At 70.2% G+C, this 55,924-nt stretch carries 55 protein-coding genes, 4 tRNA genes and 2 pseudogenes (1 of these 61 cut by a window edge); 17 read left to right on the forward strand and 44 right to left on the reverse strand.

Translation table 11 applies throughout. From position 1 onward, the window contains the following. Positions 1-82 precede the first annotated feature (82 nt). From G3I65_RS29605 to G3I65_RS29645, 9 genes are all read right to left on the reverse strand, one after another. Complete coding sequence (locus G3I65_RS29605) at positions 83-1,228, reverse strand: glycosyltransferase family 4 protein (protein WP_160699084.1); 1,146 nt, start codon at positions 1,226-1,228, stop codon at positions 83-85. Between the two features lie 18 nt (positions 1,229-1,246). Then, complete coding sequence (locus tag G3I65_RS29610) at positions 1,247-2,164, reverse strand: phosphatidylinositol mannoside acyltransferase (RefSeq protein WP_160699013.1); 918 nt, start codon at positions 2,162-2,164, stop codon at positions 1,247-1,249. Continuing rightward, on the reverse strand, positions 2,161-2,787 hold the full coding sequence (gene pgsA, locus G3I65_RS29615) for a phosphatidylinositol phosphate synthase (RefSeq protein WP_125315198.1): 627 nt from the start codon (positions 2,785-2,787) through the stop codon (positions 2,161-2,163). The genes G3I65_RS29610 and pgsA overlap by 4 nt, the downstream gene beginning before the upstream one ends. Before the next feature lie 89 nt (positions 2,788-2,876). Then, positions 2,877-3,398, reverse strand: a complete 522-nt coding sequence (locus G3I65_RS29620) for a MarR family winged helix-turn-helix transcriptional regulator (RefSeq protein ID WP_160699014.1) — start codon at positions 3,396-3,398, stop codon at positions 2,877-2,879. Positions 3,399-3,461: 63 nt separating this feature from the next. Then, complete coding sequence (locus tag G3I65_RS29625; RefSeq protein WP_160699015.1) at positions 3,462-4,004, reverse strand: HIT domain-containing protein; 543 nt, start codon at positions 4,002-4,004, stop codon at positions 3,462-3,464. Then, a complete protein-coding gene (thrS, locus tag G3I65_RS29630; RefSeq protein ID WP_160699016.1) occupies positions 4,001-6,028 on the reverse strand; it encodes a threonine--tRNA ligase in 2,028 nt (675 codons plus the stop codon). The genes G3I65_RS29625 and thrS overlap by 4 nt, the downstream gene beginning before the upstream one ends. 132 nt (positions 6,029-6,160) lie before the next feature. Next, a complete protein-coding gene (locus G3I65_RS29635) occupies positions 6,161-6,775 on the reverse strand; it encodes a malonic semialdehyde reductase (RefSeq protein WP_160699017.1) in 615 nt (204 codons plus the stop codon). A 219-nt stretch (positions 6,776-6,994) separates the two neighbouring features. Beyond that, the gene (locus G3I65_RS29640) at positions 6,995-8,521 is read right to left on the reverse strand and encodes a sugar transferase (protein WP_163046776.1); all 1,527 of its coding nucleotides are present in this window, start codon (positions 8,519-8,521) and stop codon (positions 6,995-6,997) included. 733 nt (positions 8,522-9,254) lie between these two features. Further along, positions 9,255-9,326 (reverse strand) — tRNA-Val (locus G3I65_RS29645). A 393-nt stretch (positions 9,327-9,719) separates the two neighbouring features. Between G3I65_RS29645 and G3I65_RS29650 the strand changes: the two genes are divergently transcribed. The 4 genes from G3I65_RS29650 (at position 9,720) to G3I65_RS29665 (ending at position 10,500) form a co-directional block, all read left to right on the forward strand. Next, positions 9,720-10,145, forward strand: a complete 426-nt coding sequence (locus tag G3I65_RS29650) for an SsgA family sporulation/cell division regulator (RefSeq protein WP_033293569.1) — start codon at positions 9,720-9,722, stop codon at positions 10,143-10,145. A gap of 112 nt (positions 10,146-10,257) precedes the next feature. Next, positions 10,258-10,330, forward strand: a tRNA-Gly gene (locus G3I65_RS29655). Positions 10,331-10,353: 23 nt separating this feature from the next. Next, a tRNA-Cys gene (locus G3I65_RS29660) sits at positions 10,354-10,424 on the forward strand. Between the two features lies 1 nt (position 10,425). Further along, positions 10,426-10,500, forward strand: a tRNA-Val gene (locus G3I65_RS29665). A gap of 49 nt (positions 10,501-10,549) precedes the next feature. On the opposite strand, the gene G3I65_RS29670 is transcribed toward G3I65_RS29665, so the two are convergent. Together G3I65_RS29670 and G3I65_RS29675 are read right to left on the reverse strand one after the other, a co-directional pair. Then, complete coding sequence (locus tag G3I65_RS29670) at positions 10,550-11,881, reverse strand: site-specific integrase (protein ID WP_239071522.1); 1,332 nt, start codon at positions 11,879-11,881, stop codon at positions 10,550-10,552. Positions 11,882-11,913: 32 nt separating this feature from the next. Then, positions 11,914-12,267, reverse strand: coding sequence for a helix-turn-helix domain-containing protein (locus G3I65_RS29675; protein WP_309235792.1), 354 nt, complete (start codon positions 12,265-12,267; stop codon positions 11,914-11,916). 192 nt (positions 12,268-12,459) lie between these two features. On the opposite strand from G3I65_RS29675, the gene G3I65_RS29680 reads away from it, so the two are divergent. The 3 genes and pseudogenes from G3I65_RS29680 to G3I65_RS59110 form a co-directional block, all read left to right on the forward strand. Next, a complete protein-coding gene (locus G3I65_RS29680; RefSeq protein ID WP_160699018.1) occupies positions 12,460-12,891 on the forward strand; it encodes an Lsr2 family protein in 432 nt (143 codons plus the stop codon). Positions 12,892-13,148: 257 nt separating this feature from the next. Beyond that, positions 13,149-16,841: a P-loop NTPase fold protein gene (locus tag G3I65_RS29685; RefSeq protein ID WP_160699019.1), complete on the forward strand. Its 3,693-nt coding sequence runs from the start codon at positions 13,149-13,151 to the stop codon at positions 16,839-16,841. 66 nt (positions 16,842-16,907) lie between these two features. Then, positions 16,908-17,111, forward strand: a pseudogene (locus tag G3I65_RS59110) (hypothetical protein); the annotation flags it as partial. A 157-nt stretch (positions 17,112-17,268) separates the two neighbouring features. Here the strand turns inward: G3I65_RS59110 and G3I65_RS56580 are convergent. Genes G3I65_RS56580 through G3I65_RS29695 form a run of 4 tightly spaced genes read right to left on the reverse strand, consistent with a single transcriptional unit; the run spans position 17,269 to position 18,883 of the window. Continuing rightward, the gene (locus tag G3I65_RS56580; protein ID WP_203612541.1) at positions 17,269-17,439 is read right to left on the reverse strand and encodes a hypothetical protein; all 171 of its coding nucleotides are present in this window, start codon (positions 17,437-17,439) and stop codon (positions 17,269-17,271) included. Further along, the gene (locus G3I65_RS59115; RefSeq protein ID WP_375336732.1) at positions 17,439-17,855 is read right to left on the reverse strand and encodes an SDR family NAD(P)-dependent oxidoreductase; all 417 of its coding nucleotides are present in this window, start codon (positions 17,853-17,855) and stop codon (positions 17,439-17,441) included. Before G3I65_RS59115 ends, G3I65_RS56580 begins: the two co-directional genes overlap by 1 nt. A 26-nt stretch (positions 17,856-17,881) precedes the next feature. Continuing rightward, entirely contained in the window at positions 17,882-18,025 is a 144-nt protein-coding gene (locus G3I65_RS58360; protein ID WP_203612542.1) for a KR domain-containing protein, read from the reverse strand. A 15-nt stretch (positions 18,026-18,040) separates the two neighbouring features. Beyond that, positions 18,041-18,883, reverse strand: a complete 843-nt coding sequence (locus tag G3I65_RS29695) for an oxidoreductase (protein WP_160699020.1) — start codon at positions 18,881-18,883, stop codon at positions 18,041-18,043. Between the two features lie 208 nt (positions 18,884-19,091). On the opposite strand from G3I65_RS29695, the gene G3I65_RS29700 reads away from it, so the two are divergent. From G3I65_RS29700 to G3I65_RS29715, 4 genes and pseudogenes are all read left to right on the forward strand, one after another. Further along, entirely contained in the window at positions 19,092-19,823 is a 732-nt protein-coding gene (locus G3I65_RS29700; protein ID WP_160699021.1) for an SDR family oxidoreductase, read from the forward strand. Between the two features lie 87 nt (positions 19,824-19,910). Next, entirely contained in the window at positions 19,911-20,336 is a 426-nt protein-coding gene (locus tag G3I65_RS29705; RefSeq protein ID WP_160699022.1) for a cupin domain-containing protein, read from the forward strand. A 52-nt stretch (positions 20,337-20,388) separates the two neighbouring features. Beyond that, positions 20,389-21,144, forward strand: a complete 756-nt coding sequence (locus G3I65_RS29710) for a GNAT family N-acetyltransferase (RefSeq protein WP_160699023.1) — start codon at positions 20,389-20,391, stop codon at positions 21,142-21,144. Then, a pseudogene (locus tag G3I65_RS29715) lies at positions 21,029-21,334 on the forward strand (hypothetical protein); the annotation flags it as partial. The gene G3I65_RS29710 and the pseudogene G3I65_RS29715, both read left to right, overlap by 116 nt. Before the next feature lie 119 nt (positions 21,335-21,453). Here the strand turns inward: G3I65_RS29715 and G3I65_RS29720 are convergent. Together G3I65_RS29720 and G3I65_RS29725 are read right to left on the reverse strand one after the other, a co-directional pair. Then, positions 21,454-22,203: an SDR family NAD(P)-dependent oxidoreductase gene (locus G3I65_RS29720; RefSeq protein WP_163046777.1), complete on the reverse strand. Its 750-nt coding sequence runs from the start codon at positions 22,201-22,203 to the stop codon at positions 21,454-21,456. Positions 22,204-22,260: 57 nt separating this feature from the next. Further along, positions 22,261-23,040, reverse strand: a complete 780-nt coding sequence (locus G3I65_RS29725; RefSeq protein ID WP_160699025.1) for an SDR family NAD(P)-dependent oxidoreductase — start codon at positions 23,038-23,040, stop codon at positions 22,261-22,263. Positions 23,041-23,098: 58 nt separating this feature from the next. Between G3I65_RS29725 and G3I65_RS58610 the strand changes: the two genes are divergently transcribed. Further along, complete coding sequence (locus tag G3I65_RS58610) at positions 23,099-23,659, forward strand: TetR/AcrR family transcriptional regulator (RefSeq protein ID WP_166640748.1); 561 nt, start codon at positions 23,099-23,101, stop codon at positions 23,657-23,659. 9 nt (positions 23,660-23,668) lie between these two features. On the opposite strand, the gene G3I65_RS29735 is transcribed toward G3I65_RS58610, so the two are convergent. Both G3I65_RS29735 and G3I65_RS29740 read right to left on the reverse strand, forming a co-directional pair. Then, positions 23,669-24,532, reverse strand: coding sequence for an oxaloacetate decarboxylase (locus tag G3I65_RS29735; RefSeq protein ID WP_160699026.1), 864 nt, complete (start codon positions 24,530-24,532; stop codon positions 23,669-23,671). A gap of 20 nt (positions 24,533-24,552) precedes the next feature. After that, positions 24,553-25,536: a PDR/VanB family oxidoreductase gene (locus G3I65_RS29740; protein WP_160699027.1), complete on the reverse strand. Its 984-nt coding sequence runs from the start codon at positions 25,534-25,536 to the stop codon at positions 24,553-24,555. A gap of 92 nt (positions 25,537-25,628) precedes the next feature. Here G3I65_RS29740 and G3I65_RS29745 point away from each other — a divergent pair, with 92 nt between their 5' ends. Continuing rightward, entirely contained in the window at positions 25,629-26,363 is a 735-nt protein-coding gene (locus G3I65_RS29745) for an EthD domain-containing protein (protein WP_160699028.1), read from the forward strand. 70 nt (positions 26,364-26,433) lie between these two features. Here the strand turns inward: G3I65_RS29745 and G3I65_RS29750 are convergent, their stop codons facing one another. Further along, positions 26,434-27,360, reverse strand: coding sequence for an SDR family NAD(P)-dependent oxidoreductase (locus tag G3I65_RS29750; RefSeq protein ID WP_160699029.1), 927 nt, complete (start codon positions 27,358-27,360; stop codon positions 26,434-26,436). Between the two features lie 254 nt (positions 27,361-27,614). Between G3I65_RS29750 and G3I65_RS29755 the strand changes: the two genes are divergently transcribed. Then, positions 27,615-28,931 carry an MFS transporter gene (locus tag G3I65_RS29755; RefSeq protein WP_160699030.1) on the forward strand — a complete coding sequence of 439 codons (1,317 nt, stop codon included), beginning with the start codon at positions 27,615-27,617 and terminating at the stop codon, positions 28,929-28,931. 40 nt (positions 28,932-28,971) lie between these two features. On the opposite strand, the gene G3I65_RS29760 is transcribed toward G3I65_RS29755, so the two are convergent. The 6 genes from G3I65_RS29760 to G3I65_RS29785 form a co-directional block, all read right to left on the reverse strand. After that, positions 28,972-29,469: a flavin reductase family protein gene (locus G3I65_RS29760; protein ID WP_160699031.1), complete on the reverse strand. Its 498-nt coding sequence runs from the start codon at positions 29,467-29,469 to the stop codon at positions 28,972-28,974. Next, positions 29,466-31,577 carry a xanthine dehydrogenase family protein molybdopterin-binding subunit gene (locus G3I65_RS29765; RefSeq protein WP_160699032.1) on the reverse strand — a complete coding sequence of 704 codons (2,112 nt, stop codon included), beginning with the start codon at positions 31,575-31,577 and terminating at the stop codon, positions 29,466-29,468. Before G3I65_RS29765 ends, G3I65_RS29760 begins: the two co-directional genes overlap by 4 nt. Then, a complete protein-coding gene (locus G3I65_RS29770) occupies positions 31,574-32,434 on the reverse strand; it encodes a xanthine dehydrogenase family protein subunit M (protein ID WP_160699033.1) in 861 nt (286 codons plus the stop codon). The genes G3I65_RS29765 and G3I65_RS29770 overlap by 4 nt, the downstream gene beginning before the upstream one ends. Next, positions 32,431-32,883, reverse strand: coding sequence for a 2Fe-2S iron-sulfur cluster-binding protein (locus G3I65_RS29775; protein WP_309235794.1), 453 nt, complete (start codon positions 32,881-32,883; stop codon positions 32,431-32,433). The genes G3I65_RS29770 and G3I65_RS29775 overlap by 4 nt, the downstream gene beginning before the upstream one ends. Positions 32,884-32,951: 68 nt before the next feature. Further along, positions 32,952-34,088: an LLM class flavin-dependent oxidoreductase gene (locus tag G3I65_RS29780; RefSeq protein WP_160699035.1), complete on the reverse strand. Its 1,137-nt coding sequence runs from the start codon at positions 34,086-34,088 to the stop codon at positions 32,952-32,954. A gap of 85 nt (positions 34,089-34,173) precedes the next feature. Continuing rightward, complete coding sequence (locus tag G3I65_RS29785) at positions 34,174-35,124, reverse strand: TIGR03619 family F420-dependent LLM class oxidoreductase (RefSeq protein WP_160699036.1); 951 nt, start codon at positions 35,122-35,124, stop codon at positions 34,174-34,176. A gap of 86 nt (positions 35,125-35,210) precedes the next feature. On the opposite strand from G3I65_RS29785, the gene G3I65_RS29790 reads away from it, so the two are divergent. Next, on the forward strand, positions 35,211-36,044 hold the full coding sequence (locus G3I65_RS29790) for an SDR family oxidoreductase (RefSeq protein ID WP_160699037.1): 834 nt from the start codon (positions 35,211-35,213) through the stop codon (positions 36,042-36,044). Next, complete coding sequence (locus tag G3I65_RS29795; protein ID WP_160699038.1) at positions 36,041-36,964, forward strand: alpha/beta fold hydrolase; 924 nt, start codon at positions 36,041-36,043, stop codon at positions 36,962-36,964. Before G3I65_RS29790 ends, G3I65_RS29795 begins: the two co-directional genes overlap by 4 nt. Before the next feature lie 14 nt (positions 36,965-36,978). On the opposite strand, the gene G3I65_RS29800 is transcribed toward G3I65_RS29795, so the two are convergent. From G3I65_RS29800 to G3I65_RS58850, 9 genes are all read right to left on the reverse strand, one after another. Continuing rightward, positions 36,979-37,563, reverse strand: coding sequence for a cysteine hydrolase family protein (locus tag G3I65_RS29800; RefSeq protein WP_160699039.1), 585 nt, complete (start codon positions 37,561-37,563; stop codon positions 36,979-36,981). Between the two features lie 12 nt (positions 37,564-37,575). Further along, positions 37,576-38,214 carry a cysteine hydrolase family protein gene (locus G3I65_RS29805; RefSeq protein WP_160699040.1) on the reverse strand — a complete coding sequence of 213 codons (639 nt, stop codon included), beginning with the start codon at positions 38,212-38,214 and terminating at the stop codon, positions 37,576-37,578. Further along, entirely contained in the window at positions 38,201-38,938 is a 738-nt protein-coding gene (locus G3I65_RS29810; protein ID WP_160699041.1) for an SDR family NAD(P)-dependent oxidoreductase, read from the reverse strand. Before G3I65_RS29810 ends, G3I65_RS29805 begins: the two co-directional genes overlap by 14 nt. Beyond that, positions 38,938-39,645 (reverse strand): ABC transporter ATP-binding protein, encoded by a 708-nt coding sequence (locus tag G3I65_RS29815; protein ID WP_160699042.1) that lies wholly within the window; start codon positions 39,643-39,645, stop codon positions 38,938-38,940. Before G3I65_RS29815 ends, G3I65_RS29810 begins: the two co-directional genes overlap by 1 nt. 5 nt (positions 39,646-39,650) lie before the next feature. Further along, positions 39,651-41,354 (reverse strand): branched-chain amino acid ABC transporter ATP-binding protein/permease, encoded by a 1,704-nt coding sequence (locus G3I65_RS29820; RefSeq protein ID WP_160699043.1) that lies wholly within the window; start codon positions 41,352-41,354, stop codon positions 39,651-39,653. Next, the gene (locus G3I65_RS29825) at positions 41,351-42,238 is read right to left on the reverse strand and encodes a branched-chain amino acid ABC transporter permease (protein ID WP_160699044.1); all 888 of its coding nucleotides are present in this window, start codon (positions 42,236-42,238) and stop codon (positions 41,351-41,353) included. Before G3I65_RS29825 ends, G3I65_RS29820 begins: the two co-directional genes overlap by 4 nt. A 16-nt stretch (positions 42,239-42,254) precedes the next feature. Further along, positions 42,255-43,472, reverse strand: coding sequence for an ABC transporter substrate-binding protein (locus G3I65_RS29830; RefSeq protein WP_160699045.1), 1,218 nt, complete (start codon positions 43,470-43,472; stop codon positions 42,255-42,257). Between the two features lie 170 nt (positions 43,473-43,642). Then, a complete protein-coding gene (locus G3I65_RS29835; protein WP_160699046.1) occupies positions 43,643-44,743 on the reverse strand; it encodes a zinc-binding dehydrogenase in 1,101 nt (366 codons plus the stop codon). Positions 44,744-44,754: 11 nt separating this feature from the next. Next, positions 44,755-45,948, reverse strand: coding sequence for a cytochrome P450 (locus tag G3I65_RS58850; protein ID WP_160699047.1), 1,194 nt, complete (start codon positions 45,946-45,948; stop codon positions 44,755-44,757). A 123-nt stretch (positions 45,949-46,071) separates the two neighbouring features. On the opposite strand from G3I65_RS58850, the gene G3I65_RS58855 reads away from it, so the two are divergent. Then, a complete protein-coding gene (locus G3I65_RS58855) occupies positions 46,072-46,854 on the forward strand; it encodes a FadR/GntR family transcriptional regulator (RefSeq protein ID WP_160699048.1) in 783 nt (260 codons plus the stop codon). Between the two features lie 1,015 nt (positions 46,855-47,869). Here the strand turns inward: G3I65_RS58855 and G3I65_RS29850 are convergent. The 9 genes from G3I65_RS29850 to G3I65_RS29890 form a co-directional block, all read right to left on the reverse strand. Continuing rightward, positions 47,870-48,658: a FadR/GntR family transcriptional regulator gene (locus G3I65_RS29850; RefSeq protein WP_160699049.1), complete on the reverse strand. Its 789-nt coding sequence runs from the start codon at positions 48,656-48,658 to the stop codon at positions 47,870-47,872. A 182-nt stretch (positions 48,659-48,840) separates the two neighbouring features. Next, on the reverse strand, positions 48,841-49,854 hold the full coding sequence (locus G3I65_RS29855; RefSeq protein ID WP_160699050.1) for an amidohydrolase family protein: 1,014 nt from the start codon (positions 49,852-49,854) through the stop codon (positions 48,841-48,843). Positions 49,855-49,864: 10 nt separating this feature from the next. Continuing rightward, on the reverse strand, positions 49,865-50,974 hold the full coding sequence (locus tag G3I65_RS29860) for a Gfo/Idh/MocA family protein (protein WP_160699051.1): 1,110 nt from the start codon (positions 50,972-50,974) through the stop codon (positions 49,865-49,867). Then, positions 50,974-51,573 (reverse strand): RraA family protein, encoded by a 600-nt coding sequence (locus tag G3I65_RS29865; RefSeq protein ID WP_160699052.1) that lies wholly within the window; start codon positions 51,571-51,573, stop codon positions 50,974-50,976. Before G3I65_RS29865 ends, G3I65_RS29860 begins: the two co-directional genes overlap by 1 nt. Beyond that, complete coding sequence (locus G3I65_RS29870; RefSeq protein WP_160699053.1) at positions 51,570-52,229, reverse strand: RraA family protein; 660 nt, start codon at positions 52,227-52,229, stop codon at positions 51,570-51,572. Before G3I65_RS29870 ends, G3I65_RS29865 begins: the two co-directional genes overlap by 4 nt. Then, positions 52,222-52,878, reverse strand: coding sequence for an RraA family protein (locus tag G3I65_RS29875; RefSeq protein WP_160699054.1), 657 nt, complete (start codon positions 52,876-52,878; stop codon positions 52,222-52,224). The genes G3I65_RS29870 and G3I65_RS29875 overlap by 8 nt, the downstream gene beginning before the upstream one ends. Continuing rightward, complete coding sequence (locus G3I65_RS29880; protein ID WP_160699055.1) at positions 52,875-53,843, reverse strand: extradiol ring-cleavage dioxygenase; 969 nt, start codon at positions 53,841-53,843, stop codon at positions 52,875-52,877. The genes G3I65_RS29875 and G3I65_RS29880 overlap by 4 nt, the downstream gene beginning before the upstream one ends. An 18-nt stretch (positions 53,844-53,861) precedes the next feature. Further along, complete coding sequence (locus G3I65_RS29885) at positions 53,862-54,629, reverse strand: class II aldolase/adducin family protein (RefSeq protein ID WP_160699056.1); 768 nt, start codon at positions 54,627-54,629, stop codon at positions 53,862-53,864. After that, positions 54,622-55,924, reverse strand: partial view of an acetate--CoA ligase family protein gene (locus G3I65_RS29890; protein ID WP_160699057.1) — the 3' portion only. Its footprint extends 806 nt past the window's final position; 1,303 of the gene's 2,109 nt are visible here — the last part of the coding sequence; its start codon lies beyond the right edge, outside the window — the gene reads right to left on this strand; its stop codon occupies positions 54,622-54,624. The genes G3I65_RS29885 and G3I65_RS29890 overlap by 8 nt, the downstream gene beginning before the upstream one ends.

Here is a 55,924-nt window from a genome sequence, read left to right on the forward strand (position 1 = left end):
AGCCGGTTCGCCGTCGCCACCAGGAACAGCCCGCCGGCCACGACGACCAGCGCCAGCAGCGGCAGCAGCCACTCGAGCACGCTCACCGGGCGAGCTCCCCCTCCGGCGCCGCGACCCGACGCGGGTCGGCGGCGATCGCCGTCTCGTAGACCCGCAGCACCTGCGTGGCCACCACCGACCAGTCGAACACCGTCACGTGCTCCCCCGCCGCCGCGGCCAGCGACGCGCGGTGCGCCGGGTCGCCGAGCAGTTCGCGCAGCCCGTCCGCGAGCGCTTCGGGGTCGCCGGTCGTGGTCAGCATCCCGGCGTGGCCGTCGTCGAGCACCCGCCGGAACGAGTCGAGATCGCTGGCCAGCACCGCCGTGCCCGCCGCCATCGCCTCGGTCAGGATCATCCCGAAGCTCTCGCCGCCGGTGTTGGGCGCGCAGTAGACGTCGACGCTGCGCAGCGCCCGGGCCTTGACGACGTCGTCCGCCTGGCCGAGCAGCTCCAGGTGCGGTGCCAGCTCCGGCCCGGCGTCGCGGCGCAGCTGCTCGGCGTCCCCGCGGCCGACCACGACCAGCCGCAGGTCCTCGAACTCCGGCAGGATCCGGCGCAACGCCTCCAGCAGCACGCCCATCCCCTTGCGCGGCTCGCCGAAGCGGCCCACGAACCCGACCGTGCCGCCGGCCCGCGGGTAGCCCGGCAGCGATGTCGCCGAGGAGAAGAACTCGACGTCGACGCCGTTGGGGATCTCGACGGCGTCGCCGCCCGCGTGCTCGACCTGGACCCGGCGGGCGAGCGCGGACACCGCGATCCGCGCCGTGATCTTCTCCAGCAGCGGCCGCAGCACCGGCTGGAAGGCCGACAGCGTCCGCGAGCGCGTGGTCGCGGTGTGGAACGTCGCCACGATCGGGCCGTCGGCGATCAGCAGCGCCAGCAGCGACAGGCTCGGCGCGGCGGGCTCGTGCAGGTGCAGGACGTCGAAGTCGCCCTCGCGGATCCAGCGCCGCACCCGGGCGTAGGACACCGGGCCGAACTGCAGCCGCGCGACCGAGCCGTTGTACGGGATCCCGAGCGCCTTGCCCGCCGGGTGGACGAACTCCGGCAGGTCGGCGTCGTCGTCGGCGGGGGCGAGCACGGACACCCGGTGGCCGCGAGCGAGCAGCGCCTTCGTCAGGTCGATCACGTGGCCCTGGACCCCGCCGGGCACGTCGAACGAGTAGGGGCAGACGATCCCGATCCGCATCGGGCGCGCGGCCACGCCTCAGCTCGCTTCTTCGAGGCTGACCCGGTCGTCCGCCTCGAGGTCGGCCGGCCAGAACTTCTGCAGCATGTGCCAGTCGGCCGGGTGCGCGGCGATGTCGCCGGCGAAGATGTCGGCCAGCGCCTGGGTGGCGGCCGGGACCTCGGCACGCGCGGTGACGCGGATGCGCGGGTGCAGCCGGATCTGCCAGCCGTCCTCGGTGAACCAGCAGCCTGCCGGGATCAGCGCCGCGCCGGTCGTGGCGGCCAGCCGCGCCGGGCCGCCCGGGAAGCGGGCCTGCTCGCCGAAGAACTTGACCGGGATGCCGCTGGTGGTCAGGTCGCGGTCGCCGACCAGGCACACGGCCTTGTTCTCGCGCAGCCGCTTCAGCAGCACGCGCATCGCCGAGCTGTCCCCGGTCAGCGGCACGATCTCGAAGCCGAGCGACTCGCGGTACTCGACGAACCGGCGGTAGAGCGACTCGGGCTTGAGGCGTTCGGCGACGGTGGTGAACCCGCCGAGGTAGTCGGCCAGCCAGACGCCCGCGATGTCCCAGTTGCCGCTGTGCGGCAGCGCCATCACCGCGCCGTTGCCCTCGGCGAGCGCGGCGTCGAGGTTCTCCACGCCGGTGATGGAGGCCGCGACCTTGCCGCTGACGTCCTTCTGGTCCATCGACGGCAGCCGGAACGTCTCGTGCCAGTACCGGGCGTACGAGCGCATCGCGCGCCGGGTCAGCTCGTCGAGCTCCACCGGGTCGGCCTGCGGGACGACGCGGGCGAGGTTGGCGCGCAGCTGCCGCACGCCCCCGCCCTCGCGCTTGACGGCGAGGTCGGCGCCCAGGGAGAAGACCGTGCTGCCGAACCCGGCGGGCAGCCAGCCGGCCAGCCGCCACCCGGCCGCGTAGCCGAAGGCGCTCAACCGCTCCGACAGCTTGGTCATGCCGGCTGCTCCCCCGGGGCGGCTTCACGAGCCGCCTTCGCGACCGCGGCGAAGCGCTGGAGCAGCGTGATGACCGACAGCACGGCCAGCAGCCAGAGCGTCACGTCCACGGTGTACGGGATGCCGAAGCCGTGCAGGCCGGTGCCGACGAGGGCGATGATCAGCCGCTCGGCGCGTTCGACGAGCCCGCCGTCCACCGGCAGGCCGGAGGCGTCGGCGCGGGCCTTGACGTACGAGATGACCTGGGCGAGCACCAGGCACAGCAGGGCCGCGGCGGCGGCCGGGTGGTTGTCGTCGACGACGAAGCACCACCAGGCGATGGCGGCGAACAGCGCGCCGTCGACCAGCCGGTCGCAGGTCGCGTCGAGCACGGCGCCGAACGGGGTGCCGTAGCCGCGGGCGCGGGCCATGGCGCCGTCGAGCAGGTCGAGCATGGCGAAGCCCCACACCGTGAAGGTGCCCCAGAGCAGGTAGCCGTTCGGGAAGAAGGCCAGGGCGCAGGCGACGGCGCCGGCGGTGCCGAGCACGGTCATCGCGTTCGGGGTCAGCCCGACGCGGACCAGCGCCTGGCCGATCGGATCGGTGACGCGGGAAACGGAGGCACGCGCGAAGATATTGAGCATCGGTTCGTCAGAGGCACCTGGCTACGAGGGTCGGGTGGGCGAATGCAGCCTATCCACCCGGCTCGGCGAACCCGACGCGCCGCCCCGGCTCAGCGTGATTTCGAGAGCTCGCCCTCGTGCTCGCGCGCCTCTTCGGCGGCCTGCGCGGCGGCGCACTTCGGCGAGAGGCGCTGCCGGATCGCGGCGCTGATCTCCCCGAGCGCGGCGACCTGCTCCGGCGTCAGCGGGTCGAAGAGGCTTTCGCGGACGGCCTCGACGTGCCCGGGCGCGGCCGCTTCGAGCGCGGCGAAGCCGGCGTCGGTGAGGACGGCCCAGGCGCCGCGCTTGTCGGTCGGGCAGGCCTCCCGGCGCACCCAGCCGTTGGCCTCCAGCCGCGCGACGGCGTGGGAGAGCCGGCTGCGCGACGCCTGGCGGGCGTCGGCGAGTTCGCTCATCCGCAGCCGGCGGCCGGGCGCTTCGGAGAGGGAGACGAGGACTTCGTAGTAGGTGTGCGGCATGCCCGAGTCGTGCTGCAGCTGGCCCTCGAGGTGCGCGCTGAGCATGCGGGTGGCCGCGTTGAACTCACGCCAGACGCGCTGCTCGTCGTCGCTGAGCCATCGGGTTTCGGACATACCCCCAGCATACCCTCGGTTGAACACTCAATAAGGGTTTTTCCGGACGCGCTGAATTGACGCTCACCACGCGTCGGCGAGCAGGTCCCGCGTTTCGCCCAGCAATTGCGGCAGCACCTTCGTCTGCCCGATGATCGGCATGAAGTTCGCGTCGCCGCCCCACCGCGGCACCAGGTGCTGGTGCAGGTGCGCCGCGATGCCCGCGCCCGCGATCACGCCCTGGTTCAGGCCGATGTTGAACCCGTGCGCGCCCGACACCGCGCGGATCACCTTCATCGCGTGCTGGGTGAACTCGGCGACCTCGCGCGTCTCCTCGACCGTCAGCTCGGTGTAGTCCGCGACGTGCCGGTACGGCACCACCATCAGGTGCCCGGGGTTGTACGGGTACAGGTTCAGCACCGCGTACACGGTCTCGCCGCGCGCGACGATCAGCCCCGTTTTGTCGTCCAGGGAAGGGATGCGGCAGAACGGGCAGCCGGCGTCGCCGTCGCCGTCCGGCTTGTCCTGGCCCTTGATGTACGCCATCCGGTGCGGGGTCCAGAGGCGCTGGAACGCGTCCTGGACCCCGACGCCCTGCTGCTCGACGAGCTCGGGACCGTCACTCACCGAACGACCGTCTCCAGCGCCTCGGCCGACGGCGACGCGTTCTCGCGGCGCTCGACCCATTCCGCGATCGCGGCCACGGCCTTGTCGACCGGCACGCCGTTGATCTGGCCGCCGTCGCGGAAGCGGAACGACACCGCGCCCGCCTCGACGTCCTTCGCGCCGGCCAGCAGCATGAAGGGCACCTTCTGCGTGGTGTGCGTCCGGATCTTCTTCTGCATCCGGTCGTCGCTCGCGTCGACCTCGGCGCGGATGCCCTTGGCGCGCAACGCCTTCTCGATGGCCTGCAGGTGCTCGACCTGGTCGGCGGTGATCGGGATGCCGACCACCTGCACCGGCGCGAGCCACGCCGGGAACGCGCCCGCGTAGTGCTCGGTCAGCACGCCGAAGAACCGCTCGATCGAGCCGAACAGCGCGCGGTGGATCATGATCGGCCGCTGGCGCGAGCCGTCCGGCGCGGTGTACTCGAGCTCGAACCGCTTGTTCTGGTTGAAGTCCAGCTGGATGGTCGACATCTGCCAGGTGCGGCCGATGGCGTCCTTGGCCTGGACCGAGATCTTGGGGCCGTAGAAGGCCGCGCCGCCCGGGTCCGGGACCAGCTCGAGGCCGGAGTCGACGGCGGCCTGCCGCAGCGTCTCGGTGGCCTCCTCCCACTCCCAGTCCTCGCCGATGAACTTGTCGGAGTCACCGCGGGTGGACAGCTCGAGGTAGAAGTCGGAGAGGCCGTAGTCGGCGAGCAGGTCGAGGACGAACTTGAGCAGCGACTTGAGCTCGCCCGGCATCTGCTCCTTGGTGCAGTAGATGTGCGAGTCGTCCATCGTCAGCCCGCGCACGCGGGTGAGGCCGTGCACCACGCCCGACTTCTCGTAGCGGTACACCGTGCCGAACTCGAACAGTCGCAGCGGCAGCTCGCGGTAGGACCGCCCGCGCGAGCGGAAGATCAGGTTGTGCATCGGGCAGTTCATGGCCTTGAGGTAGTAGTTCTCCTCGTCGAACTGCACCGGCGGGAACATCGTGTCCGCGTAGTACGGCAGGTGGCCGGAGGTGTGGAACAGCTCGCCCTTGCTGATGTGCGGGGTGTTCACGAACTCGTAGCCGGCCTCTTCGTGGCGGCGGCGCGAGTAGTTCTCCAGCTCGCGGCGGATGATGCCGCCCTTGGGGTGGAACACCGGCAGGCCGGAGCCGATCTCCTCGGGGAAGGAGAACAGGTCCAGCTCGGCGCCGAGCTTGCGGTGGTCGCGGCGCTCGGCCTCGGCGATGCGCTCGAGGTGGGCGTCCTGCGCCTCGGTGGACTCCCACGCGGTGCCGTAGATGCGCTGCAGCTGCGGGTTCTTCTCGCTCCCCCGCCAGTACGCCGCGGCGACGCGGGTCAGCTTGAACGCGGGGATGAACTTCGTCGTCGGCACGTGCGGGCCGCGGCAGAGGTCACTCCAGACACGTTCCTTGGTGCGCGGGTCGAGATTGTCGTAGATGGTGAGCTCGCCCTCGCCCACCTCCATGACCTCCGAGGTGTCCACTTCGGACTTGAGGTCGACCAGTTCGAGCTTGAACGGCTCGTCCGCCAGTTCCTTCTTGGCCTCGTCGACGGAGTCGAAAACGCGCCGGGAGAACTGCTGGGCGCCCTTCACGATCTGCTTCATGCGCTTTTCGAGCGCCTGCAGGTCCTCCGGGGTGAACGGAGTGTCGACGGCGAAGTCGTAGTAGAAGCCGTCCTTCACCGGCGGGCCGATGCCGAGCTTGGCGTCCGGGAACTGCTGCTGGACGGCTTGGGCGAGCACGTGGGCCGCCGAATGGCGGATGACGCTGCGCCCGTCCTCGGTGTTCGCGGCGACCGGCTCGACCTCGGCGTCGGCCTCGGGTGCCCAGGCGAGGTCGCGCAGCTTCCCGTCGGCGTCGCGCACTACGACGATCGTGTCCTCGCCCTTGGTCGGCAGGCCGGCTTCGCGGACCGCCGCGCCCGCCGTAGTGCCCGCCGGTACCACCACACGGGAGGCGGCCACGGGGGAAACGGGGGGCGACTGGGACACGATCGGCTCCTCAAGCTGGAGTGACAAAGACGACGCCGTCGATGCTAGTCGGCGGCCCGTGCGCGCCTCACGCGCGTCCGGGAACGCGGAACGGGCCGCCCCCGGTTCCGGAGGCGGCCCGCGTCACCGACGTCAGAGGGTCTCGACGACCTGGTCGAAGTCGAGGCGCGGCAGGCGGTCGAACCACGGGTTCTCGCCCGGCTTGCCGACGTTCACCACGACCAGCGAGCGCCACTTCTTGCCGGCGAAGAACTCGTCGTCGACGCCCTGGGCGTCGAAGCCGGTCATCGGGCCGGCGGCCAGCCCGGCGGCGCGGACGCCGATGATGAAGTAGCCGACCTGGAGCAGCGAGTTGAGCTTGGCGAACTCGACGCGGCCCTGCTCGTCGGAGAAGTTGTCCTTGACCTGCGGGGCGTGCGGGAAGACCTGCGGGATGTTCTCGTGGAAGTCGACGTCCGCGGCGAGCACGACGGTCAGCGGCGCGGCTTCGGTCTTGTCCCGGTTGCCCGGCGCCATGTGCGGCAGCAGGCGGGCCTTCGCCTCGGCGGTCCGGAGCACCAGCGCGCGCAGCGGCTGGGTGTTCATCGACGTCGGGGCCCACTTGACGAGGTCGTAGATCGCGCGGACCTGCTCCTCGGTCACCGGCTCGGAGCTGAAACTGTTGGCCGTGCGGGCCTCGCGGAAGAGGAGGTTCTGAACGTCCGCGGGGACCTGGAGGCCTTCGGTCTGCTCGGCAAAGGTGGTCATGGGGCTGCGTTCCTTCCGTTGGTCGGTACTCCCGGTCCAACTGAGTTGAGCGTTGAACTATTTCACGCTCAACCAGTTGCCTGGATCACAGCCCTCGGACCACAGCGCCACTTTCATAGGGAAAGATGCATCGCCTCACATCGGTTTTACAACGGACACGGCCGCCGACCCCCTCCAGCGGGGTCGGCGGCCGTGGTGCGAAGCGCGCGGTCGGTCGGCTCAGTAGGCGCCCTGGCCGCCCATCACCGCGCGGAAGGTCTTCCAGAGGATCACCAGGTCCAGCGCCAGCGACCAGTCCTCGACGTAGCGCAGGTCGAGCCGGATGCTCTCGGCCCACGTCAGGTCGCTGCGGCCGCTGACCTGCCACAGGCCCGTGAGCCCCGGCTTCACGAGCAGGCGCCGGCGGGCGTCGGGCGCATACTGCGCCGTCTCCTCCGGCAGCGGCGGGCGCGGGCCGACGAGCGACATCTTCCCGGACACGACGTTGAACAGCTGGGGCACCTCGTCGAGCGAATACCGGCGCAGGAAACCACCCACACGGGTGATCCGCGGGTCGCGCTTCATCTTGAACAGCGGGCCCGCGCCCTCGTTGTCGGCGGCCAGGGTCTGCTTGATCTCGTCGGCGTTGGTGACCATCGTGCGGAACTTGAGCATGGTGAAGACGGCGCCGTCGCGGCCGACGCGGCGCTGGCGGTAGATCACCGGGCCGCGGTCGTTCAGCTTGATCGCGAGCGCGATCACCAGCAGCAGCGGCGAGAGCATCGTCAGCAGCAGGGCGGACCCGCAGCGGTCGACGATCTCCTTCACCACCCGGCGCCCGCCGGTGAACATCGGCGCCGTGACGCGCAGCAGGGGCATCCCGAGCACGCCGGTGACGTTGAGCCGCGGGCCGGCGACCTCCATCAGCACCGGCGCCACGACCATCTCGGCGCCGGTCCCCTCCATGTCCCAGGCCAGCCGCTGCAGCCGCTTCGGCGTCCAGTACTGGTCCGCGGTGATCGCCACGACCCGGTAGCCGCCGCGGCGCACGTGGCGGGACAGCTCCTCGAGCCTGCCCACGACCGGGACGCCGTCGATCTCGCCGCTGTCGCGCTCTTCGCCGTGGCCGCTGAAGGTGCAGGCGGCCTCGACGCGCCAGCCGACGTGCACTTCCGAGCGGGTGCGGGCGATCAGGTCGGCGACCGTTTCCGGGCTGCCCGCGGCCATCACCGGCAGCAGGCAGAGGCCCTTGGCGCGCTTGCGGTGCAGCACCTGGCGCAGCAGGTACCGCTGCGGGAACGCGACGAGCGCGATGGCGGGCACGACGACGAACACCCAGACCTGGACCTCGAGCGCGCCGAACAGCAGGCCGCCCAGCGCGACCAGGACGGCGGCGGTGAGGAAGCCGCGGCCCAGGGTGCGGTACTCCTCCGCGCCTTCGCCCAGCACGCGCGGGCTCCAGGCCCGGCTGACCGGCAGCGAGACGAACACGGCGAGAATGGTGCCGAAGGCGTGCATGTCGTGCGGGGCAACGCGATCGATGACGAACGCGCTGATCGCGATCACCAGCAGCGTGATGAACACGTCGCTGCCGATGACCCAGGCTCTGTATCTCGCTTCCCAGGCCGCGGGCAACGCCTTGGGGGACGGCGTCGCGGCCGGCTCCGTCAGATCCTCGTCCCGCTTGGCGGGACGCGGGATGGCCTGGAGGTCGATGTGCGGCGGTGGCTGGCTCACCGTGTACGAAGGCCGCACCGACTCTTCCATCTGACCTCCCGTGAACAGGATTCGGTTGATCTCACAGGCACGCTGCGTCACCCACGGTGATTTCGGAGAGTCATCACGACTCAGCTGTCGCGCAGTGCCCGGAGAGGCTTCACACGGCAAGGTATCGGCGACTCTCTCAGCATCGTTACAAGGATTTCCAGCCACATGCTGCGCGACTTCCCCGCCAAGAAATGGCCGCAAGATAACAAGATGATGACGATGGGTAATAGGGCGTATCCCCAGGAAAATTACAATCCGTAGCCAAAACGGGCGATGCCCGCACTCGGGTGGACCACGTGCCGCCGAACGGCCGAACGGACCCCGGAGATCTACTGTGGACACTCCGGGCGCGGCATGGTCCACAGTGGACCACGACGCCGCCGTGACGCCTTCGCGCCGGCGGCGCGCGAGCGGTCGGTGACGTTCGCCATCGGACCGTCACCCGCCCCGGTTTTTGTCGCACGTGCCCGCTCGCGCGTGCCGAGGATCACATGAGCCCTCCCACGGGGTCCCGTTCGACAGAAATCCGCCGCGGCGGCAAGTTGCGGAGGCAGGTTCGGCGACCCCTCCCGACGGGGGTACGAACCGCTCTCGTCAGCAAGTACGGCGGATCCGAACGGACCGTTCACTCCGGTTCGGGCCGGCGCCCGGAAAGGCGAGCCGACCTGGGGACGCGCGAAAACGCCGAAGGCCCCGGACGAGTGCGTCCGGGGCCTTCGGCGTCGAGCTTCGGTGGGCGATACTGGGATCGAACCAGTGACCTCTTCGGTGTGAACGAAGCGCTCTCCCGCTGAGCTAATCGCCCGCTCGCGGTGTTGCGGAAACTTTAGCGTACGACTTCCGGGCGCCTGCAAACGGGTGGTCCTCGCCGACCACACTCCGCTTACCGGCGAGTACGGAACGAACAACCCCGAGCTAGCCGGGGTTGTCCGGCCCGGGGGCCGCCCGACGCCACGTTCGACATCCGTGCGACGGTGCTATCGCCCGGCGACTAAACCGCGCAGTATGGAGGCGTGGGCCCCCGCGGGGCGCGCGGTCACACGCGCGCCGTTGGGGTGGTCACGGACGGCAGACGGGGGCCCATGAGCCCGGACGGGTGATCTGCGGCGCACCCGCGACGGAACAGGCCTCCCGATGCGTCCCACTTGGTGACGCCCTCGGCCGGGCCGGGCCGGGAAGGGAGACGAAGGGTAGGACGATGCGCAACGATCACGTGACGCTCCGCTCGACGGCGGTCTTCGACCTGCTGGCGCCGCGGACTCCCGCGGTTCCGGTCAAGGTGGAGCTGCGCTACGACACACGCGACCCGTACGCGGTCGTCGCCGCCTTCCGCACCGGCCGCGCCGGCTGGGTCGAGTGGGTGTACGCCCGCGACCTCCTCGCGGACGGCCTCCTGGCCGACGCGGGTGACGGGGACGTCCGCATCCGCCCGTCCGTCGAAGACCCCGAGTCCGTGCTGATCGAGCTGAACTCGCCGTCCGGGCACGCCATGTTCGAGGCGTCGGCCCAGGAGCTGGCGGACTTCCTCGACCGCACCTACGACGTCGTCCTCCCGGGCAACGAGCACCTGTGGGTCGACGTCGACGACGCCCTGACCCACCTCATCCCCCACGATCTGGCCTGATGACAGGCTTGCAACGGCGGAGTGACACCCCGGTGTCGCCGCCGTTTTCGGGGTCCGATATGGTTTTCACACACCACGGCGACGGGGGAACAACGACCCGGAGCTGCGGAGTGCGGATGTAGCGCAGCTGGTAGCGCATCACCTTGCCAAGGTGAGGGTCGCGGGTTCGAATCCCGTCATCCGCTCGGTAGGCTCTCGAGCCTGTCACGGTGGAGTGGCCGAGAGGCGAGGCAACGGCCTGCAAAGCCGTGTACACGGGTTCGAATCCCGTCTCCACCTCGCGCGATTAGCTCAGCGGGAGAGCGCTTCCCTGACACGGAAGAGGTCACTGGTTCAATCCCAGTATCGCGCACCACATGTTTTCGCAGGTCAGAAGCCCTGTCCCTCCCCGGAGGGGCAGGGCTTCAGTCGTCAGATGGCGATGAAATGGCGATGGGGCCCGGGCCGGGTTCCAGGCGCCGCCGGGACCGCAGGTGCGGGAACCACGACACCAGCTTCGCCCGCTCCCCCGGATACAGCGACGCCAGCGACCGCTGCCAGCGCTCCTCCAGGGCGTCCAGGATCTCGTTCACCATAGCCGGCGTCACGTGGTCGTAGACCCGGGCGATGCCCTTCATCTTCTGGCCCAGCCGCGCACGGCGTGCGACCTCCGGAATTCCGTCCTCGGTCAGCCATGTGGCGTGCGTGTGCCGGCCTTCGTGGAAGGTGAACATCGGCAGGATCGGCGGACGGCGCTCCCCTGCCCCGGACTCGTCGAGATCGACCCCGTCCCACGCCGGCCGCCAGAACCGGATCCGGAAGTTCGACCGCCGCCACGGGTGGCCTTCTGGCGTGCACAGCACGAAGGGCTCCCGGTGGCTGTCCATCAGTTCCTCGTAGAGCACCGCGATCCCCGGCGGCAGTGCCACGAATCGAGTGCCTGCTGGGGTTTTCGTGCGCCCCTTCTTCGGCCGGGCGTTCCCTCGCCGAGTCGGCGGACGGCTTTTGGCGCCCGAGTGATGATCATCACTCTTCCTGCCTCCTTTATAGACTTTCCCGCCGACCTCCTTCAGCGGCGTCCGGATCTCGATCCCGCGGCGTTCGGAGTCGTACTCGTGCCGCTGCTGCCCGACAAGTTCACCCCATCGGGCGCCGGTATAGACATCCATCAGGCACAGCACGAAACCCGACTTGCCCAACCCCATCTCGTAGAGCCGCATCGCCGCCCGCAACGCCTGCGCCGGCGTCGCCACCAGTCGCTCGGTGTCGTACTCGCCGTTGGACACCCGGACGCCGTTGCACGGGTTGGCCGGGATCATCCGCGCCCGCACCGCACCGTTGAGGATCGTGGAGAACAACGCGAAGTACGACAACACCGAGGACTCGGCATAGTCCTCGTGCAGGTCCGACAGCCAGCGCTCGATCTCGACGTACCCGTTGAAGATCGCGATCAGCGGCCACGCGCCCCACTGTGGCAACAGCTGCTTGTCCAGGAACGACCGGTACTTCGCGATCGTGTTCAGCTCCAGCCGCGGCTCCACCGCTGAGAGCCACTCCTCGGCGAAGTCGTCGAAGCGAGTCTCACCGTCTCGCGGGTCCAGCCACAGGTTCCGCCGGATCAGGGCTTCCTGCTCCAGACCCCAATCCTCGGCCGCCTTCTCCGTCGGGAACCCCGACTTGCTCCCCCACGTCCCGTCGGGACGCTTGTACCGGGCCCTCCACTCGCCGGTCCCGGGCTCTTCCTGGCCGTAGGCCATCCTGTACTCCTTCTTTTGTTGCTCCGCCCGCATCACGCGGCGCGGAAGTCCTCAGCCAGCTCCGCCAGCGGAACCCGCCGCCGTCGCGGCTTCACCGGGGTCGCGCTCAGCCGCACGATCTCGGCGACGTCGCCGCGGGTGAACCGGTAGTGCTTGCCGAACCGGTGATGCGGTATCGCCCCCGACGCGGCCTGGTCCTTCAACGTCCTCGGCGACAGCTGCAGCAACTCCCCCACCTGCTCCGCGGTCAGCAACGCGTCCGGATCAACCGGAGGTTCCGGCGCAGCCGACCGGACCGCCTCGGCGAGTTCGCGGATCGCCGCAGCAACGCCCTCGATGTGCTGCAACTCAACTCGATTCCCATCACTTTTCTCCTCTTTCAGCACTCAAACGACTCGAAATCCGAGGGAAGTGTTCGCCGCCGCACACAACCATCCATGCCGACATGGACACGATCAGTCAACTGCTCCTCGAAAGAAATATGAAGAACCTCGTCATCCGTCATACCCGCCGATCGCACAGGATCGCACGACGCTACTATTCGACAGTTCCAAAAGACCGCAGAAAGGATGCCTGCAATGGCCAAACAGATCTCTATCGAGATATCCGACGACACGGACGGCAGCCGCGCCGACCAGACCGTCCCGTTCGGACTCGACGGAGTAACCTTCGAGATCGACCTCTCCAACGCGAACGCCAGCGCGCTACGCACGGCAATGGAGCCATACTTGAAAGCCGCTCGCCGCACCGGCGGTCGCCGCATCAAGGTTGCCGTTGGCCAGTCACCCGACAGCAACAAGACCGATACGGACGCAACCCCCGAGTACACCGCCACCCACGAGATGCGCGCATGGGCTCGGTATAACGGGCATGACGTAGCCGATCGAGGACGGATTCCAGCCTCGATCGTCGAGGCGTACAAGGCCTCGCACAAGGCGAGCAAATTGGGCAACGATGGAAAAGTTCGCCCAGCTTCGAAGTCGTGGCCAACATCCAAGCGACGCAAATAGCACACGCTTGACCGCGGAAGAGCTCAAGACGACCTGGTCTCGACTTTCCTAACAGACGACAAGCCATCAGCGGAACCTCCAGAAGCTATCTCGTGCTCGACGCGGCATGCCCCTAACTCCGGCTGTTCGCCAGCTTGGAGACAAGCTGTGACCGCGCGCAGCGCCGAACACTGCTGCAGAGTCGCGCCGGTGCTGACTCGTGCTCGTCGGGCGCATGCAGCCGTTACGTTCTGCCCAAAGACAGCGACTCCCTTCACATGGCGGACAACGAACCCTTCGCACGGCACTTGTGGCCCTTCTTCGCGATGGCAGCGACGCCGGACGGCAGCTGGCTCGCAACCGGGGGCGGCGACCGCACGCTCCGGCGTTGGGATTCCATCAAGCAGCGTGCCATCGGCGGGCCGATCAACGCCGACACGCGCTGGGTGCTCGCCGTGGCCGTCACCCCCGACGGCCGGCAGATCGTCACCGGTGGCGGCGACGGCGTCGTTCGCATCTGGGACGTCGAGACTTGCCAGCTCATCCGATCGTTCAGCACCAGCACCAACACCAGACTGATCTGGACGATCACTATCAGCGCCGACGGCACCCACGTCTTCGCAGGTGGAGATGACGGCAAGCTGAGGCAGTGGGACTTGACCGACGGCCGATTGCTCAACACGTTCCCGTATCCGGGCTCGGTGCGGGCCATGTGCGTATCGCCGGCGACCGATCAAATCGTCTGGGCGGGCACAGACAGCTCCATTCAGCGGGCCTCGCCGGAGGGGATTTTCAAAGATCCGCTCATCGGCCACACCGGCTGGGTACACGCCTTGGCCTTGACGCCGGACGGCACCCGACTCGTCAGCGGAGGTGGTGACGGCACGATCCGGCAGTGGGATCTGCGAAGCGGGCTCGCTATCGGCGAACCCATTCGCGCCCACGAAGGCGCCGTGTTCACAGTCGTCGTCACATCGGACGGGAACTACATCATCAGCGGTGGCGATGACGGGACCGTCCGACGCTGGGAGCTGGCTGGCGGTACCGCTGTGGGCAGTCCACACCGCGGCCACACGGACTGGGTTCGCGCCATCCAGGCCAGCTCGGATGGCACCCGCGTGTTCAGCTGCAGCAACGACGGCACCATCGGCCGATGGACCTTCAGTCGCACGGCGGTGCGCACCGAAGCGTTCCGCGGGCCTGCCGTGGCAGTCAACGCCCTCGCTGTCGACTCCGTGCGGAACGAGCTGATCAGCGCGAGTATCGACGGATCCATCCGCCGCTGGCACAGCAGGACTGGGAGAGCGCTCGGGCGATTTCGAGCGCCGGACGGCTGGGTCAACGCCATCGCGCTGTCGCCCGACGGTAACCAGCTCGTCCGCGTCGGCGAAGACGGCCCGATCGTCCGATGGGACCTGAATACCGGCCAGTACTCCGGCGAACCGCTGACCGGACACACCGGCGGAGTCCGCGCGGTGACGTTCACACCGGACAGCCAGTGGATCATCACCGCTGGCGCGGACGGCACTGTACGCCGCTGGAACCGGGATACCGGGCAACCGGTCGGCGAACCGCTCACTGGGCACCGGGGTGAGGTGAACGCCGTTTGCGTCACCCCGGACGGAGCTCAGATCATCACGGCGGGCAGTAAAGACGGCCGTCTGCTTCGATGGGACACCCAGACCGGTGAACGAGTCGGCGAGGCGATCAGCGCGCACCGGTACGCCGCGTTGACGGTGTCGGTCGATCCAGCCGGGAAACGGATCGTCAGCGGCGGAAGTGACGGCCGTGTCCGGGTCTGGGATGCCGCGACCGGACAGCCGATGACATCGCCGAGCCAACGCCACAACGGGTCGGTGACCGTTGTGCGGTTCACACCGGATGGGCGCAGCATCGTCAGCGGCGCAACCGATCAGCTCATCCGCGAATGGGACAGCGAGACCGGCGAGCCGGTCGGCGAACCCTTCGGCAGCCACGAAGGCACGATCACTTCACTGGCGTTCCTGGACGACGACGGCACCGTGCTGTTCTCCGGATCCGCGGACGGAACAGTACGCAGATGGGCCCACGAGTCCCGCACGCAGCTGTCCGCTGACGCAGCGAGCCCACCGATGGTCCGGGAGGTGCTCGCCGACGTTCAGAGCGACCTCGAAAGCAGCGAAGACCGACTCGACATCGGCGGCGACGTCCGGCTGATCGGCGCGATGCTGGCGGCGACGACGGTACGTCCGCCGTTGTCGATCGCGGTGCTCGGTGACTGGGGCTCCGGGAAGTCGACCTTCATGTTGCAGCTACGGGAATGGCTCGCGGAAGCAGCACGACGCTCCAGTGAGTCGCCGGACAGCACGTTCGTATCGAACATCAAGCAGGTGACGTTCAACGCGTGGCACTACAGCGACGATCACCTGTGGGTCGGGCTCGTCGAGCACATGTTCCGCGAGCTCGCCGCGAACAAGATCACCACTGACGACGCGACCGCCGAGCAGGTCGCGAAGTTGAAGACGACCCTCTCCACACGGAAAACGGATCGAGACCGGCTAACCGCCGACCTCGACGCGATCGATCGCATCGAAGCCGACCGCGGCTGGTTCGCCGCCGCCCGGGCACCCCTGCGCAGCGTCAAGGTGGCGAAAGCCGCGGTGATCAGCGGCGGACGAGAGCTGTTCAGCCGTCGAGGCTGGCCCTACCTGCTCCTCACGCTGGTCGGTATCGCCGGCATCGTGGTGGCCACTTCGTTCGGGCAAGCTCAGCTGACGTGGATCGGCATCACGGTCGGCGCCCTCGCACCCGTAGCCGCCGCGTGGCGCACCCTGCGCGAATCCACCGAGAATGTTCGCAACCAACTGCTGCGACGCAAGGACGAGCTGGACGCCGACATCAGGAAGGCCGACGACGCACTCGCACGCGTCGAACCGGCGCACCGGCTCCACCGCCTGCTCGCCGAGATCAGCACCGCCGAGCGATACGAAAGCTTCCGCGGTCTCACCGGACGCATCCACCACGACCTACGACGGCTGAGCGAAGACCTCGCGACCGCGCGCACCGCCTGGTCCGACGACGGCGGACAAGGGAAGCCACCACTTCAGCGCATCGTCCTCTACGTCGACGACCTCGACCGCTGCACACCCCAACGCGTCGCCGACGTCCTCCAGGCCATGAATCTCCTCCTCACCATGGACCTGTTCATGGTCGTCGTGGCGGTCGATCCGCGATGGCTTTTGAAGGCGCTCGGCCGGCACCACCGCGGCCTGCTGTGCGATGCGGTCACACCGCTGGACTACCTGGACAAGATCTTCCACATCCCGTTCGCCCTCCGCCCAATGGGTACCAAGGCCGCTGACTACCTGAGATCGATGCTGCCCGTTGCCGACGAGACCCAACCGGCCGCACCGGACCAGGTCACCGACGAGCTTGCCGCCACGCAAGAGAACACCGACACCACGGCACCGCGTCAGGCGGAAGTCGAGCACGCCGTCCCGACTCCGGTGGCGGCGGAGCCCCGCATGACGACCCGCTCACCCAAAGATGTCGACCTCGCACCGGAAGGCATGCGGATCCAACAGTTCGAACAGGACTTCCTCGCCGACCTCGTCTGGCTGCTCCCGACCCCGCGGGCAACGAAGAAGCTCGCCAACCTCTACCGCCTGGTAAGGCTGTCCGTCCCACCCGAACACCTCGAGTACTTCCTGATCAGAGAGGAGTACCAAGCCGCCGCATTGCTGCTGGCCGCCCTCGTCAGCGATCCGCAAGGCGCCCGCGAACTGCTGGTCAAGCTCGCCGACGCGAGCGGCCAGGACATCACCGACGCCCTGACCGACGACGGACTTCCACTCCGCTTGTCCAAGCTGATCAAAGCACAACGCGTCCAAGGGAGAACGGTTCACGGCGAGGTCGGCACCTACCGGAGATGGGCGACCGCAGTAGCGCGGTACGGGTTCGAGACCTACGACCTTTTCGTCATGACCTTTTGAAACGGCGATCTCCACGGCGTCGACGTAGGTGAAGGTGGCCTGCTCTGAAGCAGCACAGGTCGGGATGGCCTGAAGTTCGCCACCGACCTGCAGTTGGTCGCGCCGGACCTGCCGCCGTTCGACGTTCCGGCCGGGCATGACGAGATGTCGTATCTGGCCGAGCTAACCTGGGCCGGCGCCGCCACCCGCTACGGCTCGCGGGAGGAGAACCCGCGGGCGTACGCGCAGCTGACCCACGAGCTGGACGTGATCAAGCAACTGGACTTCCCTTCACCCCGACGATTCCGTCGACGTACCGGTGCAGCGCCACCGGCACCGGCGCCTCACCGAATCGCGCGCCGCGGACGGCTTCCTCGATCCCGTCCAAGCGGGCGCCGCAGACCGCGGCCAGCAGTTCGTTCCTCCCAGCGAACCGCCAAACCGAGGCTCAGAGGACGGCTTTGTCGGCGCTGCCAGGAAAGTCGGTGCTGAACGCGACGTCCCTGCCCGCATCGAACTCCGTCCGGAGCAGGTCGAGCTTCACACCGATCCGGCGGTAGGCGTCGCTGCCCAGAACCACCCAGTGCCTTGACCGCCCGGAGACGACCTCGTCGTACATCACTTCGGCGGCGCGGGCGGGGTCTTCCGGCGCGCCGATCGAAGACTACGCGGCGACCGCAGGCGTGTTCCGGAAGATGATGAGCGGTCTGACGCCGGACATGTTCCCCGGTGAGCCTTGGTGCGGTGCTCGATACCGGTGCGGAAGGAGCCGGGCTGGACGATCAGGGCCCGGAGGCCGAGCGGCTCGATCTCCTGCCACAACGCCTCGGTGAACCCTTCCAGCGCGAACTTGCCCGCGGAGTAGTATCCGTTGGCCGGCAGGCCGGCCAGACCGTCCATCGAAGACACGTTGACGATGGTTCCCCGCTGCCGCATGCCCGGCAGGACGAGCCGGGTGAGGGCCACTGCGCCGAAGAAGTTGACTTCGAACTGGCGCCGGTAGTCGCTCTCCTCCTGCTCTTCGAGCGCACCGATGAAGTCGACGGCGGCGTTGTGTCCGTCTAGCGCGAAGCCAGCTCGCTCGTGGCGTCGATACTGGAGGCCGTGACGACTGCGCGGTCACCCTGCGCGAGGACGTGGTCGGCCAGTGCTCGCCCGAGTCCGCTCGAAGCTCCGGTGATCAGCCAGGTTCCGGTGTCGTCCACGGTGAATCCTCCGGTTCAGCGTTCGGTGCGGGGGAAGTCGGCCGAACGGCTGACCTCGGCCCACTGCTCGGTCTCGGCCGCGCGTTCTTCGGCGGCCTTGCGGGCGGCCTCGACGGCGTCGCCGCCGAGGATGAGCCGCCGGGGCGGCTGCTCGGCGCCGACGACGTCGATGACGGCCTTCGCACCGCGAGCCGGGTCGCCCGGCTGGTTGCCGTCGTGGGCGTCCCGGTAGCGGTGGATGGCACCGACCGTCTCCTCGTAGTCCGGCCCCACGGCGTGCCGGGTCATCGAGGCGCCCTGCCAGTCGGTCCGGAACGCCCCGGGCTCGACGATGATCACCTTCACGCCGAAGGGAGCCGTCTCGCTGGCGAGCACCTCGGAAAAGCCCTCCACCGCGAACTTCGCGGTCTGGTACGCACCCATCCCGGGGGTGCCGCCGACGCGGCCGCCGATCGAGGAGAACTGCACGAAGGTCCCGGACCGCTGCGCCCGGAAGAGCGGCAGCGCGGCCCGCGTCACGTTCACGACGCCGAAGAGGTTGGTCTCAATCTGCCGGCGGAAATCGTCCTCGGCCACCTCCTCGATCGCCGCACTGTTCGCGTAGCCGGCGTTGTTGACGACCACGTCGAGCCGGCCGAAGCCGGTGGCAGCCTCCTTGACCGCGCGGACGGCGGCCTCTGGGTCGGTGACGTCGAGGGCGACCGGGCGGATCCGCGTGCCGTAACGGGCCACGAGGTCGTCCAGCTGCTCGGGCCGCCGCGCCGTGGCAAGGACGGAGTCTCCCGCGTCCAGTACCGCTTCGGTGAGACAGCGCCCGAATCCGCGGGACGCTCCGGTGATCAACCAGACTCTACTCATGCGAGAGCTCCTTCTCCGTTTAAGTGCATCACTACTGTAGCACTTAGACGCCGTTTCGATCTCCTAGTGCCTCATTGACGTGACTCGGACGAGGGCGACTTACACACGCAGCGTCACCTGACGCTCGCGAGCACGGTTCCGGCGGTCCTACCGTCCGGGACAGGCACCGCACCTCAGGCGGCGCTTCTCATCCCCCGAGACAGGAACAATGCCCACCGAAAAGATCACCCTCGTCACCGGTGCCAACAAGGGCCTCGGCCTGGCCACCGCACGGCAGCTGGCCGAGCGCGGCCACACCGTCCTCCTCGGCAGCCGCGACGCCGAACGCGGCGCTCGTGCGGCGACGCAGCTCGCCGAGGCGGGAGTCACCGTGCAGCCACTCCGGATCGACGTCACCGACAACGACTCCGTCCGGGAGGCGGCCGAGTCGATCGACCGCGAGTACGGCCGCCTCGACGTCCTGGTGAACAACGCCGGCGTGCTGATCCGCAACCCTGCCCCCGAAGTCACGGCGGAGGCGATGCGCCCGGAGTTCGAGACCAACGTGTTCGGGCTGGTCCGCGTGACCCACACGCTGCTGCCGCTGCTGCGGAAGTCGCGTGCGGCCCGAATCGTCAACGTCGCCAGCGACTCCGCGATGTTCAGCAAGACCGGGGAGCCGGGCACGATGTTCGCGCGCTCACACGAATCCTTCGCCTACTCCGCGACAAAGGCCGCGGTGAACATGCTGACCGTCAAGTACGCCAACGCTTTTCTCGACGATCCGGAGCTGGCGCACATCCAAGTCAACTCGGTGACGCCGGGCTACACCGCGACCGACCTCAACGGCTTCAGCGGCGTCCGCACGGTGGACGAAGGCGCCGGCGCATCGGTCTACTGGGCAACCGAAGGCGCCGGTACGGGCGGCTTCTACGACGACGAAGGCCGGCTGCCGTGGTGACCGGAACTGTTCCACCGACGATCGCCGCCGTCGCGCTGCTGAAGCGGCGCACATCAACTGCTCATCACCACGATCGAGGTTTGCCTCATGGACCGGAAGCCCCTCGCCCTGATCACCGCTTGCCTGGCACTCACCGCGCTCCCCGGCACGGCTGACGCCACGCCCGGCCGCGGCGTTTCGGCGGTCACGCTGTTCGACCACGTCGTCGGGGACACCGACTACGTGCTCAAGGAAATCACCCTGGCGCCGGGCGGCAGCACCGGCTGGCACTACCACCCCGGCCAGGTCACCGGCTACGTCAAGCAGGGCGTGCTCAGCCACGACGACGCCACCTGCGAGAGCGATGGCGTCTACCACACCGGTCAGGTGATCTCCGAAGCGAGCGGCCCCGGCTACGTCCACATCGGACGCAATCTGGGCACGACACCTGTCGTGCTCGAAGTGCTCTACCGCAGCCCGGCCGGGCAGCCGCTGGCCGTGGACCAGGCCAACCCGGGGTGTTCCTACGAATGACGCCAGCGGCTGTTCAACCTACTGTCAGCATCGGGCTCGGAGACTCGACGACATGACCCAGCACCTGACCGACCGGGCCGCACGGGCCTGGATCACGACGATGGCCCTGTTCGCCGAAACCCAGCCAAGCGGCTTCCACCGCGACGGTCCGGCCGGCACCGCCGAACTGGTCACCGGCGCGCCGATGCCCCTGCTGAACGGGATCATCAGCACCGCCGCCGAACCGGACGCCGACGAGATCGCCGAGTTCGCCGGGTCACCACGGCTGACATCCGTGGCATGGAGCCTCCAGGTCCGCGGCGGGCGAGTCGACGACCGGATCGCCGCGACCGCCGCGGCCCACGACCTGGGGCAGCGGACGCTGCTGCCCTTCATGCTGAAGGACCTCGAGTCAGCCGTCGAACCCGAAGCGATCGCGGTCCGTGAAGTATCCAGTGTGGACAGTGCGCTGTACCGCACCACGATGGCCGCCGGGTACGAGGGACCGGCCGAGCTCTTCTCGGTCTTCGCCGCGCCGTCCGTACTGGACCACCTCGCCATGCACGGCTACGTCGCCGAAATCGACGGCACCGGCGTCGCGACGTCCTTCGGCGTTCTGGTCGACGACATGGTGGGAGTGTTCAACATCGCCGTACCCCCGCCATTCCGCCGCCGCGGCTACGGCCGGGCCGCGACGGCCGCCGTGCTCCGCGATGCGTACGCACTCGGCGCACGGACCGCGTTCCTGCACGCCAGCCCGCTGGGGGTCCCCCTCTACGAAGCGATGGGGTTCGTCCACGCGGAGAACTGGTCGTTGTTCACCAGGTGAGCCGGCTCCCGCCCGATCTCCCACCGAATCGCCCTCGAGAGAAGTGACGACATGGTGGCCGAGGTCGACACGTGAAGACGCCGCGAACGCGATCGCACGGGTGTCCTACACCCTCGATCTCGACGACTGCGGCGACGGCGACCTGGTGATCGAGGCCGCCGCCGAAGGCGAGGGTGTGAAGACCGAGGTGTTCCCGTCCCTGCTCGCCTCCGGCGACACGACCGAGCGTACCGTCCGGTGCACGGACGCGGCTCTTACGACTACCGCCACGATGCTTGACCGACCGGCTTCCCGACCCGTTGTTCCCGCTCAGGCGATGGCGAGCCCACCGTCCACCGGCAGCACACTGCCGTGTACGAATGCTCCGGCACGGGACGCCAGGAAGACCGCGGCACCGATGAGGTCGAGATCCGCGCCGGGTCGCGTGAGCGACAGCCTGCCGAGCATCTCGGCCATCCGCCCGGACGTCATTTCCGTCTCGAAGGGTCCCGGCGCGATCGCGTTGACGGTGATCGACTCCGGGCCCAGCGCCAGTGCCAGGTGCCGGGTGAGCGTGTGTACCGCGGCCTTGGTCGTCGAGTACGCGAATCCGCGCCCCGACGGCTTCAACCCGACCACCGAGCCGATGTTGACGATCCGCGCCGGGTCGGCCGGGGAGGCGGCTTCCCGCAGTTTCGGGAGAAGCCGTTGCACCAAACCGAACACGGGCTTGACGTTGATCGCGAACAGCTCGTCGAAGGCGGACTCGGGGTAGGTGTCCACTTCGCCACGAACGTTGGCGCCGGCGTTGTTGACCAGGACGTGCACCGCCGGTTCGGCGGACAACGCTTCCGCGACCTCGTCCATCCCACCTGTCGTCGACAGATCGGCCGGCACGGCGGTGCAATTGCCCCGCTCCCCCAGGCGGTCGGCGGTGGCGGTCAGTGTTTCCGCCGAGCGGCCGACGATGTAGACCTTCGCCTGCCGCTCGACGAAACCGCGGGCGATCATCTCGCCAAGACCCCGGCCACCACCGGTGACCACCACGACCTTGTCCCGGACCGAGAACAGCTCGTCCACCGACGCCACCTTCATCATGCTCCTATCATTATCCTTTAAAAGCGCGATGTCCAGACATCACTGAACCGAGCGAATCGTTCCCCCGTCCACGCGCAGCGTCGCACCGCTGACGTAGTCGGCGTACGGGCTGGCCAGGTACGCGACCGCGCCCGCGATTTCCCCGGGCCGGCCGAACCGGCCGACGTCGTTGGGCACGAAGTCCTCGGCCGCATTGCGCTCGATCTCGACCCAGTCCGCACCCCAGCCGCGCTCCGGCGCCATCTCGGTCAACAGGCGCTGCACCGAGTCGACGAGGATCGCCCCCGGCGCGACGACGTTCGACGTCACCCCGGTGCCCTTCAGGTCGCGGGCCAGCGACACCGCGAGGTTGTGACGTGCGGCCAGCGTCGCGTTGTAGTGGGGCTGCATGGCCATCGGCTGACCGCTCAGGCCGCCGCCGATCTGAATGACCCGACCCCAGCCGCGGGCCCGCATGCCCGGCACGAACCGGTGGATCATGCGCACGCCGGACACCACATTGACGTCGTAGGTGCGCAGCCAGACCTCGGGCGTCGAGTCCGCCCAGCCGAGGTGGTCGTACGCCCCAGCGTTGTTGACCAGCACGTCGACGTCACCGGCCACGGCCGCCACCGCGTCGGCACCCTCGTCGGTGGCAAGGTCACCCACGGCCACCGCCTGGGCGCCGACCTTCTCCGCGACCGCGCGGGTCCGGGCTTCGTCGCGCCCGTGGACGACGACGTCGGCGCCTTCCTTTGCGAGCAGCAGGGCGATCGCTTCACCGAGACCCGAGCTCGAGCCCGTGACCAGCGCGCGCCGACCGGTCAACTGCAGATCCATTGTGTCGTTCTCCTCATGTATACGAGCGTAGACTTACTCGTAGTCTACACTCGTATACATGACTGAGCCACGCCGCCGCGACGCCGCCGCCACCCGAGAGGCCATCCTGCGCGCGGGCATCGAAGCCTTCACCCGCGCGGGGTACGACGGCGTCGGCGTCCGGGAGATCGCCCAAGCGGCCGGGGTTACCGCGATGCTCGTGAACCGCTACTTCGGTTCCAAGGAAGGCCTGTTCACGGAGGTGGTCGAGGTGTCGCTGACCGAGCGGACCGTGCTGGGCGCCGACCCGGCGACGCTGGCCCGCGACGCCGCCGCGACGCTCGTGCGCCGCACCGCACCCGACGCCGGCGACCTGGACCCGTTCCTGCTCGTCCTGCGGTCCGCCCCCAATCCCCGGGCCGCGGAGATCCTGCGCGCCGGGATCGAAACGCACGTCGAGCGGCACCTGTACGACGTCGTCCCGGGCACCCGCGGCACCGAGCGGGCGGCGATGGCGCTGGCGGTGATCAACGGATTCTGGCTGATGCGCAAGGTGATCGGCAGCACGGCGCTCAACGAAGCGGACGAAGAGACGCTGCGGAACACGCTCGAAACCCTGTTCCGGGTGCTGATCGACTGAGGCGGCCGGTCAGGTGCCGGGCTCGGTGGTGGCGCGCTCGATGTCGTACAGCTCCTCGAAGCCCGCGAGCTCCTGGAAGCTCTCGTAGATCGCGAACGACTCCGCGGCCGGCCGACCGCTGGGTTTTCCCGAGTGCTGCAGCTCATACGCCTCGCGCAGCGCGGCGAACGCCGCCGTCTGGCCGGTCACCGCGTCGATCAGGATCGCGTACCCCAGGCTCCGCCACTCCTCGGCGGTGTGGAGGTCGAACGACGTGAGCGTGGCGACGGGCGCCGAAAGGCGGGCCGGAGCCTCGGCCAGCTGCTCGTCGTTCGCGGGCAGCAGCATGACGACGTCGGCACCGGCCTCGTGGTAGGCGGCGAGACGCTCGACGGCGCGCTCGAAGTCCTCGTTCTGCACCGCACCCGTGCGGGCGATCAACAGCAGGTCGGGGTCGCGGCGGGCCTGCGCCGCGAACCGGATCTTGGCCACCATCTCCTCGAGCGGGATCAGGTGCTCGACGTGCCGATGATGACTGGCGCGCTTCGGCGCGACCTGGTCTTCGAGCTCGATGGCGTGCACACCGGCCGCCTCCAGCTCCCACACCGTGCGGGCGACGTGGATCGCGTCGCCGAAGCCGACCCCGCCGTCCACGATCAGCGGCAGCCGGGAACGCCGCCGGATCTGCCAGCTCGCCGCCGCGAGGTCCGAAACGCTCAGCAGCGCCTCGGAAATCGCCATCGAGTAGCCCAGACCGCCACCGCCGAGGTACCCGCCGTCGTACCCGAGCCGCTCGCAGAGCCGCGCGGTGAGCGCGTCGGGACACCACTGCACCATGACCGGCTCACCGCTCGACACCCGCGCGCGGAACGCCGCCCGATCGAGACCCACCATGTCCACTCCCATCGCACCCGTCACAGGTCGAGGACCAGCTCCGCGGAGGAGCAGCTCCCGACGCAGATCATCATCGTGTCGCCCGCCGCGCGCTCGTCGTCGTCGAGCACGGTGTCGCGGTGCACCGGCGAGCCGCCGAGCACCTTCGTGCAGCACGTGCCGCAGAAACCCTCCTCGCACGAGTACGGCACCTCGGGTACGAGGTCACGCACCGCTTCGAGGATCGTCGTGCCGTCGGCTACCTCGACAGTCTCCCCCGTCTGGGCCAGCACCACCGTGAACGGCCGCGCGTGGCTGTCCGGCGCGCCGTCCTCGCCCGGCTCGGTGGTCCCGGCCGTGAAGAGTTCGAAGTGGACATCGAGCTCGGGCCGGACCCGGCCCGCCACCGCACGCAACGCGTCGAGCATCGCCGCCGGTCCGCAGCCGTAGATCGCCGCGCCGGCCGGAGCCGCCTCGACGATCTCCTCCAGCGGCAGCAGGCCGGACCGGTCCTGCGGCCGGACGTCGACGGCCGCGTCCGCCGCGCACGCCAGCCGGTCGAGGTCCGGCAGGAACGCCATCGACTCCAGCGAGCGCCCGCCGTAGTGCAGCCGCCAGTCGGCGCCGCGGGCCGCGAGCTCGCGCGCCATGCTCAGGATCGGCGTGACGCCGATTCCGCCCGCGACGAGGACGTACGACCCGGCCGGGCGCAGCGCGAAGTGGTTGCGCGGCCCGCGGATCAGCAACTCCTTGCCGACGAGCGCGGTGTCGTGGATCTCCGCGGAGCCACCGCGGCCGGCGAGCTCGCGCAGCACCGCGATGGTGTAGGAGTACGGGTCCCCGCGGTCGCCGCACAGCGAGTAGTGCCGGATCCGGCCGGACGGGAGGACGACTTCGACGTGCGCCCCGGGTTCCCACGGCGGCAGCTGCCCGCCGTCGGCTCGCGCGAGCCGCAGCGAGATCACCCCGTCGGCTTCCCACCGGGCTGCCAGCACCCGGACCTGGAGTTCCGCTTCGGTCGTCATGGCCCACCTTCACGTCTTCGTGATTGCTCCTATAATTAGCATAGAAAGCCGACCCATCGATGACAAGAGCGAAAGCGAACGAGGAGAGACCCGTGACGGCACCGGATCCGACGACCAAGCTGGTGTACCTGGCCCGGCGCAACCCCGCGCTGTCGGCCGCCGAGTTCGTGGTCCGCTGGCGGCAGCATTCGCTGCTCGCCGGCAGCATGCCGCTGATCCGGCCCGGCATCGTGCAGACCGCGCACTGCCTGAACCTGTTCGACCGCACGGTGTTCGCGCGCGCCACCCTCGACTACGACGGCGTCAACTTCCTCACCCTCACCGGCCCCGAGGTCGCGACGGCGATGTGGCAGCACGACGAGATGATGGAGCTGTTGGAGCCGGACGAGCTCGCGACCTTCTCGACCTACGCCCGCCACTTCACCCTGACGACGCACGAGCACCTCGCGAGCCCCGGGAGCATGCGCGCGCACTGCCTCGCCGTCTTCCTCAAGCGCGACCGCGCGCTGACGAACGAACAGTTCGTCGCGGCGTTGACCGAGGCGCACGCCGAGGTGGCGGCGGGCACGCGCCGCGGCGTGGTGAACGCGGTGGCCGACCGGCCGCCGGGCTACAACTTCGACGCGGTGACCGAGCTGTGGTTCGACAGCGCCGAGGAGATGCGGGCGTTCACCCGGGCGCCGGCGTTCGAGGACGTCTACCTGAAGCGGCGCGCCGAGTTGTGCGACGAGATGCGCACGATCGCGATGGCGACCCGGCTGAGCCACGCCCGGCCCGCGATCGACGAGCGGACCGCCGTCGACCGGCCGATCGCGCAGCCTTCCTAGCGCACGAATGGTTCACGCGCGGGACCCCGGTGCGTCAGGGGCCCCGCGCGTGCGTCGGGGAATCGGCGGCTCAGACGATGTGCGGAGCCTTGGTGTCCGTGGCCAGCACGGTCCGCGGCAGCAGCTCGACGAGTTCCTCGAGCGGCCACGGCCCGGCGTTCTCGTCCCGGAAGATCGTGCGCGTTTCGACCGGGTGGCTGTACATCCCGATCTTGCCGCCCCCGGCCCGGAACACCCGGCCGGTGACGTCCGCGGCCCCGTCGCTCGCGAGGTAGACGACGATGGGGGCGACCAGCGCCGCGTCGGCTCGCGGCTCCTTCGCGCGGGCCCGCCGCTCGCTCATCACGCCCTCGGCGATCCGGGCCGCGTCGCGCTGAGCCTGGTCGGCCGTCATCCGCGTCAGCGCGAACGGCGCGACCGCGTTCACCGTGATGCCGTCGTTCTGCAGCTCCCAGGCCAGCGCGTAGGTAAGACTCGTCACGCCACCTTTGGACAACGCGTACTCCGCGTTGCCCAATGGCGCTGCCCACTGGTTCGACGTGGTGTTGATGATCCGCCCGCCACCCTGGCGCCGGAGCACTGGGATCGCGTGACGGCACATCGCGAAGGTGCCTTTGAGGTTGACCCCGACCATCACGTCGAAGTCCTCCTCGGCGGCGTCCTCGATCTTGTGCTGGCGCACCACGGCCGCGTTGTTCACCAGCACGTCGAGCCGGCCGAACGCCTCGACCGTCGTCGCCACGACCCGGGCCGCACCCTCCCATTCGGCGACCGACTCGTAGCTGGCCACGGCCTCGCCGCCGGCCGCCCGGATGGCTTCCACCACCTCGTCGGCGGGACCGGCGGCCGTGCCCGCCCCGTCCGGATCCACGCCGAGGTCGTTGACCACGACCTTGGCGCCGGCCGCCGCGAGCGCGAGGGCCTCACCGCGGCCGATGCCCCGGCCGGCGCCGGTCACGATCGCCACCCGTCCCTCGAGCGGACCCTGTCCAGCCATCGTTCCTCCTTCACGAGCCATTATCAGGTTAATGATAGGAGCGAAGTCGCAGGTGTCAAGCCGAGTCGCGTTCACCTGCCCGGCCCGGAGTGGGCCGAAGAGACGCTTGACCAACCCGAAATCCAGGCTAATAGTAGGAGCAATTGGTCCGGTTCTCGGCCTCTCACCATCCACAAAGGAGCAACGATGCTCGACTGTGTCCGGTCAACAACCGTCGGAACCACGACTTGCCCCGCGACGGCGAGGCAAGCCCGGTGAGCGCCGCCGACCCGCGAACCGTCCGGCGCGAGGTCCGCCGCGTCGTCGCCTCGAGCTGCCTCGGCACCGCCATCGAGACCTACGACTTCGTCCTCTACAGCTCCGCCGCGGCGCTGATCTTCGGGCCGTTGTTCTTCGCCCAGCTCAGCCCGGCGATCGCGACCATCGCGTCGTTCGCCACCTTCGCCACGGGATACCTGGTCCGGCCGCTCGGCGGCTTCGTCTTCGGCTACCTGGGCGACCGCTTCGGGCGCCGGTGGGTGCTGGTCACCACGGTGTGCCTGGCCGGCGGCGGCACCGGGGTCATCGGGCTGCTGCCCACCCAGGCACAGATCGGCCCGCTCGCGCCGGTCCTGCTGGTGCTCTTGCGCATGGTGCAGGGCCTGGCGCACGGAGGCGAATGGGGCGGCGGCGTGCTGATGATCGCCGAGCACGTCGAGCCGCGCCGGCGCGGGCTGTACACCGGCATCGGGCAGGGCGGCCTCTCGCTCGGGGCGGTCATCGCCACCCTGGTGATGGCGGTCGTCGCCGGGCTCCCGGAGCCAGTGCTGTTCGGCTGGGCGTGGCGAATCCCGTTCCTGCTGAGCTTCGTGCTCATCGCGCTCGGCATCTACCTGCGGCTGCGGATCAGCGAGTCCCCGCTGTTCGTCGAAGCCAAGCGGGCGCGCGGGCAGAAGGCGGGCCTGGCGAGCCACCTCGGCCCGCTGGTCCGCGGGATCCTCGCGAGCATCCCGCCCACGATGTCCGCGGCCTTCTTCGGCAGCTTCGCGGTGAGCTTCGCCGTCGCCGCCGGGCATTCCCGCACGACCGTGCTCCTCGCACTCAGCGCGAGCTGGGTGCTGTCGACCTTCACGATCCCGTTGTACGGCCTGGTTTCCGACCGGCTCGGCCGCCGACCGGTCTACGTCGCCTCCGTGCTGGGCGTCGCGGTCGCCACCTACCCGTTCCTGCTGGCGATGCGCAGCCACTCGACGGCATTGCTGTTCGTCGCGTTCATCGTGCTGTTCAGCTTCATCACCCCCGCCGCGCAGGGCACCATCGCGTCGCTGCTGAGCGAGCTCTTCCCGACGCGGCTGCGCTCGACGGGCGTCTCCCTCGCCTACCAGCTCGCCGCGATCGTCGGCGGACTGACCCCGGTGGTGAGCGCGACCCTCCTGACGACGGCAGGCGGGCTGGGCTGGGTGGTCGTGGTGATCGCGGGCTTGTGCGTGGTCGCGGCGCCCGCCGTGCTGCTCGGCCGTGAGTCGGTCGGGAAGTCGCTGGCCGATACCGCGGCCCCGCGCCCGGTACCGGACGAACTCCCGGCCCGCTGACGACGAACCGGCTGGGGTGCCGCCACCCCAGCCGGTTCGTTCAGTCTCCCGAGCCGCGCCGGACCGGTTCGAGCGCTCCCTTGAGGAACACCAGAGGTGCCCCGTCGCCGTCCGCTTCGAGCGCGGCGACCGCACCGAGCACGACGTAGTGGTCACCGGCCTCGTGGACGTCGGCGAAGGTGCAGTCGAGCCACGCGAGCGCGCCTTCGATCACCGGCGCCCCGGACGGCGCGGGCCGCCAGCCGATGCCGCGCAACTTGTCGGCCCCGCGGGCCGCCAGGCGGCGGCAGATCCATTCCTGGTCGTGGGCGAGCAGGTTCACGGCGAACCCGGGCGCGGTCCGGATCTTCGGGAACGTCGTGCTGGTGCGCGCCGGGCAGAACCCGACCAGCAGCGGGTCCAGGGACACCGAGAAGAACGACCCCACGGTCATCCCGACCGGCGTCCCAGCCCTCTCGAGCGCGGTGACCGCTACGACGCTCGTCGGGAAGTGCCCCAGCACCGCGCGGAACCGGTCGGAGCCCGGCGGCGCGCTCACCGCCGTGCCCCCGCCTTGAGCGCCGCCAGGACGCGTTCGGCGGTGAGCGGGAGGTCGTGCAGCCGCACGCCGACGGCGTCGAACACGGCGTTGGCCACGGCCGGGGCGACCCCGATGTTCACCAGCTCGCCCACGGACTTCACCGCGTCGTCGTCGGCGGCGGCGGGCTCCAGTACCCGGACCTCCAGCGGCGGGACGTCAGCCGCGGACGCGATCCGGTAGTCGCCCAGCGTCGCCGTGACAACCGCGCCGTCCTCGACGATCAGCTCTTCGAGGAGGGTCTGGCTCAGCCCGTAGACGAACCCGCCTTCGAGCTGGCCCCGGTGCGCGACCTCGTTGAACACGCGCCCGGTGTCGGCGACCAGCAGCGCCCGGCGCACGTCGATCCGCCCGGTCTCCTCGTCGACGCCGACTTCGACGGCGATCCCGGCGTGACTGCGGACGTCGACGTCCGGCGGCGCGGGCCAGCCGGCGGCCGCCGTGCCCTCGGCGACCACGGACGGGACGCCGAGCTCGGCGAGCCGCCGGAACGGCCAGTACCCGCCGCGTTCGCCAGGCGCGCCACCCAGCTCGGCCAACGCCGCCCGGCAGCTCTCCACCACGGCTGTGCCGGCGACCGCGGTCACCCGGCTGGCGCCGGTGCCGGAGTCCTGGAGCGCCGGGTCCGCGCCCACGTCGACGGCCTGGATACGGATGAACTCCCTGGGTACGCCCAGCGTCTCGGCGGCCAGCCGCTCGAAGAGGGAGTAGCTGCCCGAGCCCTGGTCGACGACCGACAACTCGATCCGCACGCCGTCGCTCGCCACGACGCACCGGACGGTGCTCAACCCCGGGCCCGTATCGCGGAAGGTCAGCGCGACGCCGACGCCCCGCTTCCCGCTGGATTCGGCGCGCCACTTCCCCACTGTTTCCCGCAGTTCCGCGACGATCCGCCGGACTCGCGCGTTCGCCGCGTTGGCGTGCCGGAACTCCACCGGATCGATCCCCAGCTCGTGGGCGATCACGTCCACTTGGGACTCCGACGCGAACAGCGCCTGGAACTCGCCGGGCGCCCGGACGTGCCCGCCGGGGAGGTTGTTCGAGTAGTAGCTCACGCAGCTCTCGCGCCGGTTCGCGACAGCGTACGACCCGTAGGGCGCGTGGATGGTGGGGATGACGACCATCGGGACGGCCTTGACGCCGCCGAAGGCACCGCCGTCGATCACCGTTTCCGCGTGCAGCGCCCGCACCACGCCGCCGGTGACCGCGGTCCGCAGGCGCACCTTCGCCGGGTGGCGCGTCGCGGTGGTGGTCAGCTCTTCGTCGTAGGACATCGTGTGACGCACCGGTCTCCCCGTGCGACGGGCGAGCAGGTAGCAGGCGATTTCGACGTACGGGAACCCCTTCGACCCGAAATCACCGCCGACCGGGCTCAAGTGGACGCGCACGGTGTCCACCGGAACGTTCCCCACCTCGGCGACGAGGCGACGGAGGTTGAACGGCTCCTTGTGCGTGGCCCAGATGTCGACGCGGCCCTCCGTCACCGACACCAGGCAGGCGTGCGGTTCCAGGGGCGCGGAGTGGTTGCGGGCGGCGGTGAAGGTGTGGTCGAAGACGTGGCCGGCCGCCGCGAACATGGGATCGACCTCGCCTTCCTCGGTGGCCCAGATGCCTTGCGCGTTCGGGCCCGGCCGGTCGGAGACCGCCCCCGGGTACTCCGCGTACCGCGGGTGCAGCGGATCGTCGGTTCCCATCGCTTCGTCGAGCCCGGTGATCTCCGGCAGCGGTTCGTACCCGACGTCGACGGCCGCCGCCGCGGCGACGGCCGTGGCCGGGTCGACCGCGGCTACCGCGGCCACGCGCTGCCCGGCGCACAGCACGCGGTCGCCCGCGAGCACGGGGTAGTCCCGCAGAGCGCGGCCGAGCAGGATCTCCCCGATCTCCCGATGGGTGAGCACGTCCACGACACCCGGCATGGCCAACGCGTCGCTCGTGTCGACGCCGGTCACCCTGGCGTGGGGGAAGGGGGAATGGACGAAGGCCACGTGCAGGGCTTCTGGAGCCCGGACATCGGCGACGTACGCGGCTCCGCCGTCCACCTTCGCCGAGCCGATCGCGCGACGGTTCACGATGCCCCACCTCCCGAGCCGATTTCCACCAGCGCACGCTTGACGAACACCCCGGCCATTTCCCGCTTGTAGTCGGCGCTGCCCCGGTGATCCTCGGTCGGGGACACCGCATCGCGGACCGCCGCGACGACGTCGTCCGGCTCCCGCAGCTCGTCGTGGGTCCGGCCCACCAGGAGTTCGGCCGCCTCCTCGCACGCGACCGGAACCGGCCCGACCGCACCGCAGAACACCCGCGCGGCGGAGATCCGGGCGCCGTCGAAGCGGACCCGCACCGCGGCGCTCACCGTCGCGTAGTCGTCGGCGGTCTTCGGCAGGAACTTGCGGTACGAACACCGCTCCCCCGCGACGGGCAACGGCACGAAAATCGTGCTGATCAGTTCGCCCGGGGCGAGCACCGTCGACATGGGACCGTCTCCGAGTTCGGCCACCGGGACCCGGCGGGTACCGCCGGCGCCCGCCACCTCGACTTCGGCGTCGAGAGCGGCCAGCAGCACCGGCGGGTCCTGTGCTGGTTCGGCCAGCGCGAGGTTCCCGCCGACCGTGCCCCACGCCCGGACGCGGACGTTGCCGATGTGGCCGAACATCGCGGCCACTTCGGGACGTTCGCGGCGGAGCACCGGATCCGCCGCCAGCCGGCCGTGCGTCATCGCCGCACCGATGACGAGCCCGCCGTTCTCGATCCGCACGCCGCGGAGTTCGGGGATCCGCGACACCGACACGAGCGTCGCGGCCGAGACCAGGCCGAGGTTGGTCAGCAGGCCCACCGAGACCCCACCGGCCACGGCCAGGGCTTCTTCTCCGGCGAGCGCCGCGAACGCTTCCTCGAACGAGCGGGCCGACACGAACCGCGTGCTCATCCGGCCTCCCGCGCCTTCGCGATCGCCCGGTCGATGCCGTAGTACGCGCCGCACCGGCAGAGGTTGCCCAGCATCCGCTCCCGGATGTCCTCATCGGATAGTCCGAACAGCTCGCCGGACAGGACCAGCGATGCGGCCGTGACCAGCTGGCCACTGGTGCAGTACCCGCACTGGAACCCGCCCTCCGCCAGGAAGTCCTCTTGGAGCGCGTGCAGCTCTGAGTGAGCCGCGAGTCCTTCGACGGTGACCACCTCCGCGCCATCGACCTGAGCGGCGAAGGTCAGGCAGCTGCTGGTCGGCGCGCCGTCGACGAGCACAGTGCAGGCACCGCACACACCGACCGCGCACCCGGCCTTGGCTCCGGTGAGGCCGAGTTGGTCGCGGAGCACGCCCAGCAGGCGGGCGGCGCCGTCGACCAGCAACGACCGGGGTTTTCCGTTGACAGTCACTGAAACCGGGTACCCGGCGACCGGCGGTTCCTGGTGGAGAGCGGTTTCCTCGGACATCGGCCCTCCGGTCAGCTCTGCCGCAGGCCGGCTTCGACGAGCAGCGGCAGCACCTGCTCGTTGAACTGTGCGATTCCGCTCTCGTAGTCGACCCAGCTGAGGGCGACGCCGTCGGCGCCGGACCGCTTCACCTCGACGAGCTGGTCGACGATCTGCTCCGGCGTGCCCACCAGCTGGAGACCGCCCCAGCCGGCGATCATGCCGCGGGCCATCGCGCGGAACTGCTCCCGCGGCCACGACCGGTTGTCGCCGCCGATCAGCTCGTCGATCAGGTTCTGCGCGGCGGCGAAGTCGCCGAGCTCGTCGACGTAGTGCTCGAAGTAGCGCTTGGCTTCCGCTTCGGTGTCGGCGCACACGACGGTGCCGACAGTGAGGACCCCGATCTCGCGGCCCTGCTGCTCGGCGCGCTTGCGCAGGTTCGTGTTCATGTCCCGCAGCTTGCCGAGGTCTGGGTGCACCTGGAAGCCGAAGTCCGCGTGCCGGGCCGCGAAGTCCATGCCCGTGGGCGACGAGCCCGCCTGGACGATCACCGGCCGCGGTTGCTGGATGGGCCGAGGCGCGAGGTAGGCGTTCTTCGCCTGGAAGAACTCACCGTCGAAGTCGAACTGGTCGCTCTCCGTCCAGAGGCGCTCGATGAGCGTGATCCACTCTTCGGCGATGCGGTACCGCTCGTCGTGCGGCGGGTTGGCCTTGCCGAACATCGCCATCTCCGGCGCGTTCCACCCGGAGACCACGTTCAGGCCGAACCGGCCGTGGCCGATGTGGTCGATGGTCGCGGCCTGCTTCGCCGCGACGAGCGGCTCGAAGAGCGGCACGTGGGCGGTGGCGAGCACCTGGATCCGTTCGGTGGCCGCGGTGATGCCCGCCGCCCAGGAGAAGACCTCGAACTGCGCGGAGTTCGGGTCGGTGTCGCCGCCGATCCCGCGCCACCGCGCCAGCGGGAGCAGGAACTCCCAGCCGGCGGCGTCGGCCGCCCTGGCGATCGCGAGCTGCTGCGGCCAGGTCGGCACGATCCGCCCGGACTCGACCTTGGTGAGGGTGGTGCCGCCCTTGCAGTTCATCGCGAAGACGCCGAGCTTGAGCGCGTTGTCGTTGCGCAGGGGCGCCACCGCGGGCGCCTCGGGGAGGAAAGCCGGACTGGTGGTCACGCAGCACTCCGATCGTCGTTGAATGGAGTTCGGAGTGCTCGACTAGTCGTGGAGCACTCCTATCATGCGCATGATAGGTCTGAATTCAGGCCACGTCCATCGCGAACGACAGACCCGCCCGAGGCGCCGCGACCTCGGCGAACCACGCCAGCGCCTCGTGGAATTCCGCCAGGGACGGCGCCGGCAGGTCGATGATGAAGTCTGTTGCGCCGAGCTTGAGCCAGTCTTCGACGGAGGCGGCTGTACGTTCGGCAGCACCGTCGCCCGGCGTCTCGAACGACGGTGCCGGTTCTCCGCGCGGCGCCCGCCCGCCGAGCGGCGCCAGCGGCGCGACGATCTTGAAGCCATCGGGCCGTGACTCCCATTCGGGGATGCCCCGCACCTTGCCGAGAACGTCGGCGATGGCGTCCCGGGGTGCCCCGAACGGCGCCCAGCCGTCCCCGAGCCGCAGGGCGCGGCGCAGGCCGACCAGCCGGTTCCCGCCGATCCAGACCGGCGGGCGCGGGAGCTGTTTCGGCCGCGGCTCGCAGATCAGCTCGTCGAACCGCGCGAACTCCCCGTGATAGCTGGCGACTTCGCTGCCCCACAACGCTTTCATGGCCTCGATGTGATCGTCCACAATGGCGCCCCGCCGGTCGAAGTCGACCCCCGCGGCGTCGGCTTCGTGACGGCGGCTGCCGACCCCGAACCCGGCGATCAACCGGCCGCCGGAGAGGTGATCGAGCGTCGCGAACTCCTTCGCGGCGATCAGCGGGCTGCGCAGGTGCGCCTGGTAGACGAGGGTGACCAGGCCGATCCGCCGGGTCGCGGCGGCGAGGAAACTGAGGGTGGCGATGGCGTCGTAGAACCGGGCGCGCCCGTAGATGCGCAGTTCGTCAACGGCCAGTGCGCCGTGGTCCCCGCAGGCGATGAAGGCGTAGCCGAGATCGTCGGCCCGCCGCGCGATGGCGAGGAGGTCGTCCGGGGTGGCGTCCGCTTCCCAGTCCCGCAGGCTGATCGGGTAGAGGATCGGGGGAAACAGGCCGAACGCTGGCATCGTCGCTCCTTTGGGACCGTTGACCGCTTACGCTCCTATGATTAACCTCTTACCGAAGCGCTGTCCAGCGAAGCGGGAGACGAGCCATGGACTTGGGCGTGACGGTCGTGGTCGGAGTCGGCGGCATGGGACTGGCGATCGCCCGGCGGCTCGGCGCCGGGACCACGCTGCTGCTCGGTGACCACGACAAGGCCCGGCTCGACCGCGCCGCCCTGGAGCTGCGCGGCGAGGGACACCAGGTGGTGACGCAGGCCGTGGACGTCGCCGTCCGCGGTTCGGTTGCCGCGCTGGCCGCCACCGCCGCCGGCCTCGGCGCGGTCACCCGGGTCGCCCACACCGCCGGCGTGTCCCCCACCCAGGCGCCTGCCGAGCGGATCCTGCGGATCGACCTCCTGGGCGTCGCGTTCGCCATCGAAGAGTTCGGCGAGGTCATCGCCCCCGGCGGTGCCGGTGTCGTCATCGCGAGCATGGCCGGGCACCGGTTGTCCGCACTGCCGCCCGAACAGGAACAGGAGCTGGCCGTGACGCCCGTCGAAGACCTGCTGAACCTGCCGTTCGTCCGGGAGTCCGCGCGATCGCCGCGCACCGCCTACTGGCTGGCTAAGCGGGGCAACCAGCTGCGTGTCCAGTCCGCCGCGACACGGTGGGGCGAGCGCCGCGCCCGGCTCAACTCGATCAGTCCGGGCGTGATCGCCACCCCGATGGGGCACCAGGAGCTCAGTGGGCCGGGTGGTGAGCGCATGCGCGCGGCGGTGTCGGCCTCGGCGGCCCGGCGGGTCGGCACGCCCGGCGATGTCGCCGCGGCCGCCGCCTTCCTGCTGGGGCCCGACGCCGGCTTCGTCACCGGCACCGACCTCCTCGTCGACGGCGGCGTGACAGCGGTGCGAGCCCAGGAAGTGCGCACGGCGGGTGCGCGATGACGACACCCTGCCGCCACCGGTGTGGCTTCACCGACAACCCGTCGACCTACTACGAGCTCATGGAGCCCCTGATTCCCAACGGGCAGCCGCCGGTCCTGATGGTGACGGGCGGAGTGCACTCGGGCGCGTGCTACCGGGTGACACCGGACGGCCGACCGGGCTGGGCCGACGACTTCCTCCGCCGGGGCCACACGGTCGCCTTGGCCGACTGGCCGGGAGTCGGCCGCAGTGGCCACATCCCGCCGGGCGAGCTGAGCGGCCAGACCATCGTGGACGGACTGGCGGCGGTGATCGAGGAGATCGGCGGACGAGCGGTGGTGCTGACGCATTCGATCGGCGGCGCGTTCGGCTGGAAGCTGGTCGAGCAGCACCCGGACGCGATCGCGGCGGTGATCGGGGTGGCCCCGGCGGCCCCGGGCAACATGGGTGCCGAGCTGGGCCGCCTGGTGCGCGACGAGGGCAACCGCAAGGTGGTGGCCATGCCATCCGGCGAGGCAGTGCTGGACCTCGACCGGACGTTGTCGTTCCCACCGGAGTTCCACCGAGCGAAGCTCGTGGGCTCGAGCACCCGCTTCCCGTTGGAGGAGGTCGACGCCTACTTTCGCTCGTTGCAGGGCATCAGCGGCCGGATCGTGTTCGAGCGCACGAACATCGGCGGCGGCCAGCTTCGGATCGAGGACGCGTCCGGCTTCGCCGGCAAGCGGATCCTGGTGGTGACCGGCACGGAGGATATCGATCACCCACTGGAGCAGGACGGCGCGATCGTCGACTGGTTGAACGCCGCGGGCGCGAGGGCGGAGCTGTGCTACCTCGGCGACCGCGGGATCACCGGCAACGGCCACATGATGATGCTGGAACGCAACAGCTCGGACATCGCGGGCATCCTGATCGACTGGCTGGAGACAGCGCCGCCGGCGTGACGGCGGCGCCGCGGTCACCGCGGCGTGAAGCACTCACGCACGGACCGAACGTCGGCGAACATGCTCTCGGCCAACACCTTGAGAGCGGCCTCGTGCAACGCGGTCGTCCAGCCGGCGCAGGCTTCCGGGACCACGGTCACGCCGAAGTCGGCCGCGTAGGCGGTACGAACAGAAGATGCCACGCAGACGTTCGTAGCCACCCCGCACACGATCAGGTCGGTCACACCCGCACCGCGCAGTACGAGCTCCAAATCGGTGGCGAAGAACGCGTCGTAGCGAGTCTTGTCGACCACGACATCGCCCCCGGCCGGAGCCAGCTCGTCGAGCACCTCTGCGTCCCAGCTGCCACGTAGAAGACCGCCGGAGTCGCGGATCCCGGCCCCAAGCCGCTCGAAGTTCGCACCCGCGTCGACGTACCCCGGGCGGTAGCAGTGTCGCGTGTAGACAACCGGCACACCGGCCGCTCGCGCTGCGGCGACCGCGGCCACGCAGCCGGCGATCGCGGTGGCCACGCCTTCCATCGGCCCGAGCATCGCCGGTACGGAGCCACGAGGGTGGCAGAACCCGTTCTGCATGTCGACGACGAGCAGCGCTCGCATGGGAACTCCGATCTATCCGAGGTGTCCGGCCCGCACCAGCGAAACCGCTTCGTCGATGCTGATCACGTCCGCGTACCGGTCCGCAAGGTCGGCCAGTGCGACCGGCCCGGAGAGCGGACGCGGGTCCGCCACGCACTGCCGGACGATCTCCACGCGCAGGCCGAGCGACGCGGCGTCCACGGCAGTGGCACGCACGCACCCGCTCGTGGTCATTCCGCAAAGGAGCACCGTGTCGACGTCCGCTTCGGACAGTCGCGCCGCCAGGTCCGTTCCGGCGAACGCGGAAGCGTGGCGCTTGTCGACCACGACGTCGCCATCCCGCGGCCCGATCCGCGGGTCCAGCTCGGTTCCCGGCGCGCCCCACAGCAGCGGGCTCAAGTCGAATCGGGCCGCCCAGGCCGGATCGACGTCCGCCAGGTCGTCGAACCCGGTACGCACGAGGAACACCGGGATTCCCTTCCGGCGCGCGTGGTCGAGCAGCCCGGCGGTGGCCACGACGGTGGGGGAAGCACCCGGGTCCGCGTCGACGAAGTGCCGTTGCAGGTCGACGACGACCACCGCCGGCCGGCGGCCCGGTCCGTGCCGGCGGCCGGAGCCGAGTCCCGCCAGCAGTCGCGCTATGGCGGCTTCGATGCTCTCAGAGGAAGACATGGCCCCCGTCCACGATGATCGTTTGCCCGGTGATGAACGACGCGGCATCGGACGCGAGGAACAGGACGGCCCCCACGAGGTCGGCGGGGACCGCTGCCCGGGGGATGGCCCGCACGGCGACCGCGTTGTCGAGCACGTCGCGCGGGTAGTGCTCGAGCACCCCTTCCGACTGGGTGCTGCCCGGGGCGACCGCATTGACCGTCACCCCGGCCGCGCCGACCTCGCGGGCCAGCGCGCGGGTGAACCCGATGATGCCCGCCTTGGACGCCGCGTAGTGCAGCCGCTGGTGGCCTCCCACGTGTGCGGTCGTCGAGCTGATGTTCACTATCCGGCCCGCTCCCGCGCTCGTCATGCCCGGCAACGCCCGCCGCGCGCACAGGAACGGCCCGCGCAGGTTCACCGCCATCACCCGGTCCCACGTCGCCACGTCGATGTCCCGCCACCCGGTGAACGGCAAGTCCACGAACAGCGCCGCGTTGTTCACCAGCACCGTCGGCGCGCCGAACTCCCGCTCGATGCGGGTGAACGCCGCGTCGACCGAGTCCTCGTCGGACACGTCGGCGACCACCCCGAGCATTCCGTCCGCCGCGACGTCGAGGACACGGTCGTCTCGGTCGCACAACGCCACCGGGCGGCCCTGCGCCGCGAACGCCCGCGCGTACTCCAGCCCGATCCCGCCCGCCGCTCCCGTCACGACGACCGGGCCGTCCTCGGGCGCCGCCATCAGACGCCCATCGGGGCCGACAGGTCGCGCACGTCGAGGGTGCGCTCCGGGGTCAGCTGGTCGATCGTCGTGGCGCTTTCGTCGGCGACGACGAGCGTCACGCCGGTCGCGCGCAGCTCGCGGAAGTACTCGATCAGCTCGTCGACCACCTTGGGCGCCAGCCCCATGAACGGTTCGTCCACGAGGAGCACCGAGGGGTCGCCCGCCATCGCCCGTGCCAGCGACAGCATCTGCTGCTCGCCGCCGCTGAGCATGCCCGCCGCGACGTGGCGCCGGCCGGCGAGGCCGGGGAAGCGGGTGTAGACCTCCTCGATCGCCTCGTCGGCGGCCGCCCGGGGGCGGCGCAGGGCTTCGTGGGCGAACCGCAGCGTCTCCGCCACCGTGAGGCGGGGGAAGATGCGGCGCCCCTCGGGGACGAACGAGATCCCCGCGAACCGGCGGGCTTCGGGACCAGTCCGCGTCAGGTCGACGCGCTCGCCGTCGCCGGTCAGCCCGATGACCGAGCCCCGGCCCGGGCCCCGCACCCCGGCCAGGCAGCTCAGCAACGTCGTCTTGCCCACGCCGTTCGGCCCCAGCACACCGACGCACTCGCCGGCCCCGATCGTGAAGCCGGCCCCGCGCAGCACGGTCATTTGGCCGTACCCGATGTCCGCGTCCTCGAGAACGAGGGCGCGCACCGGCGTACTCGTGAACCTTCGTCGCAGCATGGCGGTCAGCTCCTCGTCCCGGATCCGATGACGTCGTGCAGGTCGCCGCGGGCGCGCAGCTCGGCGAGGTCGCCGACGCCGACGATCCGGCCGCCCACCATCACCACCGTGCGGTCGGCGATCCGCTCCACCAGGTCGTGGTCGTGTTCGACGAGCACGACGGCGCACCCGTCGGCCCGCCACCGCCGCAGGGCCTCGACCAGGAACTCGACCTCTTCGTCGGTGAGCCCGGCGGCCGGTTCGTCCAGCAGCAGCACGCGGCAGCCCCCGAGCTCGAGCCGCGCAAGTTCCACCCACCGGCGCACGCCGTGCGGCAGCACCGCCACCGGACGGTCGAGCCAGCCGGTCAATGCCCACCGCTCCAGCACCGCCTCCAGCCGCTCGGGGTTCGCGCGCCGGCCCCAGCCGTCACAGGCCAGCCCGACGTTGTCGCGCACGCTCAGGCCCGCCGCCAGCCGCGGCACCTGGAAGCTGCGCCCGAGGCCGTGCCGGGCGAGCCGGTGCACCCGCCCCCAGCGGACGTCCCGCTCGGCGCCGTCGGACCAGCGCAGGCCGACCCGTCCGGCCTCCGGCGGCCAGATCCCGTTGAGGCAGTTCAGCAACGTCGTCTTGCCGGACCCGTTGGAGCCGATGATCGCGGTGATCTGCCCGGGTTCGAAGGCGATCGAGACCCCGTCGAGCGCCACGACCGAGCCGAACGACTTCCGGACGCCGTCGGCCGCGACGGCGACGATCTCCGGCCGCTCCCCCGCCGCGCTCACCGGGGAACGACGCGCCGGCCATCGGCGGCGGCGGTCGCGCAGCACCTCGGGGAACAGGCCCGTCGGGCGGCGCACGACCACGAGGATCACCAGCAGCGCGAACACGATCGTCAGGACATTGCCGTCCAGCCCGCCGATCCAGCCCGGCACACCGACCACGACGACGCTCGCCGCGACCGGGCCCCAGATGCTGCGCCGTCCACCGACCATCAGCACCAGGAAGATCTGGATCAGCAGCGGCAACCCGTAGGTCGTCGGCACCACGACCTTCTGCTCCTGCACCCACAACACCGTGGCGACGGCGGTGAGCAGCCCGCTCACCACGGAGACGCCGATCCGGACGGCCACGACGTTGGTCCCGACCACCCGGGCCAGGAACACGTCGTCGCCGATCGCCACGCCGAGCCGGCCGGTGCGGCCCGACATGAACAACCGCACGACGAGGCCGGTACCGACGAGCACGGCGACGCCGAGGGCGAGCGCCGGTCCCGTCTCGCGAGCCGAAAAATCCACCCAGCGCGGGAAATCCGTGATTCCCGACGAGCCGCCGGTCAGGTCGGTGAACGTGGTCAGCGCGGTCAGGAACACCGCACCCGCCGAGATGGTGACCAGGCCGAGCTGGAACCCGGTCAGCCGCGCGCTCAGGCCCGCCACCGCGACGAGCAGCGCGACCGAGCAGCCCGCCGAGACCAGCACCGCCCACCACACCGACCCGGTGGCCGCGGCCGTGATCGCGAAGCCGTACGCCGAAATCCCGATCACGGCGTGCTGGGAGAAGTTGAAGACGTCCAGGTAGCCGAGCACCAGGGAGTAGGCCACCGCCAGCGCCGCGGTGAACGACACAGTGGTCAGCGTCGCCTGGAACGCGTAACTGCCGCCGAACAGGCCGTAGAGGTACAGCGCGACGACGACCGCCTGGATCGCCCGCCGCAGGAACCGCTCGTTCATCCGACCACCCTGCTCGTCCGGTCCGGGAACAGGCCCCGGGGTTTCACCAGGAGGACCACCAGCACGAGGCCGAGCTGGACGACGGTGGCGGTGAACTGCCCGCCCCGCGCGTTCACGACCGCTTCGGCGATCCCGATGACCAAGCCGCCCACGATCGGCCCGGCGATGCGGTCACCGCCGCCGATCACCAGCCCGAACAACGCGCCCACGATGATGTGGAAGACGTTGTCCGGCGTGACCCCGACGACTTCGGCGGAGATGTCGCCGACGAAGAAGCACAACACGCCCAGCAGCGCGTAGGCGCCGAACGCCATCGTGGACACGCGCACGCCGGACAGCCGGGCGGTGACCGCGTCGTCGGACACCGCCCGCAGCGCCCGGCCGAGCCGGGAGCGTTCCAGCACCACCCAGCTGCCGAGGCCACCGAGCACGACCGCCGCGACGAGGAGCAGGGTGCCGGTCGTGACCGTGATCCCGCCGCCGAGCGACAACGTGCGCGCCGGCACCACCGGGGTGGCAAACCGCAGGTCCGACCCGAACAGCAGGTAGCCCAGCCCCTGCAGGGCGGTCGCCAGCGCGACCGTCACGAGCACGCCGCCGAGGTCGTGTTCCTGCCCGTGCCCCGCTCGGCTCGCGATCCACCGCGTCGAGACCAGGTGCACGAGCGCGCCGACCGGCGCCCCGGCCACGAGCAACAGCACGAGCCGCGGCAGCGGGGGCAGCCCGGCGAGCGACGCCGCCGTCAGGCCGGCCAGCACCACGATCCCGCCCACCGCGAAGTTCATGATCTTCGTGACCCGCAGGACGAACGCGGCCGCGAGACCGACCAGGGCGTACAGCGCCCCCAGCCCGATTCCGTTGAAGAGCGATTGGAGTTCCCGCACGTGCGTTTCCCCTCGCCTACCGGCCGGACGCCGGTTCGGTGCCGGTGAAGGTGAGCTCCCACGCCTTGGCGTCCGGCTTCCACCGCGCGAAGGTGAACCAGCCGTCGCCGCGGTCGGGCAAGGTGCCGTTGCGCGCCGCCCCGAAGTTGTAGGTCAGCATCGGCGTCGGGAAGTCCTTGCCGGACTTGAGGTCCGCGTAGATCGCCTCGGCAGTCGGACCACCGTCCTTGACGGCCTGCGCGACGACGCGGACGCTCGAGTAGCCGATCGCGTTGTTCGTCGTCAGCGGCGGCTTCCCGGCCTTCTTCCAGGCGTCCGCGAACGGCCGGGCCACCGGTACGGCCGGATCGCCCGCCGGGAGCAGGTCGGCCACCATCACCTTGGGCAAGCCGAAGCTGGTGAACGGCGCCGCCGCACCGAGCTGGGCCAGCGTCGCTGCGGTCGCGTTGGTGGGCTGGGACATCAGGATGGCGCCGGTCATCCCGAGGTCGACCATCGCCCGGGAGACCACCAGCACCGACGGACCGGTGCCGCCGGCGAAGATCGCCGTGCACCCGTCGCTCTTCAGCTGCGTCACCTGCGGGGTAAGCGAGCTCGCGGCGGCGTCGAACGGGATGCGCGTCCCCATCGGCAACCCGGCCTTCGCGGCGGCGGGTTCCAGGACCTTCTGCAGCGATTCGAACGAGGCCCCGCTGACGCCCAGGTCGCACAACGCCTTGGCGCCACGGCTCTTCGCGAATTCCGCCGCGAGGTCGAAGTAGCCGCTGAGCGGCTGGACGCTGAAGCTGTACGCGCCCTTCGGGTTCAGCCCGGCCGCCGTGATCATCGGGACCTTGGCCGAGGCCATCGTCGGGTCCAGCACGACCGAGGAGGTGCTCGTCTCCGGCCCGACCACGGCCACGACGCCGTCCTGCAGCAGCTCGTTGGCGAGCCCGGGGAGCAGGCTCTGGTCGGACCGATAGTCCTTGACCTCCAGGTCGAGCTTCTTGCCGCCGATCCCGCCGGCGGCGTTCACCTCGTCGACGGCGAACCGGACGCCGTCCAGCATTTCGCCGCCGATCGCGCCGTACACCCCGCTGAGGGCGAAGACGGCACCCACCTTGATCGAATCGCCGCCGGCGTCGCCGCCGACTCCCCCGCTGCACGCCGTGGCGCCGAGCGCGATGCCGAGCGAGAGCGACAGCACGGCGGCCATCCGCCCCTTGCGTCCCCCGCTTCCGTAGCCGAGTTGCACGGTCCCTCCTTTGGGCCGGATGACATTCCTGATAACCATAGGAGCAATAGCCACGACACACAAGAGCTGTGCACTGTGGACAGCTGTTGATCAGTACTCACGTTGCGCCAGAACAAAAATGGCATGCGAAAGCGGCGGACGCAGTCACGCCCGCCGCTTCCCCCGGTGCGTCAGCTGGCCCCGGGCACCACGGATACGTGCACGGCGTCGGACCGGCCGAGCAGTTCAATGCCCTTCCGGACCTGCGTCAGCGGCACGGTGTGTGAGTGCAGCAGCTCGACCGGCAGCCGTCCGGACGCCAGCAGCCGCAGGGCCTGGCGGTAGCCCCACGGCTCCACGCTCACCACGCCCCGGATGTCGATCGCCTTGAGCACCATCGCGTCGGCGTCCACTCCGGACAGATCGGCGCCGCCCTTGAGCCCGGCGACCACCACCACTCCCCCGGGCCGCACGAGCGCGATCGCGTCGCCGATGGCGGAAACCGCGTGCGGGGTCGTGTCCACCACGCGGTCGGCGTCCCCGCCGAGCGCCGCGCGCACCGCGGTGACGACGTCCGGGCAGCCGTCGGGGAGGTTGTCCACCTCGACGGTGGCGTCGGCGCCGAGCTTGGCCGCGATCTCGAGCTTGTGCCGGTCCCGGGCGAGGCCGGTGACGACGACCCGGTCCGCGCCCGCGGCCCGCGCGGCGACCGCGGAAGCCAGCCCGCGCTGCCCACAGCCGAGGACCACCACGGCGTCGCCGGCGACGGTCCCGCCGCGGCGCACCGTCCAGTCGAACCCGGCGCCGAGCGGGTTGAACAACGTCGCCACTTCGGCTTCGACGCCCTCGGGCACCTGGTGCACCCTGGTGTTCGGCCGCAGCACGAGGTATTCGGCGAAGCCGCCCCACAGCCCGCTGCCGAACGTCGTCGGGGTGAAGCCGTAGGAGAAGCGGTTACGGCAGAACTTCACCAGCCCGCCGGTGCAGCGGTCGCAGACCTGGCACGGCACCACGGATTCGACCGCGACGAGCTGTCCCTCCGCGACACCCCAGAGCCGCCGGGCTTCGGCGCCGATCTCGACGACCCGGCCGACCGGCTCGTGCCCGGGGATCACCGGGTAGGCGGACCAGCCGCTCTTCGCCAGGCCGCCGTCCAGCTGCGTCTTGTCACTGCCGCAGACGCCGGTGGCCTCGATCTTCAGCAGCGCCTCGCCGTCCCCGATGACGGGGACGTCGAACTCCTGCTCCGCCAGCACGCCCGGTCCCAGCTGGACCATCGCCCGTGCACGCATCGGACTCCTCCTCAGAGCGCGGTGAACCGGACGGGAAAGGATTCGTAGCGGTCGTGGACACTGTCCGGGCGCACCGGCGGGTGGTCCGGGTCGCGCTCCACGCCCGCCCGGAACAACGCGCCGAGCAGCAGGGCGAGCGTGCCGTCGCGCGGCTCGGCGCGGCGCCCGGCGGCGGTTCCGAGCACCAGCGGCTTGCCCAGGCACTGGTGGGGGCCGGCCCCGAAGCTCAGGCCGTAGGGCGCGGTGCCTTCGGCGATCGTGCGGTACGGGTTGAACTCGCCGACCGCGCCGCCGTAGGCCTCTTCGTCCATGTTCGCGTGGAACTTGTCGACGAGCACGATCTGGCCTGGCTCCACCGGCGTGCCGTCCGGCATGGTCGTGCGCTCGACTGCCGCCCGGAACAGGACGTGCCGCCCGGGGTGCATGCGCAGCGACTCCATGCCCGCCACACGCAGGAATTCGGGATCGGACAGCTTCTCGCGCGCCTCGGGGTGGTCCGGCAGCCAGTTCGTCAGCTCGGCGACGGCGTGCGTCACCGCCGTCGCCGTGGTGAACGCCGCGGCGGCCATGAACAGCAGGGCTTCCTTGAGGATGTCGTCGTCCGACCAGGTCATCGTGGTGTCGGCGAGGATCACCGAGATGAGGTCCTGGCCCGCCGCACCTCGCCGGCGGCGCTTCTCCAGCGCCGGGCGCACGAAGTCCGCCCAGAACTCGTCCTTGCAGGCCAGCGCGTCCCGCATGACTTCGGCGTGGTCGCGGGTCGCCCATTGGATCAGGATGCCGTCGCCGAGCCGGGCGACGAGCGTGGTCAGCTGGGACAGCCGGGCGTCGTCGACGTCGTCGAGCCCGACGACCTCCGCCGAGATCCGCAGCGCCATCCGGCGCACCAGCGGGATGAGGTCACCGCGGGGGACGCCGTCGCCGGGCCGGTCCGCCGCGATCGCCGCCAACTCCTCGTCCACCACCTTCGCCAGCACCGATTTCTCGTAGTGCGCCAGGTGCGCCGGGTTGAACAGGCCGCCTTCGAGGCGCTTGAGGTGCCGGTGGCGATCGCCGTCCGAGCCGAGCAGCGTGCCGGCCAGCAGCACCGCGTTCTCGTGGTAGACGTCGACGCTGAACGACGTCGAGCGCAGCACCGAGGTGCCGTCCGCGTAGTTCTCCGTGCGCGGGAGCGTCGGGTCGAGGGGAAGCGGGATGTTCGACACTGAACCTCCTGGGATGCGCCTCAACACATTAGGTTAATTATAGGAGCAATAGCAGGCTAGGTAGCTGCGCGCAGTCCGTCAAGCAGGCCGTTCGGGAATCAGGGCAATGGTAGGCTCGCCGGGGTGGCGAGCAGGGAATCCGAGGGGGCGCGCCGGCCACGACGCCGGCCTGACCCCCGCCGTTCACACAAGGCCGCGCTCGGGATCGCGCAGGACATCGTCGACGACATCACGCGGGACGACCTCGGGCCGGGCGCGAAACTGCCCGGCGAGCGGGAGATGCTCGAGCGGTTCGGCGCGGGCCGGGGCACGCTGCGGGAGTCCCTGCGGTTCCTGGAGATGACCGGAGCGATCACGTTGAAGCCCGGCCCGCGCGGCGGCCCGGTGGTCGCCGAACAGGACGGGCAGGACCTCGCCTGGGTGCTCGGGCTGTTCATGCAGCTGCGCGGCGTCCCGTTCGGGGCGGTCGTCGCCGCGCGAGAGGTCCTCGAACCGGAGCTGGCCGGGCTCGCCGCCGAGCGCGCGACCGCGGAAGACCACGCGCGCCTCAAGGACACCATCGACGGCATGAGCGCGTTCCTCGACGACGAACAGAACTTCCTGGCCGAAAACGACCGGTTCCATTCGGCGGTGGCCGCCGCGTCGGGCAACGACCTCTTCGCGCTGGTGATCTCTTCCCTGCACACCATCACCGACGGCGTGCCGCTGGGCCTCGACTATTCGCGGCCGCGGCGGGAGAACGTGGTGAAGTCGCACTCGGAGATCGCGGAGGCGATCGAGGCAGGCGACGCCGAGGGCGCGCGCTGGGCGATGCGCAAGCACCTGCGCCGGTTGCGCACCCGGGTGGAGTCCGACTTCCCGGCGGTGCTGGACCGGCCGCTGCGCTGGCGCGACATCGTCCCCTGACAAAGCGGAAACGCCGGGAGCCGGCCAGCGGCGCGTCCACGATGCCATGAACGCTTTGCTCCACCCCTTGACAACATCCCCACGCTGACCAGAGGTAGCCTTACGACTATGAGCGGAATCTAGGAAAGGGCTACCGTGGGCTGGTTGGGGTTGGATTGGGGAAATGTTCCGTCCTGGTTTTCAGCCCTGTCGTTCAGTGCGACAGCTCTCATTATCTGGCGAGATCGAAAGCATCGACTTCGGCGGCAAATCGAAGATGTTGGCATATGGGTTAAGGTTGACGTTGCAAATGATAGCTCAGAAGCCGACACCGAAACGTGCATTCGACTGATTTCCACAGTTTTCGCGCGAAATGCCGCCAATCTGCCCATCGAAATCCTCAGCGTGCGCTACGTAGTTCGATACCAGCTATGGAACGTTGCCGATGACATAAATCCTAGCCATCCTCGCTTGCCCGGAGGGCATATTGACTGCAAAGTTCACGGAAGCGTAGTCCCACCAGGGGAGACTTTGGAATTCGAAGACTTCCCGATCCGGCTAGACTACGACAAGAAGGTCGGTATTATTGCAGTTGGCCCACCTTACCCTGGTAACCGCGTCGATATTATCGGAATTAGCGCACGGGACGCCGCTGGGAGAAAATGGGAAATATCCCCGCGACAGGAACGGGGACCAGTCCAAGTTCCGGACATTCTAGTCCCCTTCTTGGATGCCAACAAAGCTATCAGATACTCACTAAGAGTCGCTCTTCGAGAGCTGGGATACTCGATCCTAGCAAATTCTCGGACGACGCCGGTAGCCTCGACCGCCCTCGCCAGTGCCAACGCAATCTCTTGCGGGTGCTTCGCGACAATTCAGAACCCATTCCGAAGAGCGACCCCCAAACACCACAAGGCACGGCACTTACACAGAGGCACAGTAAGCCCTCAGGACGCTGCGCCGGAACCAGCGCGTTCCGTGCCGCCGCGTTGCAGTGGTTAGTGGAGATCGGTAACTTCTTGAGGCAACAACCGGCTCAGGGAGCCACGTCGCGCCAGCGGACCGGGCGTTCGTAGACCATCGGGAACTTCTCGACGATGTACCGGCGGAACTCCCGCATGTGCCGGCGCATCGCCCACCGGGCGCCTTCCGCGTCACCGTTCTTGATGGCGTCGCACACGGCTTCGTGCGCCTGCAGCACCGCCTTCCGCCGCGGCGGCGGGTAGCTCACCCCGAGCGGCATGCCGTCGGTGATCAGGTGCAGGGAAGAGATCAGCAGGGCGAACAGCTCGTTGCCGGCCGCCGCGGACACCGCCGCGTGGAAGCGGTCGTTTTCGGCCAGGAAGTTCTGCTCGTCGTCGAGGAACTCCCGCATGCCGTCGATCGAATCCGAGATCTCGGCGATCAGCTTCTCGTCCGCGGCCTCGGCCGCCTGCGCCGCCAGTTCCGGTTCGAGCACCTCGCGGGCCGCGACCAGCGCCTTGAACGGCATCTTCTTGAGCTGCAGGAACAACCCCAGCACACCGGCGAGATCGTGGGCGTCCGGCTCGGAGACGATCGGGCCGCCGTGCGGGCCCGCCTTGACGCGGATGACGCCGTTCATCTCCAGGAACCGCAGCGCCTCGCGCAGGGTTCCGCGCCCGGTCTCGAACCGGGCCATCATGTCGCGTTCGCTGGCCAGCTTGGTGCCCGGCCCGAGGTCGTCGTCCGTGATGTCGTCGACGATCCGCTGGGCGATCGCCAGCGAGACCTTCTGGGGCCGCCGGGCATCGGGACGACGGCGGGCGACGCGTGCGCCTTCGCCGTCTGCAGGTTCGTCAACCACGATGGCACCCACTCCCCGCCGGCCGACCCACGACCCAGGCTCAAGGCTAATGATAGTACACTACTGTGAGTTATGAACGCTGAACGGGCTCAGCCTATCGCGTTTGCCTGATCGTGTTGCCGGGACACGCAGAGCCCTCTGCCGCGACGAACCGCCGCGCCGGAGGGCTTCTTCGCCTGACGTCACCCCGCCGTCGGGGTCAGCTTGAAGAGCGACTGCGCGTTGCCCGCGAGGATCGCGGTCTTCTCGGCCTCGCTGAGGAACCCGAAGCCCTCGACGACCGGCCGGATGTCGTCGAAGTCGTGCCCGGTCACCGGGTCGGGCGCGGTGCCGCTGCCCGGCCGCTCGGTGCCGAACAGGCACCTGTCCGCGCCGACCGTCTTGATCAGCAGCTCGAGCGAACCGGGGTTGTGCAGGACCGTGTCGAACCACAGCCGCCGCAGGCTCTCGTCGAACGACTCGTCCTTGAGCACGTGGCCCAGGCGCAGCTTCGGGTGCGCGCGAGCCGCCCGCCAGCGCCCGATCTGGTACGGCACCGAGCCGCCGCCGTGCGCGACGATGATCTTCAGCGTCGGGTAGCGCAGGAACACCTCGGAGTTCAGCAGCGTGAGGATCGCGATGCTCTCCTCGGTGACGAAGTGCTCGCTGTAGGTCTCCCGGTCGTTGAGGCAGCTGCCCGAGTGGATCAGCGCCGGCACGTCGAGCTCCACCAGCTTTTCGTACAGCGGGTACCAGAACGGGTCACCCAGCGGCGGCACGTGCCCGGTGCCCTCGGACGGGTCGGGGTTGAGCACGCAGCCCACCATCCCCAGTTGGGTGACGGCCTCCTCAAGGGCGCCGACCCAGTCGGTCGCGCTCTCGCCGTACGCCTGCGGCAGGCCGGCGACCCCGGCCAGCCGGCCGGGGAACAGCGCGGCCTGGCGGGCGATGACGTCGTTGACCGCGCTGGTCCACCAGTGCACGGTCTTCGCCGGGCGCATCGAGTGCCCGCAGTGGAATGGCCGCGGCGAGATCAGCTGCAGGTCGGTGCCGACGCCGTCCATGGTGGCGAGGGTGCGCTCGCCCCACTCCTTGAGCGCGGCGTCGGAGACACCCGCGCTCCCCTGCCCGTGGGCACCGCGCGAGGACATGAGGGCCGCCTGGTAGGCGTACAGCTCCGGCGGGGCGTTGACGTGCGCGTGCGCGTCGATGATCATCTTGTTCTCCTTACGCCTGAAGGTCGGGCTGGGTGGGGACCTGGTGGTGCAGGCCGACGCGCCGGCCGGTGCGGGCGGACTCGTGCAGGGCGAGCGCCACTTCGAGCGTCGCCAGGCCCCAGCGTCCGGTGTGGACGGCCGGGTGCCCGTCGAGCGCACCGGCCAGCTCTGCCAGCAGCGCCTGCCAGCCGGACGCCTCGTCTTCGACGCCGACTTCGGTGACGTCGTCGCCCGCGAACACGAGCGCGCCGGTGGGGGTGACCCAGGCGCCGCCGTCCGCGAAGGTCGCCGCCAGGGTGCCGAAGACCGGGGACACCGCTCCTTCACCCGGCAGGACGAAGAACCGGCTCGTCTCCGGGGTGGCGGCGACGTCGAAGGTGCCGAGTTCGCCGACTCCCCAGGTCTGGAGCCGGCTGTCGAACCCGCCGGTGCCCACGTAGTACGCGCTCGCGTGGACGCCGCCGGGGAACGCGAGCTGGGCCGAGAACCCGAGTTCGGTCCCGTCGGCGCCGCCGAACGTCGTCCCGGTGACGGACTCGGTCAGCCCGCCGCACACGTACCGCAGGACGTCGATCTGGTGGGCGCCTTGGCGGAGCACCAAACCGTTGCCCTGCGCGGCATCGAGGTCCGCGGCGGAACGCGGGCGGCGGCGCCAGTCGGTGTGGCAGTTCGCGCACACCGACAGCAAGGGGCCGAGCGTCCCGTCTTCGACCAGCCGCCGCAGGACGCGGACCGGCGCGTTGTAGCTGTGGGTCGCGCCGACGAGCAGGACGACACCGGCACGTTCAGCGGCTTCGACCGCCAGCCGCGCGTCCGTCAGTGTCGTGGCGAGGGGTTTCTCCGAGATGACGTGTTTTCCTTGCGCGGCAACGGCCCGGACCGCTTCCAGGTGCGTGGCGGTCGGCGTCGCGACGTACACGACGTCGACGTCACCGGACGCGGCCAGCGAAGCGACGTCCGGGTGCACCCGGCAGCCGGTCTCGGCGGCGGCGTGCTCGCGGGCCGCCGGGTCGACGTCCGCGACCCCTGCGAGCCGGAACCGCTCCGAGTGCCCGAGCGCGGCGGCCATCAGCTGCCCGGCCGCACCCCAGCCGGCGATGCCCACCCCGTGCGTGTCCATCAGAACCCGTAGATGTCGAGAGTGGACTCGCCGGCGGCGATCCGCCGGCGCACGGAGGCTTCCTTGTCCTCCCGCCGCGCCGCGCGCTCGCCGATCACGGCGGCGTCCTCCCGCGGCGAGACGACGACGCCGTCGGCGTCCCCGACGACCAGGTCGCCGGGCCGCACGACCACCGAGCCGATGGTGATGTCGGCGTCGAGGTCGCCGCCCGTCGTGTCCTTGCCGGTGCCGCGGACGCACAAACCGCGTGAAAACACCGGGAAGCCCAGCTGCAGCAGCTCCGCCGAGTCGCGCACGCAGCCGTCGAGCACCAGGCCGCCGAGCCGGCGGGCGATCGCCGCGCTGGTCAGGATGTCGCCCCAGTAACCGAATTCGAAGGCGCCACCGGTCGAGGCGACGAGGACGTCCCCCGGCGCGGCCGCGTAGAGCGCACGGTGCAGCCAGATGTTGTTGCCGGGGGTCAGCCGGACGGTGAACGCGTACCCGCAGATCCGCCACGCCGGGTCGAGGGGCCGCAGCTGCGGCGGCAGCGGGGTCGCCCCGGACTCGTGCAGCGTCGCCGTACCGAACTCGCCGAGCCGGGTCGCCTGCGCGGTCATCGTGCGCCGGCTTTCGTCTGCAGCGAGTGGTAACCCATCTCGGCCCGTGCCTCGTCGAGCCGCCGGCCGTCCGCGACCGCCGTCCGGATGCTGTCCTCGGCGCGCTCGATGCCCTCCGCGACGTCGAGCACGTCGTCGGCCCGGTCCACGGCGAGGACCACAACGCCGTCGGCGTCGCCGCGGATCACGTCGCCGGGGTGCACCAGCACCGAACCCAGCCGCACGGGACGGCCGGTGTGGGCGAGGCGCACCCGGTCCTTGCCGGTCTGCATGCTGCGGCCGCGGGCGAACACCGGGTAGCCGATGGCCAGGCTGTCGGCGACGTCGCGGCAGACCCCTTCGATCACGGTGCCGCCGATGCCGCGCGCGTTCGCGACGGCGGTGAGGATGTCGCCCCAGACCGTGCAGTCGAGGCGCCCGTCGTTGCTCAGCACCACGATCTGCCCGGGCTCGACGTCGTCGATGTAGTCGCCGACGGTCCCGCCGAGAGCGTCGACCGGTTCGTACTGGCCGGTGAACGCCCGCCCGCAGATCGAGAACCGCGGGTCGAAGGGCACGATCCCGGGCACGGCGCCCGGCAGGCCGAGCTTGTCCAGCGCGTCGGACAGCCCGGCGGTGCCGATCGCCCGCGCCCGGTCGGCCGTCTGGTCAGGCATTGAGCATCTCCTCGTAGTCCGTGCCGAGGACGTCGGACGGGCGCCGGCCCGCCCGCAGGTCTTCGGCCATCAACCGCTCGCGGGCCACCAGCCGCTCGGCGGCCGCGAGCACGTCCTCGACGTCGGCCGCGCGGACGAACACCGCGCCGCTGCCGTCCGCGAGCACGTAGTCGCCCTCGTGCACCTCGACGCCGCCGATCCGCACCGGCACGCCGACCGCGTCCTCGACGATCCGGCCCCGCGCGGTGAAGGGGATGGCTTCCCGCGCGGACACCGGCAGGCCGAGTTCGCGGATCTCGTCGACGTCCCGGCACGCGCCGTCGACGACGACTCCGGCCAGTCCTTTCAGCGACGCGGCGCGCGCGAGCAGGCCGCCCCAGGTGGCCGACCGGAAGGGCCGGCCGGTGTCCTGCTGCACGACCACCACTTCGCCTTCGGCGGCCCGTTCGATCGCCGCGGTGCCCAGGTGGCTGCGACTGGCGCGGCCGTCGGCGGGCACCGTCCGCATCGTCACCACCCGCCCGGCCAGCCGGGCGCCTTCCCAGACCGGCAGGACACCGGCGACCGCGCCGGACAGGCCGCGCGCGTCGAGCGCGTCCGACAGCACGCACGTGTCGAGGGCGAGCAGCCGGTCCCGGACCGGGGTCATGCCCGGGTCCAGGTGAAGAACCCCATGCCGCAGCCCGAACCCGCCTTCGAGCGGTACGCCGGGATGTAGTCGACGACCTTTCCGGGCGCGTCGTGCAGGGCCGCGCCGACGGCGATCCAGTTGCGGATCTCGGAGCTGCCTTCGCGCAGGCCGTCCACGGGAATTCGGGACAGGGCCTCGTGGTCGTGCGCTTCCAGGGCTTCGAGCAGGCCGCGGTCCAGCTTCTCGTCGATGATCGGGTGGGTCAGGCCGCCGGAGGCGATCAGCGCCACCCGCAGGTCCGACGGCCAGCTGTCGATCGCCTTGCGGAGTCCCTGTCCGAATTGGACGCAGCGACCCGGCGTGGGCTGGTTCGGCGGGTAGTAGGTGTTGAGGAAGATCGGCACCAGCGGGATGCGGGGCAGGCCTTCCAGCAGGCGGCGGTAGACGAAGGTGAACGCGTGGCCGAGCGAGCGGTCCTTCGGCTGCTCGGTGAACTGCGCGACGTCGAAGCCGCCCTCGACGAGCTGCTCGACCAGGTGCAGGCCCAGCCCCGCGTGCGTTTCGTACACGTCGACTTCGGCGGCGTGGTAGTACTTGTACGCCGTTTCCATTGTGGATGGATAGGCCTCGGCACCCGGCGGCCGGTCCTCCAGGGACTCGCCCCAGAAGATCGAGACCGCGGGCATGATGTCGTCGAGGAACAGTTCCCGCTGGTCGTCGCCGATCACGACCAGGACGTCCGGCCGCAGGGCGAGCAGCTCGTCCCGGGTCTTCTCCAAAGCGCGCTGGCACGCCTGGTACCGCTCGGCCAGCAGGGCCGGGTCGAGTTCGTCTTCCAACTCCTCCTGGGACCGGTCGGTCGGCGTCAGGCCGAGCGCGCCGAGCCGGGGCAGTTCGAGGTCGCCGTGCGCGCGCCACCCGCCCGATTCCATGGAGAGCTGCGGACTGTGCGACACCGCGGCGCCGCCCACTACCTGTGCCATGTGTTCCTCCTTGACGAGTCAGCCGCGCCGGGTCACGTCGGCGGCGTCGCCGAGCGTGTGGCGGTAGTAGTCCCACGTCCAGTGGGCGTAAGTCTTCGCGGCGTTGCGGCTGTTCACGAAACCCGAGACTTCGGCGATGTCCTCTTCGGACAGGTGCTGCGGCCGGCCGCCCGGCACCGAGTGCAGGCTCAGCGTCAGCTCGGCGAGCGTTTCGAGCTTGATCGCGCGGACCGTCGCCTGCTGCAGGTCGGCGCCGACGGCGACCACGCCGTGCCCGCGCAGCAGGCAGGCATCGGCAGTGTCCATCGTGTCGGCCACTTCGCCGCCGAGCTTCCGGTCACTGATGAGCACGGCCCGCGGGTACGTCGGCACGCCGCGCACGGCCAGCTCCATCGCGCCCGGGTCGTACGCCCCGATCACCGGCTCCATCGGCAGCCCGAGGATGCCGCACTTCAGCGACGCTTCCGGATGCCCGTGCACCACGGAGCCGACGTCCGGGCGCTGCCGATACAGCTCGGTGTGGATCGGCCACTCCCCCGGCAGCGCGTAGCCGTCCGGGAGGTCGGCGTTCGTCGCGTCGAGGCCGACGAGGTGGATGTCGCCGACGACGGTGAACCGCACGCCCGGGTCCTGCGGTGGGCGGCACCGGACGAGGATCCGGTCGGTGCCGGGCACCCGGGTGCTGACATGCCCGGTGATCTCGCGGACGCACCCGGTGGCCGCCAGGATGCGGCACGACAACGCGACCAGCGCCCGCAGCTCTTCGACGGCATCGGTGTCAGACACGAGTACTCCTGGGTTGCGGTGCGGAAACGAGGGCGGCGGCCGCGGCGACCATGCGGGCGGGCTCGGTGAAGACCCGGATGCCGCGTCCGGCCAGCAGGGCCATGCCGTCGGCGGCGAGCGAGCGGGTGACGAGCCAGGACACGAGCACGGGTTTCGGGCTGCCGCCGGCCGCGTCGGCGATCTGCCGCGCGACGCGGACGGCGTCCTCGCCCGCGATGCTGGTCAGCACCACGCAGACGAGGTCGACGCCGGGGTCTCCGGCGACGAGTTCGACGACGCGGCGCACGGTGCCCTCGGCGAACGTGCCTTCGGCCGTGATGTCGAGGGGATCGTCGACGTGGGCGAAGGCGGGGAGCACTGCGGCCAGGTCGGCCGCGGTCCGCTCCTCGAACGCCGCCAGCGCGAGTCCGTGCTGGTCGATCAGGTCCGCGGTGGCGCTGCCCGCGCCGCCCGAAGTGGTGACGACCGCGACCCGGCCGCCGGCGGGGCGCGGTGTGTTGCCGAGCGTCCAGGCGATCTCGAGCAGGCCGGTCAGCTCGGTGACCTGCACCGCGCTCTCCTGCGCCAGCACCGCGCGGTACGCCTCGCCGCTGCCGGCGAGGGCGCCCGAGTGCGAGGACACCGCGCGGCGGCCCGCTTCGGTGACGCCGGTCTTGAACACCGCCACCGGCACCCCGCGGGTTCGCGCGGCGGACAACGCGCGACGGAAGCGGTCGCCGTCGGGCACGCCTTCGAGGAACACCGCGATCGACCGGGTCGTGTCGAGTGTCGTGAAGTGCTCCAGGTAGTCGGCGACGTCCACTTGGGACTGGTTGCCGACGGTCACCCAGTCGCCGATGCCGTAGCCGTCGGCCAGTTCCCGCGACACCAGGCTGCCCGCGACGGCGCCGCTCTGGGCGATCAGGCAGGTACCCGACTCGCGCAGCGGGAAACCGGTGATGGCCTGGCTGAACGTCGCGGCCATCCGGTGGTGCGCGCTGACGACGCCGATCGTGTTGGGCCCGCACAGGGTCGTGGCGGAGCCTGCCACGGCGGCGCGCAGCTCGGCTTCGAGCGCCTGCCCCGCCGCGCCCGCCTCGCCGAACCCGGAGGCGAACACGATCACGGCCGGGACGCCGAGCCGGACGCAGTCGCGGACCGACTCGACGGCAGCCTTGGCGGGCAAGGCGACGCAGACGAGGTCCGGCACCCCCGGCAGCTCGCTCAAGGACGTCACGGCAGGCAACCCGCCGACTTCGCCACCGGCCGGGTTGACCGGGTGCAGCTCGCCCGCGAACCCGTGCTCGCGCAGGGAC

Origin of the sequence: Amycolatopsis sp. SID8362 (assembly GCF_010550475.1) — a bacterium.
Taxonomy (GTDB): Bacteria; Actinomycetota; Actinomycetes; order Mycobacteriales; family Pseudonocardiaceae; genus Amycolatopsis; species Amycolatopsis eburnea.

Coding starts and splice junctions, on each gene's coding strand:
- G3I65_RS29605 (WP_160699084.1), bottom strand. CDS start 1,228: ATGCGGATCGGGATCGTCTGCCCCTACTCGTTCGACGTGCCCGGCGGG.
- G3I65_RS29610 (WP_160699013.1), bottom strand. CDS start 2,164: ATGACCAAGCTGTCGGAGCGGTTGAGCGCCTTCGGCTACGCGGCCGGG.
- pgsA (WP_125315198.1), bottom strand. CDS start 2,787: ATGCTCAATATCTTCGCGCGTGCCTCCGTTTCCCGCGTCACCGATCCG.
- G3I65_RS29620 (WP_160699014.1), bottom strand. CDS start 3,398: ATGTCCGAAACCCGATGGCTCAGCGACGACGAGCAGCGCGTCTGGCGT.
- G3I65_RS29635 (WP_160699017.1), bottom strand. CDS start 6,775: ATGACCACCTTTGCCGAGCAGACCGAAGGCCTCCAGGTCCCCGCGGAC.
- G3I65_RS29640 (WP_163046776.1), bottom strand. CDS start 8,521: ATGGAAGAGTCGGTGCGGCCTTCGTACACGGTGAGCCAGCCACCGCCG.
- G3I65_RS29650 (WP_033293569.1), top strand. CDS start 9,720: ATGCGCAACGATCACGTGACGCTCCGCTCGACGGCGGTCTTCGACCTG.
- G3I65_RS29670 (WP_239071522.1), bottom strand. CDS start 11,881: ATGGCCTACGGCCAGGAAGAGCCCGGGACCGGCGAGTGGAGGGCCCGG.
- G3I65_RS29680 (WP_160699018.1), top strand. CDS start 12,460: ATGGCCAAACAGATCTCTATCGAGATATCCGACGACACGGACGGCAGC.
- G3I65_RS29685 (WP_160699019.1), top strand. CDS start 13,149: ATGGCGGACAACGAACCCTTCGCACGGCACTTGTGGCCCTTCTTCGCG.
- G3I65_RS56580 (WP_203612541.1), bottom strand. CDS start 17,439: ATGTACGACGAGGTCGTCTCCGGGCGGTCAAGGCACTGGGTGGTTCTG.
- G3I65_RS29695 (WP_160699020.1), bottom strand. CDS start 18,883: ATGAGTAGAGTCTGGTTGATCACCGGAGCGTCCCGCGGATTCGGGCGC.
- G3I65_RS29700 (WP_160699021.1), top strand. CDS start 19,092: ATGCCCACCGAAAAGATCACCCTCGTCACCGGTGCCAACAAGGGCCTC.
- G3I65_RS29705 (WP_160699022.1), top strand. CDS start 19,911: ATGGACCGGAAGCCCCTCGCCCTGATCACCGCTTGCCTGGCACTCACC.
- G3I65_RS29710 (WP_160699023.1), top strand. CDS start 20,389: ATGACCCAGCACCTGACCGACCGGGCCGCACGGGCCTGGATCACGACG.
- G3I65_RS29725 (WP_160699025.1), bottom strand. CDS start 23,040: ATGGATCTGCAGTTGACCGGTCGGCGCGCGCTGGTCACGGGCTCGAGC.
- G3I65_RS58610 (WP_166640748.1), top strand. CDS start 23,099: ATGACTGAGCCACGCCGCCGCGACGCCGCCGCCACCCGAGAGGCCATC.
- G3I65_RS29735 (WP_160699026.1), bottom strand. CDS start 24,532: ATGGTGGGTCTCGATCGGGCGGCGTTCCGCGCGCGGGTGTCGAGCGGT.
- G3I65_RS29740 (WP_160699027.1), bottom strand. CDS start 25,536: ATGACGACCGAAGCGGAACTCCAGGTCCGGGTGCTGGCAGCCCGGTGG.
- G3I65_RS29750 (WP_160699029.1), bottom strand. CDS start 27,360: ATGGCTGGACAGGGTCCGCTCGAGGGACGGGTGGCGATCGTGACCGGC.
- G3I65_RS29770 (WP_160699033.1), bottom strand. CDS start 32,434: ATGAGCACGCGGTTCGTGTCGGCCCGCTCGTTCGAGGAAGCGTTCGCG.
- G3I65_RS29785 (WP_160699036.1), bottom strand. CDS start 35,124: ATGCCAGCGTTCGGCCTGTTTCCCCCGATCCTCTACCCGATCAGCCTG.
- G3I65_RS29790 (WP_160699037.1), top strand. CDS start 35,211: ATGGACTTGGGCGTGACGGTCGTGGTCGGAGTCGGCGGCATGGGACTG.
- G3I65_RS29795 (WP_160699038.1), top strand. CDS start 36,041: ATGACGACACCCTGCCGCCACCGGTGTGGCTTCACCGACAACCCGTCG.
- G3I65_RS29800 (WP_160699039.1), bottom strand. CDS start 37,563: ATGCGAGCGCTGCTCGTCGTCGACATGCAGAACGGGTTCTGCCACCCT.
- G3I65_RS29805 (WP_160699040.1), bottom strand. CDS start 38,214: ATGTCTTCCTCTGAGAGCATCGAAGCCGCCATAGCGCGACTGCTGGCG.
- G3I65_RS29810 (WP_160699041.1), bottom strand. CDS start 38,938: ATGGCGGCGCCCGAGGACGGCCCGGTCGTCGTGACGGGAGCGGCGGGC.
- G3I65_RS29815 (WP_160699042.1), bottom strand. CDS start 39,645: ATGCTGCGACGAAGGTTCACGAGTACGCCGGTGCGCGCCCTCGTTCTC.
- G3I65_RS29820 (WP_160699043.1), bottom strand. CDS start 41,354: ATGAACGAGCGGTTCCTGCGGCGGGCGATCCAGGCGGTCGTCGTCGCG.
- G3I65_RS29835 (WP_160699046.1), bottom strand. CDS start 44,743: ATGCGTGCACGGGCGATGGTCCAGCTGGGACCGGGCGTGCTGGCGGAG.
- G3I65_RS29855 (WP_160699050.1), bottom strand. CDS start 49,854: ATGATCATCGACGCGCACGCGCACGTCAACGCCCCGCCGGAGCTGTAC.
- G3I65_RS29860 (WP_160699051.1), bottom strand. CDS start 50,974: ATGGACACGCACGGGGTGGGCATCGCCGGCTGGGGTGCGGCCGGGCAG.
- G3I65_RS29865 (WP_160699052.1), bottom strand. CDS start 51,573: ATGACCGCGCAGGCGACCCGGCTCGGCGAGTTCGGTACGGCGACGCTG.
- G3I65_RS29870 (WP_160699053.1), bottom strand. CDS start 52,229: ATGCCTGACCAGACGGCCGACCGGGCGCGGGCGATCGGCACCGCCGGG.
- G3I65_RS29875 (WP_160699054.1), bottom strand. CDS start 52,878: ATGACCCCGGTCCGGGACCGGCTGCTCGCCCTCGACACGTGCGTGCTG.
- G3I65_RS29880 (WP_160699055.1), bottom strand. CDS start 53,843: ATGGCACAGGTAGTGGGCGGCGCCGCGGTGTCGCACAGTCCGCAGCTC.